This window comes from Streptomyces sp. R-74717 (assembly GCF_047305335.1).
Classification (GTDB): Bacteria; Actinomycetota; Actinomycetes; order Streptomycetales; family Streptomycetaceae; genus Streptomyces; species Streptomyces atratus.
This window is the reverse complement of record NZ_CP102361.1, coordinates 4,965,687-5,022,476: the sequence shown is the minus strand read 5'-3', so window position 1 is coordinate 5,022,476 and position 56,790 is coordinate 4,965,687. Positions and strand designations below refer to the sequence as shown.

51 protein-coding genes, 1 tRNA gene, 2 pseudogenes and 1 riboswitch (2 of these 55 running past the window's edge) are annotated in these 56,790 nt (G+C 68.6%); of the genes and pseudogenes, 24 read left to right on the top strand and 30 right to left on the bottom strand.

Annotation, left to right across the window (positions count from 1 at the left end; all coding sequences use genetic code 11):
- A protein-coding gene (locus tag NRF20_RS22920; RefSeq protein ID WP_398628407.1) for a TetR/AcrR family transcriptional regulator crosses the window boundary here: on the bottom strand, positions 1–222 show its start. The gene continues 378 nt to the left of window position 1, outside the view; the window shows 222 of its 600 coding nt (coding positions 1–222); its start codon is at positions 220–222; its stop codon lies off the left edge, out of view.
- A gap of 122 nt (positions 223–344) precedes the next feature.
- On the opposite strand from NRF20_RS22920, the gene NRF20_RS22915 reads away from it, so the two are divergent.
- The gene (locus tag NRF20_RS22915) at positions 345–929 is read left to right on the top strand and encodes a dihydrofolate reductase family protein (RefSeq protein WP_398628408.1); all 585 of its coding nucleotides are present in this window, start codon (positions 345–347) and stop codon (positions 927–929) included.
- Positions 930–1,016: 87 nt separating this feature from the next.
- Positions 1,017–2,399 (top strand): serine hydrolase domain-containing protein, encoded by a 1,383-nt coding sequence (locus tag NRF20_RS22910; RefSeq protein WP_398628409.1) that lies wholly within the window; start codon positions 1,017–1,019, stop codon positions 2,397–2,399.
- A 35-nt stretch (positions 2,400–2,434) separates the two neighbouring features.
- Here NRF20_RS22910 and NRF20_RS22905 read toward each other — a convergent pair whose 3' ends face one another.
- From NRF20_RS22905 to NRF20_RS22890, 4 genes are all read right to left on the bottom strand, one after another.
- Complete coding sequence (locus NRF20_RS22905; RefSeq protein WP_413754593.1) at positions 2,435–2,743, bottom strand: DNA glycosylase AlkZ-like family protein; 309 nt, start codon at positions 2,741–2,743, stop codon at positions 2,435–2,437.
- Positions 2,682–3,125: a DNA glycosylase AlkZ-like family protein gene (locus NRF20_RS22900; RefSeq protein WP_398628410.1), complete on the bottom strand. Its 444-nt coding sequence runs from the start codon at positions 3,123–3,125 to the stop codon at positions 2,682–2,684. Before NRF20_RS22900 ends, NRF20_RS22905 begins: the two co-directional genes overlap by 62 nt.
- 96 nt (positions 3,126–3,221) lie before the next feature.
- Entirely contained in the window at positions 3,222–3,674 is a 453-nt protein-coding gene (locus NRF20_RS22895) for a GNAT family N-acetyltransferase (RefSeq protein ID WP_398628411.1), read from the bottom strand.
- Between the two features lie 83 nt (positions 3,675–3,757).
- Positions 3,758–4,225, bottom strand: a complete 468-nt coding sequence (locus NRF20_RS22890; protein ID WP_398628412.1) for a MarR family winged helix-turn-helix transcriptional regulator — start codon at positions 4,223–4,225, stop codon at positions 3,758–3,760.
- A 140-nt stretch (positions 4,226–4,365) separates the two neighbouring features.
- On the opposite strand from NRF20_RS22890, the gene NRF20_RS22885 reads away from it, so the two are divergent.
- Positions 4,366–5,580 carry an MFS transporter gene (locus tag NRF20_RS22885; protein WP_398628413.1) on the top strand — a complete coding sequence of 405 codons (1,215 nt, stop codon included), beginning with the start codon at positions 4,366–4,368 and terminating at the stop codon, positions 5,578–5,580.
- A 58-nt stretch (positions 5,581–5,638) separates the two neighbouring features.
- Positions 5,639–6,064, top strand: a complete 426-nt coding sequence (locus NRF20_RS22880; RefSeq protein ID WP_398628414.1) for a heme-binding protein — start codon at positions 5,639–5,641, stop codon at positions 6,062–6,064.
- Between the two features lie 42 nt (positions 6,065–6,106).
- Here NRF20_RS22880 and NRF20_RS22875 read toward each other — a convergent pair whose 3' ends face one another.
- Together NRF20_RS22875 and NRF20_RS22870 are read right to left on the bottom strand one after the other, a co-directional pair.
- Positions 6,107–6,976, bottom strand: a complete 870-nt coding sequence (locus NRF20_RS22875) for a GNAT family N-acetyltransferase (RefSeq protein WP_413753199.1) — start codon at positions 6,974–6,976, stop codon at positions 6,107–6,109.
- Positions 6,977–6,981: 5 nt separating this feature from the next.
- Positions 6,982–7,509 (bottom strand): DUF2269 domain-containing protein, encoded by a 528-nt coding sequence (locus NRF20_RS22870; protein ID WP_398628416.1) that lies wholly within the window; start codon positions 7,507–7,509, stop codon positions 6,982–6,984.
- A 213-nt stretch (positions 7,510–7,722) separates the two neighbouring features.
- Here NRF20_RS22870 and NRF20_RS22865 point away from each other — a divergent pair, with 213 nt between their 5' ends.
- Positions 7,723–9,117, top strand: a complete 1,395-nt coding sequence (locus tag NRF20_RS22865) for a globin domain-containing protein (protein ID WP_413753198.1) — start codon at positions 7,723–7,725, stop codon at positions 9,115–9,117.
- 74 nt (positions 9,118–9,191) lie between these two features.
- Here NRF20_RS22865 and NRF20_RS22860 read toward each other — a convergent pair whose 3' ends face one another.
- The 4 genes from NRF20_RS22860 to NRF20_RS22845 form a co-directional block, all read right to left on the bottom strand.
- Positions 9,192–9,671: an NUDIX domain-containing protein gene (locus NRF20_RS22860; protein WP_266359763.1), complete on the bottom strand. Its 480-nt coding sequence runs from the start codon at positions 9,669–9,671 to the stop codon at positions 9,192–9,194.
- Between the two features lie 63 nt (positions 9,672–9,734).
- Positions 9,735–10,631: a LysR family transcriptional regulator gene (locus NRF20_RS22855; protein ID WP_398628418.1), complete on the bottom strand. Its 897-nt coding sequence runs from the start codon at positions 10,629–10,631 to the stop codon at positions 9,735–9,737.
- A 192-nt stretch (positions 10,632–10,823) separates the two neighbouring features.
- Entirely contained in the window at positions 10,824–11,954 is a 1,131-nt protein-coding gene (locus tag NRF20_RS22850) for a cystathionine gamma-lyase (protein WP_398628419.1), read from the bottom strand.
- A gap of 67 nt (positions 11,955–12,021) precedes the next feature.
- On the bottom strand, positions 12,022–12,399 hold the full coding sequence (locus NRF20_RS22845) for a phage holin family protein (protein ID WP_114245559.1): 378 nt from the start codon (positions 12,397–12,399) through the stop codon (positions 12,022–12,024).
- Positions 12,400–12,467: 68 nt separating this feature from the next.
- Between NRF20_RS22845 and NRF20_RS22840 the strand changes: the two genes are divergently transcribed.
- From NRF20_RS22840 to NRF20_RS22825, 4 genes are all read left to right on the top strand, one after another.
- Positions 12,468–12,785: a cupin domain-containing protein gene (locus tag NRF20_RS22840; protein WP_114245560.1), complete on the top strand. Its 318-nt coding sequence runs from the start codon at positions 12,468–12,470 to the stop codon at positions 12,783–12,785.
- Between the two features lie 156 nt (positions 12,786–12,941).
- The gene (locus NRF20_RS22835) at positions 12,942–13,154 is read left to right on the top strand and encodes a DUF5326 family protein (protein WP_114249160.1); all 213 of its coding nucleotides are present in this window, start codon (positions 12,942–12,944) and stop codon (positions 13,152–13,154) included.
- Positions 13,155–13,397: 243 nt separating this feature from the next.
- A complete protein-coding gene (locus NRF20_RS22830) occupies positions 13,398–14,168 on the top strand; it encodes an IclR family transcriptional regulator (protein WP_398628420.1) in 771 nt (256 codons plus the stop codon).
- A 101-nt stretch (positions 14,169–14,269) separates the two neighbouring features.
- Positions 14,270–14,707 (top strand): SsgA family sporulation/cell division regulator, encoded by a 438-nt coding sequence (locus tag NRF20_RS22825; RefSeq protein ID WP_114245561.1) that lies wholly within the window; start codon positions 14,270–14,272, stop codon positions 14,705–14,707.
- Positions 14,708–14,787: 80 nt separating this feature from the next.
- Here the strand turns inward: NRF20_RS22825 and NRF20_RS22820 are convergent, their stop codons facing one another.
- Positions 14,788–16,098, bottom strand: a complete 1,311-nt coding sequence (locus NRF20_RS22820; protein ID WP_398628421.1) for a YibE/F family protein — start codon at positions 16,096–16,098, stop codon at positions 14,788–14,790.
- Between the two features lie 70 nt (positions 16,099–16,168).
- Positions 16,169–16,302, top strand: a riboswitch (TPP riboswitch).
- Between NRF20_RS22820 and thiC the strand changes: the two genes are divergently transcribed.
- On the top strand, positions 16,295–18,142 hold the full coding sequence (gene thiC / locus NRF20_RS22815) for a phosphomethylpyrimidine synthase ThiC (RefSeq protein ID WP_398628422.1): 1,848 nt from the start codon (positions 16,295–16,297) through the stop codon (positions 18,140–18,142). (Overlaps the previous riboswitch by 8 nt.)
- A 10-nt stretch (positions 18,143–18,152) precedes the next feature.
- On the opposite strand, the gene NRF20_RS22810 is transcribed toward thiC, so the two are convergent.
- On the bottom strand, positions 18,153–19,235 hold the full coding sequence (locus tag NRF20_RS22810) for a hypothetical protein (RefSeq protein WP_398628423.1): 1,083 nt from the start codon (positions 19,233–19,235) through the stop codon (positions 18,153–18,155).
- A 309-nt stretch (positions 19,236–19,544) separates the two neighbouring features.
- Between NRF20_RS22810 and NRF20_RS22805 the strand changes: the two genes are divergently transcribed.
- Positions 19,545–19,673: a hypothetical protein gene (locus NRF20_RS22805; protein WP_398628424.1), complete on the top strand. Its 129-nt coding sequence runs from the start codon at positions 19,545–19,547 to the stop codon at positions 19,671–19,673.
- Between the two features lie 84 nt (positions 19,674–19,757).
- Here the strand turns inward: NRF20_RS22805 and NRF20_RS22800 are convergent, their stop codons facing one another.
- From NRF20_RS22800 to NRF20_RS22790, 3 genes are all read right to left on the bottom strand, one after another.
- Positions 19,758–20,582: a hypothetical protein gene (locus NRF20_RS22800; RefSeq protein WP_413753197.1), complete on the bottom strand. Its 825-nt coding sequence runs from the start codon at positions 20,580–20,582 to the stop codon at positions 19,758–19,760.
- 182 nt (positions 20,583–20,764) lie between these two features.
- Positions 20,765–21,823 carry a metallophosphoesterase gene (locus NRF20_RS22795; protein ID WP_398628426.1) on the bottom strand — a complete coding sequence of 353 codons (1,059 nt, stop codon included), beginning with the start codon at positions 21,821–21,823 and terminating at the stop codon, positions 20,765–20,767.
- A gap of 173 nt (positions 21,824–21,996) precedes the next feature.
- Entirely contained in the window at positions 21,997–23,109 is a 1,113-nt protein-coding gene (locus tag NRF20_RS22790) for a LacI family DNA-binding transcriptional regulator (protein WP_398628427.1), read from the bottom strand.
- A gap of 370 nt (positions 23,110–23,479) precedes the next feature.
- On the opposite strand from NRF20_RS22790, the gene hisC reads away from it, so the two are divergent.
- The 5 genes from hisC (at position 23,480) to NRF20_RS22765 (ending at position 32,759) form a co-directional block, all read left to right on the top strand.
- Entirely contained in the window at positions 23,480–24,559 is a 1,080-nt protein-coding gene (gene hisC / locus NRF20_RS22785) for a histidinol-phosphate transaminase (protein ID WP_398628428.1), read from the top strand.
- 306 nt (positions 24,560–24,865) lie between these two features.
- Positions 24,866–26,377 (top strand): cytochrome ubiquinol oxidase subunit I, encoded by a 1,512-nt coding sequence (locus NRF20_RS22780; RefSeq protein WP_413753196.1) that lies wholly within the window; start codon positions 24,866–24,868, stop codon positions 26,375–26,377.
- Positions 26,378–26,395: 18 nt separating this feature from the next.
- The gene (cydB, locus tag NRF20_RS22775) at positions 26,396–27,397 is read left to right on the top strand and encodes a cytochrome d ubiquinol oxidase subunit II (RefSeq protein WP_266359746.1); all 1,002 of its coding nucleotides are present in this window, start codon (positions 26,396–26,398) and stop codon (positions 27,395–27,397) included.
- Positions 27,398–27,476: 79 nt separating this feature from the next.
- Positions 27,477–30,995 carry a thiol reductant ABC exporter subunit CydD gene (cydD, locus tag NRF20_RS22770; protein WP_413753195.1) on the top strand — a complete coding sequence of 1,173 codons (3,519 nt, stop codon included), beginning with the start codon at positions 27,477–27,479 and terminating at the stop codon, positions 30,993–30,995.
- Positions 30,996–31,052: 57 nt separating this feature from the next.
- On the top strand, positions 31,053–32,759 hold the full coding sequence (locus NRF20_RS22765) for a GAF domain-containing sensor histidine kinase (RefSeq protein ID WP_398628430.1): 1,707 nt from the start codon (positions 31,053–31,055) through the stop codon (positions 32,757–32,759).
- A 54-nt stretch (positions 32,760–32,813) separates the two neighbouring features.
- Here the strand turns inward: NRF20_RS22765 and NRF20_RS22760 are convergent, their stop codons facing one another.
- The 5 genes from NRF20_RS22760 to NRF20_RS22740 form a co-directional block, all read right to left on the bottom strand.
- Positions 32,814–33,680: a Cof-type HAD-IIB family hydrolase gene (locus NRF20_RS22760; RefSeq protein WP_266359740.1), complete on the bottom strand. Its 867-nt coding sequence runs from the start codon at positions 33,678–33,680 to the stop codon at positions 32,814–32,816.
- Positions 33,681–33,865: 185 nt separating this feature from the next.
- Positions 33,866–34,765 carry an LLM class flavin-dependent oxidoreductase gene (locus NRF20_RS22755; protein ID WP_398628432.1) on the bottom strand — a complete coding sequence of 300 codons (900 nt, stop codon included), beginning with the start codon at positions 34,763–34,765 and terminating at the stop codon, positions 33,866–33,868.
- 241 nt (positions 34,766–35,006) lie between these two features.
- Positions 35,007–36,242, bottom strand: coding sequence for an SWIM zinc finger family protein (locus NRF20_RS22750; protein WP_398628433.1), 1,236 nt, complete (start codon positions 36,240–36,242; stop codon positions 35,007–35,009).
- Positions 36,239–39,112 carry a DEAD/DEAH box helicase gene (locus tag NRF20_RS22745; protein WP_413753194.1) on the bottom strand — a complete coding sequence of 958 codons (2,874 nt, stop codon included), beginning with the start codon at positions 39,110–39,112 and terminating at the stop codon, positions 36,239–36,241. Before NRF20_RS22745 ends, NRF20_RS22750 begins: the two co-directional genes overlap by 4 nt.
- Before the next feature lie 94 nt (positions 39,113–39,206).
- Positions 39,207–41,450 carry a plasmid pRiA4b ORF-3 family protein gene (locus NRF20_RS22740; RefSeq protein ID WP_413753193.1) on the bottom strand — a complete coding sequence of 748 codons (2,244 nt, stop codon included), beginning with the start codon at positions 41,448–41,450 and terminating at the stop codon, positions 39,207–39,209.
- 130 nt (positions 41,451–41,580) lie between these two features.
- Between NRF20_RS22740 and NRF20_RS22735 the strand changes: the two genes are divergently transcribed.
- Together NRF20_RS22735 and NRF20_RS22730 are read left to right on the top strand one after the other, a co-directional pair.
- Positions 41,581–41,835 carry a hypothetical protein gene (locus tag NRF20_RS22735; RefSeq protein ID WP_266425616.1) on the top strand — a complete coding sequence of 85 codons (255 nt, stop codon included), beginning with the start codon at positions 41,581–41,583 and terminating at the stop codon, positions 41,833–41,835.
- Positions 41,832–42,231: pseudogene (locus tag NRF20_RS22730) on the top strand (DNA-binding protein). The gene NRF20_RS22735 and the pseudogene NRF20_RS22730 overlap by 4 nt, the downstream one beginning before the upstream one ends.
- Before the next feature lie 54 nt (positions 42,232–42,285).
- Here the strand turns inward: NRF20_RS22730 and NRF20_RS22725 are convergent.
- The 5 genes and pseudogenes from NRF20_RS22725 to NRF20_RS22705 form a co-directional block, all read right to left on the bottom strand.
- Positions 42,286–42,528, bottom strand: a pseudogene (locus NRF20_RS22725) (LLM class flavin-dependent oxidoreductase); the annotation flags it as partial.
- Positions 42,529–42,620: 92 nt separating this feature from the next.
- Complete coding sequence (locus NRF20_RS22720; protein ID WP_398628435.1) at positions 42,621–43,163, bottom strand: RNA 2'-phosphotransferase; 543 nt, start codon at positions 43,161–43,163, stop codon at positions 42,621–42,623.
- 165 nt (positions 43,164–43,328) lie between these two features.
- Positions 43,329–44,279, bottom strand: a complete 951-nt coding sequence (locus NRF20_RS22715; protein WP_398628612.1) for a MerR family transcriptional regulator — start codon at positions 44,277–44,279, stop codon at positions 43,329–43,331.
- Between the two features lie 23 nt (positions 44,280–44,302).
- Positions 44,303–46,075, bottom strand: coding sequence for an SDR family oxidoreductase (locus NRF20_RS22710; protein WP_413753192.1), 1,773 nt, complete (start codon positions 46,073–46,075; stop codon positions 44,303–44,305).
- A complete protein-coding gene (locus NRF20_RS22705; protein ID WP_398628437.1) occupies positions 46,072–46,923 on the bottom strand; it encodes a M24 family metallopeptidase in 852 nt (283 codons plus the stop codon). Before NRF20_RS22705 ends, NRF20_RS22710 begins: the two co-directional genes overlap by 4 nt.
- Before the next feature lie 289 nt (positions 46,924–47,212).
- Between NRF20_RS22705 and NRF20_RS22700 the strand changes: the two genes are divergently transcribed.
- The 6 genes from NRF20_RS22700 to NRF20_RS22675 all read left to right on the top strand — a co-directional run bounded on the left by NRF20_RS22700 (position 47,213) and on the right by NRF20_RS22675 (position 52,172).
- The gene (locus NRF20_RS22700; protein WP_266365421.1) at positions 47,213–48,202 is read left to right on the top strand and encodes an ABC transporter ATP-binding protein; all 990 of its coding nucleotides are present in this window, start codon (positions 47,213–47,215) and stop codon (positions 48,200–48,202) included.
- Positions 48,192–49,100 carry an ABC transporter permease gene (locus NRF20_RS22695; RefSeq protein WP_398628438.1) on the top strand — a complete coding sequence of 303 codons (909 nt, stop codon included), beginning with the start codon at positions 48,192–48,194 and terminating at the stop codon, positions 49,098–49,100. Before NRF20_RS22700 ends, NRF20_RS22695 begins: the two co-directional genes overlap by 11 nt.
- Entirely contained in the window at positions 49,097–50,008 is a 912-nt protein-coding gene (locus tag NRF20_RS22690; RefSeq protein ID WP_398628439.1) for an ABC transporter ATP-binding protein, read from the top strand. The genes NRF20_RS22695 and NRF20_RS22690 overlap by 4 nt, the downstream gene beginning before the upstream one ends.
- A 30-nt stretch (positions 50,009–50,038) precedes the next feature.
- Entirely contained in the window at positions 50,039–50,758 is a 720-nt protein-coding gene (locus tag NRF20_RS22685) for an ABC transporter permease (RefSeq protein WP_398628440.1), read from the top strand.
- Positions 50,759–51,079: 321 nt separating this feature from the next.
- The gene (locus NRF20_RS22680) at positions 51,080–51,775 is read left to right on the top strand and encodes a hypothetical protein (RefSeq protein ID WP_413753191.1); all 696 of its coding nucleotides are present in this window, start codon (positions 51,080–51,082) and stop codon (positions 51,773–51,775) included.
- Positions 51,776–52,084: 309 nt separating this feature from the next.
- Positions 52,085–52,172 (top strand) — tRNA-Ser (locus NRF20_RS22675).
- Between the two features lie 67 nt (positions 52,173–52,239).
- On the opposite strand, the gene NRF20_RS22670 is transcribed toward NRF20_RS22675, so the two are convergent.
- From NRF20_RS22670 to efeB, 4 genes are all read right to left on the bottom strand, one after another.
- Positions 52,240–53,049 carry an HAD family hydrolase gene (locus NRF20_RS22670; RefSeq protein ID WP_398628442.1) on the bottom strand — a complete coding sequence of 270 codons (810 nt, stop codon included), beginning with the start codon at positions 53,047–53,049 and terminating at the stop codon, positions 52,240–52,242.
- Complete coding sequence (serS, locus tag NRF20_RS22665) at positions 53,046–54,323, bottom strand: serine--tRNA ligase (RefSeq protein ID WP_398628443.1); 1,278 nt, start codon at positions 54,321–54,323, stop codon at positions 53,046–53,048. Before serS ends, NRF20_RS22670 begins: the two co-directional genes overlap by 4 nt.
- A 650-nt stretch (positions 54,324–54,973) precedes the next feature.
- Positions 54,974–55,909, bottom strand: a complete 936-nt coding sequence (gene pheA / locus NRF20_RS22660) for a prephenate dehydratase (protein ID WP_398628444.1) — start codon at positions 55,907–55,909, stop codon at positions 54,974–54,976.
- Between the two features lie 27 nt (positions 55,910–55,936).
- A protein-coding gene (gene efeB, locus NRF20_RS22655; protein WP_398628445.1) for an iron uptake transporter deferrochelatase/peroxidase subunit crosses the window boundary here: on the bottom strand, positions 55,937–56,790 show its 3' portion. It continues 460 nt past the right edge of the window; only the last 854 of its 1,314 coding nucleotides appear in the window; its start codon lies off the right edge, out of view — the gene reads right to left on this strand; its stop codon occupies positions 55,937–55,939.

Genomic DNA, 56,790 nt, shown 5'->3' with positions numbered 1-56,790 from the left:
CTCCTCGACCTTGGCCGGGTCCGGTGTCATTCGGACGGTGATACGGGCGGCCGCCTGCATGAACAGGTCGTCACGGTTGGCGAAGTAGTTGGACGACGTGCCCACCGGGACGCCGGCGCGTGCATCGACCGCGCGGAACGTGAGCCCTCGCGCGCCCTCGTCCGCCAGTACTTCGATGGCGGCATCGACGAGCGCTGTTCTGCGCTCGGGGTTCCTGACCATGCGTATGCCTTCCTTGATCTTCTTCGGCTCTTTCGCGGAAAGGGATTGCATAACCACTACACATGAAGCACTCTAGTTGAAGTGGTTGTGGCTCGGATACGCCGCAACGGAACGGGGATCCTGTGCGCAAGCTGACCTACTTCATCGCCTGCTCCATCGACGGTTTCATCGGAGACCCGAGCGGTGACGCGTCGTCCATGCATCAGTTCGTGAACGAGGAGTTCCTTGAGTTCCTGAAAACGCAGTACCCGGAGACGATTTCGACCGAGGGCCGCAAGCTGCTCGGCTTTCACGGCGTCGAGAACCAGCAGTTCGACACCGTGATCCAGGGGCGGGCCAGCTATCAACTGGCGCTGGACGTCAACATCACCAGTCCGTACGCCCAGCTGCGCGAGATCGTCGCTTCGCGGACCCTCAAGGAGTCGCCCGACCCGAATGTCGAGCTCGTCTCCGACGACGTGGTCGCAAGGGTCCGGGAACTCAAGGCGGAGGACAGCGAGCTCGGGATCTGGCTCTGCGGTGGCTCCCAGCTCGCCGGAGAGCTGATCGACGAGATCGACGAGCTGGTGATCAAGACGTATCCGCTGGTCTACGGATCGGGCATGCCGATGTTCGGATCGGATTTCGCGCCCACCGTGTTCGCGCTGGACTCGGTTCGTGTCTTCGACAACGGCGTCCTGGTCAGAGCCTATAGCCGGACATGCTGACCGGCCGCTGCTGGCGATGGCGGGATGCGGTCCAGATGCTGTGAAATGCGCTCGCCACAGCTCGGGTTCGGCGGGTAGTTGTTGAGCATGACCTCCGCATCTGAACAGTTGCTCCCCGGTACGCAGCGCGCTCTGCTGCACCGCATCGCCACCGCACAGTCGGAAGGCCGGGCACCCTCGCTCGTCGCCGCAGTGCAGAGACAGGGACAGATCGTCTGGAGCGGCTCCCGCAGCTGCGTGGACGGCCATGACCCTGACGCAGGCACCCAGTTCAGGATCGGCTCAATCACCAAAACCTTCACGGCAGTGCTGGTCCTGCGGCTGCGCGACGAGGGACTTCTGGATCTGGACGACCCGCTGGAAAAGCATCTGCCCGGCATGGGCGTCGGTGGAGTCACTGTCCACCAACTCCTGGGCCACAGCGCGGGACTGGGAGCCGAGGCGCCCGCACCCTGGTGGGAGAGGACGCCGGGAACGCTGCGGCCCGAACTTGCCGATGTACTGGGTGAGCAGACGCAGTTGCACACTCCGGGCCGCCGGCACCACTACTCGAACCCTGGCTACACACTGCTGGGCGCGCTGGTCGAGAAGGTACGCGGGGCGAGCTGGGCCGAGGTGCTTCGGTGCGAGATCCTGGAACCGCTGGGCATGCACCGCACGAGCCCCCAGCCGCAGACGCCGCACGCAGGCGGCTGGGCCGTGCATCCCTGGGCGGATGTCATGCTGCCCGAGCCGACCGAGGATCTCGGACTGATGGCCCCGGCCGGCCAGCTCTGGTCCACCGCCAGCGACCTTCTCCGCTTCGCGGCCTTTCTCGCAGAGGGGGACGACCGGGTGCTCTGTGCCGCCTCCGTGAAACAGATGCGCGAACCGTCCGCGCCGACCGAGTCCGGTGACTGGGAGTCCCATTACGGCCTGGGTCTCCAGCTCGTACGGAGGGACGGCCGCACGCTCTTCGGGCACACAGGCTCGCTGCCCGGCTTCCTGGCCGCCCTGTGGGTCAGCGTCGAGGACGATGTGGCGGCCGTCGTTCTCACCAACACCACGTCGGGGCTGATGGTCGGCGGTGTTGCCGCCGACCTCGTAAAGATCGTCGCCGAGGCCGAGCCCCGCATTCCGGAGCCCTGGCGCCCGCTGCCCGAGGCGGACGCGGCACTGCTCGCGCTGACCGGTCCCTGGTACTGGGGCACAAACACGAACATCCTGCGACTGACTCCGGACGGTGGGCTGGACCTTCAGCCCCTGCGCGGCAATGGCCGCAGCGCCCGATTCATCGCACAGCCCGACGGCACCTGGGTCGGTCTCAACGGCTATTACGCGGGGGAGACGCTGCGTATCGTCCGGAACGGCGACGGCAGCGTGAACCATCTCGACCTGGGTTCCTTCGTCTTCACACGGGAGCCGTACGACGCCACGGCGGCCGTTCCCGGCGGTGTGGACGAGGGCGGGTGGCGAGGCCTCGGGGGCTGAGCACGTTTCACGTGAAACGGGAGGGGGCGGCCGACTCAGGCCGTCAACTCCCGTTCCAGTGGGGTACGGAAGCGTGGAGTGATCCGTGCTTGGCCCACCCATTGCGACAGCCGGGATGCTTCCGCCTCGACCACGGTGGTGGCATCCCTGCCGATGTCGGACAGCCGCCGCCAGACCGGCTCACCATCGGCTCGCTGTGCCCAGCCGCCCACGATCTCGCCGTTCCGCCACACTGTCGGGCCGATATTGCCGGACCGGTCGAAGAGCGCCTTCCGATGCTCGTCAGGGAGGTGGAATCTGCGATCGGCCCAGCCCATCGCGCTGGGGTCGAGTGCCGGAAGCAGTGCGGCCCAGGGTTCCAGGGCCGGTTCCGGCTCCAGGTCCTCCGGCAGGACAGCGGATGCGGCCTCCGGCTGCCAGGATCCGGATGACACGGGAGGCTACGCCCTGCACTCCCTCGTACTTCTTGCCGGGAAAGACTGTGATCTTGGTACGCAGGTCAGCCACGGCGGCGAAGAGCTCGCCGCCGGTGGCAGGACCGCGGGCCGCCAGGGCGGCAAGGGTCTTCCGTCCGGTGTCGGCGAGCCAGCGCTCGTCCAGTCCATTGCCGTCGTCCGCCAGATGACTGAGGAAGGTGCGGCGTTCCTTGACGGCCACGGCCCGGGCGTTGGACGCGTCGACGTACGGGGCGAGTTCCTGCGATACGACGAAGAGGGTGTTGCGCATGGAGAGTTGCCGGACCAGAGTCGCCGCCCGAGCCTGATCCTGCGCTGTTCGTCACTGATGCGGTGCACGGACAACCCCTCGGACTCCGGACTGCGATCAGAGCGCGAGCTTGAAGCCCACGTGGCTGGCGGTGAAACCCAGCCGCTCGTAGAAACGATGAGCATCGGTCCGGCTTGCATCGGACGTCAACTGGACCAACTGGCATTCCTGGCGCCGGGATTCGTCCACGGCCCATTCGATCAGCTGGGTGCCGAGGCCGCTGCCGCGCTCGTCGGCGTGGATACGGACGCCTTCGATGACCGAGCGGGTCGAGCCGCGCCGGGAGAGTCCAGGGATCACCGTCAGCTGCAGGGTTCCGACGACGCGGCCCTCGCGCACGGCGACGACCACGTGCTGGTTCGGGTCGTCGGCCAGCCGCCGGAATGCGGCGCGGTAAGGGGTGAGGTCGTCCGGCGACTCACGCTGTGCACCCAGCGGATCGTCGGCGAGCATGGCCACGATCGCGGGGATGTCGGCGAGTGCCGCGGGGCGTATTTCCAGATCGCTCATGATCGGCAGAGTACGCAGATCACGTGGACGGCGCGGGGAATCACCCGGCCTGCTCGGGGAACTCTCAGCGGCTGCGCAGCGGCTCACGCGACCTGTGCGGGGGCCTTCAGATCTTCGACCGCCCTGACGAGTGGGGCCAGCTCGGGATTCTTGGCGGCTTCGTCGAGTGCGGCGCGCAGCGCGGTGTCATTGGTCGGCCGGGCTTCGGCGAGCAGGGTGAGGCCGGCCTCGGTGACATCGGTGTAGATGCCGCGGCGATCGGTGTCGCAGAGATACCGGGTCAGCAGTCCGCGGTCCTCGAGGCGTGTGACCAGGCGGGTGGTGGCGCTCTGGCTGAGCACGACGGCGTCCGCGACCTGCTTCATCTGGAGATGGCCGCCGGGGCCGTTGTGCTGCCTGCTCAGGACGTCGAGCAGGGAGTACTCCCGCACGCTGAGACCGTGCCCGGCCTGCAGCGCCCGCTCGATACGGGCCTCGATCTTCCCGTGAAGCAAGGAGAGGGCGCACCAGCCCTGGGAGAGGGCGGTCAGTGCGGGGTCTGTAGCTGTCATGGGTCTCTCCTCCGTCTCGGAGCTGCTTGCGTCCAGGATAGGCGACGTCCGCAATAGCCCGCGTTTGCAATTAGTCGGCGCCTGCAATTATTGTGGACGCTCGTAAGGCGCAGATGCAATCTTCAGGGAAGGTGAAGCCCATGCCGCTCGCGCTCCTCGCCCTCGCCATTGGGGCTTTCGGTATCGGAACCACCGAGTTCGTGATCATGGGGTTGCTCCCCGAGGTTGCTGCGGACTTCCAGGTCTCGATCCCGACCGCAGGATTCCTCGTCACGGGATACGCCCTCGGTGTCGTCCTCGGCGCACCGCTGATGACGGTCCTCGGCACCCTCGTCACCCGTAAACGCATGCTCATGCTGCTGATGGGGCTGTTCGTCGTGGGCAACGTGGTCTCGGCCGTCGCCCCGGTCTTCGGCGTGATGGTCGTCGGCCGCGTGATCGCCTCGCTCGCCCATGGCGCCTTCTTCGGCATCGGATCGGTCGTGGCGGCCGATCTGGTTGCCCCGCAGAAGAAGGCCGGCGCGATCGCCATGATGTTCACGGGCCTCACCGTCGCCAATGTCGTCGGCGTGCCGCTGGGCACCTACATCGGACAGAGCGTCGGCTGGCGGACCACATTCTTCGTCGTCGCCGCGCTCGGTGTCATCGGCCTTCTCGGTGTGGCCAGGCTCGTCCCCGAACAGCCCCGCCCCGAGGGCGTACGGCTCCGTCACGAGCTGGCAGCGTTCCGCAACGTGCAGGTCCTGCTCGCCATGGCGATGACCGTGCTCGGCTTCGGCGGAGTCTTCGCCGCGATCACCTACATCACCCCGATGATGACCGAGATCGCCGGATACTCCGCGTCCTCCGTCACCTGGCTCCTGGTGCTCTTCGGTCTGGGCATGGTGGGCGGCAATCTGCTCGGCGGCAAGTTCGCCGACCGTCATCTGATGCCGATGCTGTACGTCTCGCTCGGTGCCCTCGCCGTGGTTCTGGCCCTGTTCACCCTGACCGCACACAACAAGATCGCAGCGGCCGTCACCATCGTGCTGATCGGGGGCCTGGGCTTCGCCACAGTGCCGCCGCTGCAGAAGCGGGTGCTCGACCAGGCAGCGGGTGCTCCGACCCTCGCCTCCGCCGTCAACATCGGTGCCTTCAACCTCGGCAACGCGCTGTCGGCATGGCTCGGTGGCCTCGTCATCGCAGCCGGCCTCGGCTACACGGCACCCAACTGGGTCGGCGCCGCTCTGGCCGCCTCCGCCCTGGTCCTCGCGGTCGTCTCCAGCGTTCTGGAACGCCGCGGCGCGGTCTCCCCGGGCCGACTCGTCGCCCAGCACAGCCCTGAACCGCTCGCGGCCCCCGCGCCCCAGCGCTGACTCTCCTCACACCACTCCCCTCACACGCAGCACCACATCGCACCAAGGAGACACCCCCATGAGCACCACCACTGTTGCCGTCGCTCCGCTGACCACCCCGGACGCCGAAGCGCTCATCGAAGCGGCCCGCAGCGCCGCGGAAGCCGCCGGTGTCCCCGTTGCCGTCACGATCCTCGACGCGGGCGGCCATCTGCTGGCCTTCCGGCGGGACGACCGGGCCGTCCTCATCGCGGGTGAGACCAGCACCCGCAAGGCATACACGGCCCTTCAGCTCAACGCCCCCACCGCCGACCTTGTCGACGCGGTCCAGCCGGGCGGGCTCTTCCACACCCTGCCGACCGCCCTCGACCGGCCGCTGCTCTTCATCGCCGGTGGTGTCCCGGTCCACCGCGACGGCCGGCTCATCGGCTCCATCGGCGTTGGCGGAGGTGCTCCCGACCAGGACCACGGCTTCGCGACAGCTGCCGTGAAGGCTCTCGCCTGACGCTCGCGCCGCCCACGCTCGGTGAGTCCAAAGCCGCGTGGGTCAGCCCGTCGCTACGGTCAGTGGAGCGTAGCGACGGGTCCAGTCGCCCGGCAGGTCCGAGGTTCCATACGTCATCACCGTGGTTTTGGAGCTTCTCTGCAGACCGCACTCCTTGAACCAGTCGAGCAGCTCCGCATGGCGCGCGTCGATGTCCGCGCGCAACGGTAGATCCGTCGCCTCTGCGAGCGACGTGACGAGTGCCTGAGCGGTTTCGGTGTCGGGCGCGATGAGCGGGCCGACCACATGCGTATGAGCGCTCGGCCAGGTCGCTGCGTAACCGACGAGCTTTCCGTCGTCTTCCGCGACCCGGATGTGGTCGGCATACGCGGGCAGCCGGGCGAGGACATGCGTCCGGTCGGAGCCGAAGACGTCCGTGTCCAGCCGGACCATGGCTTGCAGGTCCTCCGCTGTGGCCGGGCGGACGGTCACAGCGGACGCTCTGTCGCTGGTCGGCCGGAAGAACCCGGTGACCCGCTCGACGCGGCCCACAACCGTGAAGCCGAGCTGTTCGTAGAGCGGTTGTCCCGCGGATGTGGCATACAGGCTGAGGGGGATGCCTGCGGCTTCGTCGATCACATGGCGCATCAGGCGGCGGGCGACTCCCTGCCGCGCATATCGTTCGGCGACGAGCAGCATGCCGATGGCAGCCAGTCGTGGGCCGTAGGAGGTCACCACACAAGCGGCCACCAGGCCTTTGCCCCCGGGATCGTCCATGCCATAGCCGGTTCCTGCGGCGAGGAGCAGACCCCATCTGTGCTCATCGCGTGGCCATCCGCGGTCCTTGCAGAGATCGGCGCAGGCGACCAGGTCACCCAGGGTGAGACGCCGGACAGGCAATTCGACGAGCGAGCGGGGCAGAGGGGTGAGCATGAAGGTCAGGCTGTCCGATGCGTTGATCGCTCGTCCACTCCTTTACCGGCTCCGGCCAGGCGGCGCAGCCGTCGGCCGCGCCGGGTCAATCCCCAGGGCTTCAGCACTGATACCGCGGTGATGAACAGATACGTTGCCGTCGCCACCGACGGAGCGACCACCAGGTCGATATCGACAGCGCCACGCGTCGCCGCCTCGTTGATGCCGGGGCGCAACGAGAAGATCGACAGTGTCGCAGTGATCAGGGTGAGCCAGAACTTCGTCCAGACCCACCGGTGCCTGGCCAGTCCCCAAGGCGTACCGAGAGCCAGGACGAGGCCGCTGAGCAGGGAGAGCAGGGCGACCGGGACGACCAGCCAGTCTCCGAAGATCTTCATGGCGCGGGTGGCGGACTGCGCGGTGGTGGGGTCGCCGGTGAGGAATGCCGTGATTCCGAGCGTCAGCAGTCCGACGGTCAGTCCCAGCCAGCTCACGGATACCGCGACATGCGCGACGAGAAGGCTGCGGCGAGCGGAGCGTTTGAGTGGTTTCACGTGAAACACGGTGCCGGGAATGAGGTAATCGGGCGTCTGACAGCGGGAGTAACCACGCGTACTCGCCTCGGCGTACAGTGCTCACCCTTCTGCGGCCTTGCCGGTGAGGCGAGTTGGTGCGCCCACCTCTGCGGTCTTCTCGGCTGGGTCGGTTGGTGCAAAGTGCCCCGCTGATGCTGATATGAGCGACTGTTGTGGATTCACGGCTCGGTCATGAGGCGAAGGAGCGTAACGGGAAAACCGGTTCGGATACCCGGACTTCCCGCTATTTGTCCGGTCTGCGTTCGTAGCAAGGCATGCTGGGGTGAGGGACACGGGCAGGAGCCCGTCGGCGACTGCAAGCAGGACTCGGCTACGCCCGCAGACAAGGGCCGCGGGCCGTGTGCGGGTGAGCAAGGCGACCAGAAGACGTTCGAGGCGAGGCACAGTATGGATGCTCCGGCCACCGGGTGGACCGAAGACGGAACGGACAGGTCTCCCGACGCGACCCTGATCCACCGCACCCTGACCGAGATCTCGCCCGTCGCGGATCAGGCAACCTCGTACTTCTACGCCCTGCTCTTCATTCGGCACCCCGATCTGCGCGCCCTTTTTCCGGTCGCGATGGATGTCCAGCGCGACCGTCTTCTTCGCGCGATCCTCACCGCGGCGGACCGGCTGGACGACCCCGATGCGCTGGCCGAGTATCTCGGCGAACTGGGCCGGGGGCACCGCAAGTACGGCACACTGCCTGCGCACTATCCCGCTGTGGGTGAGGCGCTCCTTGGCGCGCTGAGCCGCTACGCGACCACCACTTGGGACGCGGAGACCGAGGCGGCGTGGGTCCGTGCCTACACCGCGATATCGCAGATCATGATCGATGCGGCCGCCGAGGATGAGCAGCGGGCTCCCGCCCGGTGGCACGCCGAGGTTGTCTCCCACGACCTCAGAACCCGCGATATAGCGATCCTCACGGTCCGTCCCGACCAGGCCTACCCCTTCCTCGCAGGCCAGTACGCGGCGATGGAGACCCCGTGGTGGCCCCGGAACTGGCGCCACTATTCCTTCGCCTCGGCGCCCCGCCCGGACGGTCTGCTCACCTTCCACATCAAGGCGGTACCGGCCGGCTGGGTCTCCAACGCCCTGGTGCACCGGGCCCGGCCCGGCGACATCCTGCGCCTCGGCCCGCCCAAGGGCTCGATGACGGTCGACCACTCCACCCACACCGGTCTGCTCTGCCTGGGTGGCGGCACGGGGATCGGGCCCATCAAGGCGCTCGTCGAGGACGTTGCGGAGCATGGCGACCGGCGTCCCGTGGAGGTCTTCTACGGGGCACGCAGCGGTCACGACCTGTACGACATCGACACGATGATGCGGCTCCAGAAGACCTATCCCTGGCTCGAGGTGCGGCCGGTGGTCTCCACCGGCCCGGGAACGGAGGGCGGTCTGAAGGGGCTGTTGCCCGAGGCCGTGCGCCAGTGCGGCCCGTGGCACGAGTACGACGCCTATCTCTCGGGCCCGCCCGGCATGATCCGCAGCAGCGTGGATGTGCTCAGGGGCATCGGCATGCCGGCCGAGCGCATCCGGCACGACTGCGTCGAGGAACTGGCGACCGCCGGCCCCGACTGAACCCGGGAGCGGCAGCCGTCAGCGCTGTCCCAGGAAGAGGTGGCTGTCAGCCCCGATCCGGAAGCGGCGGCCGGTCAGCCCAGGTCGGGCGCGTGCATCGCCCGTACGCCCTCGATATTGCCGTCCAGGTAGTGCCGCAGCGACAGCGGTACGAGATGAACGGCAGCGATCCCCATCCGGCTGAACGGCACCCGTACGACGTCGTACTCCCCGCAAGGATCCTCGATCTCGGGGCCGTGGCGCCGGGACAGGTCCATCGACTCCAGCCGGCAGACGAAGAAGTGCTGCACTTTGACGCCCTTCACTCCGCCGCCCTCGATGTGCTCCACGGTGTCGACGAAACAGGGAACCACATCGGTGATCTTGGCGCCGAGCTCCTCGTCCACCTCACGGTGCAGGGCGTCGACGACGGTTGCGTCCTCGGGTTCGACCCCGCCACCCGGCGTGAGCCAGTACGGATCCACCCCGGGCTTGGTGCGCTTGATGAGGATGAGGTCGTTGCCGTCGAGCAGGATGGCGCGTGCGGTGCGCTTGACCACAGGACGTTCGGTCATGGCAAGAGAGTGGCCCACGGAACCGGTTCTGAAACACCTGACCCGCGCCGGACCGTCCTGCGCTCACCAGCCGGCGGCAGCGCGCAGCAGCCACTCGTGCGCCCGCGCGATGTGCGGCAGCGCGGCCGTACCGGTCCGCACGGCCACGAAATACGTGCGCAGCGGAGGCACGGGAGGGTCGAGGAGCGCCACCACCTCGCCCCGTTCCAGCGCCCCCTCGCACAGATAGCGCGGCAGCACGGCGAGTCCGGCGCCCGCTGCCGTGCACTCCAGGACCGCCCGGAGATCCGGCGCGATGACGGCTCCCGTAGCGGCGGGCCGGCTGTCGAAGACGGCGGCCCAGTAGCGGGAGACGAGCGGCAGGCTCTCGTGCACCTCCACGACTGGCAACTGGTCCAGCACCGCAGGCCCCTTGTGCCGCAAGGTTCCGGGCCCCAGGCGCCCGGCCCAGCGCGGCGCGGCGATCAGCACATGTTCTTCGTCGCAGAGCGGAGTCGCGGTGAGTAGCCCACCGCGCGGACGGGCCGTCGTAATGGCCAGATCATGATGTCCGGCGGCCAGTCCCTCCAGCGTCTCCTCGGCGCTGGTGAAGAACGAACTGCGCAGAGCCAGGCCCTGGGCGATGAGAGGGGTGAGCGCCGGCAGGGCACGCATCGAGGTGAACTCGGGTGGCCCGGCCAGATGCAGTGTCCGTACGCCCGACTCCTCATCGAGCTCGGTCTCGGCGATCTCGATCAGCGCGTCCAGATGGGGCGCCGCCCGGTGCGCGAGTTCGTCGCCGATGGTCGTCGGGGTCACGCCGCGGGCCCTGCGCAGGAAGAGCGGGCGGCCCAGCTGCCGCTCCAGGGTGCGGATCTGCGAGGTGACCGCGGGCTGAGAGAGGCCGAGCAGGGCAGCAGCCCTGGTGAAGGAACCGGACCGGTGCACCGTGACGAATGTGCGCAACAGGGCCAGGTCCATGTCCTGCCCCTCCCACCCTCGCGCCGCTTCGGACCCGTACAACTATAAATATGTCGATAGGTCGCTGTCGCTACCGTGATTGGACACTGACGGAGAGTCAATTAGCCTTGTTCAAGCGGTTCTTCATGTGTGGAACCGGGGCGGCCCGAGCCACGAGGGGGGAGGCTCGGACCGTCCGTACCACCGGTTGCATCAACTCTTGCCCAGCGCCGCGTCCAGTGCCCGTTCCACGTCGGCCACCAGGTCGTCCGGGCTCTCGGCGCCGACCGAGAATCGGATGAAACCGTCCGGCACGGCGTCACCACCCCAGCGTGCCCGCCGCTCGGCGGTGGAGCGCACGCCGCCGAAACTCGTCGCGTCGTCGACCAGCCGCAGCTCGGTCAGGAAGCGCTCGGCCTGCTCGCGGTCGGGCAGTACGAACGACACCACGGAGCCGAAGCGCCTCATCTGACGCGCGGCGTTCGGATACGAAGGATCGGTAGGCAGGCCGGGGTACCGCAGCCCGGTCACCTCCTGACGCTTGCCCAGTGCCTCGGCCAGCGTCAGGGCGGTGGCGCACTGCCGATCGATCCGCAGCTCCAGCGTGGCCAGCGAACGGTGCGCGAGCCAGGCCTCCATCGGTCCCGGAATCGCGCCGACGACCTTGCGCCAGCGCCGTACACCCGCTGCCAGCTCGGAATCGCGGCAGGTCACATGGCCGAGCAGGATGTCGCCGTGCCCGGTCATGCCCTTGGTGTCACTGGCCACAGAGAAGTCGGCCCCCAGTTCCAGCGGGCGCTGGCCGAGCGGTGTGGCGAGGGTGTTGTCGACAGCCACCAGCGTGCCGGCCGCGTGTGCGGCCTCGACGAGCCGGCGTACGTCGCAGACATCGAGCCCAGGATTGGACGGGGTCTCGATCCACAGCAGCTTGGCGCCTTGGAGGACCGCCAGCTGGGCATCGCCGCCGGTCGGCGCGGTCCGGACCTCGACGCCGTACGCCTCCAGTTGTTCACGCACCAGCGGCAGCGCCTGATATCCGTCATCCGGCAGCACGACCACATCGCCGGTACGCGCCTGGGACAGCAGTACGGCCGAGACCGCCGCCATCCCGGAGGCGAAGACCGTGGTCTCGACCGGCTCTCCCGGCGCCTCCAGCTCGCCGATGGCGCGTTCCAGATGCGTCCAGGTCGGATTGGTGTCCCGGCCGTAGGTGTACGGACCGGTCGGTTCACCGGAGAGATGGAAGTGCGCGGCGAAGACCGGTCCGGGCAGGGTGGGCTCGAACTGCTCCGGTTCGGGCAGCCCGGCCCGTACCGCCCGGGTTCCGTCACCCATGGTGCTCATACCGCTTCCTCACTTATCCCCCCGGTGTGACACCGGTCCGACCTGCACTGTTTCAGTAGATGTCGGGTCAGTCCTCGTCGGGCAGGACTACGTTCAGCGCCCACGACACGATCGAGATGATCAGACCGCCGAGCACGGCGGTCCAGAAGCCGTCGACATGGAAGCTCAGGTTGAACTGACCGGCCAGCCAGGAGGTCAGCATCAGCATGAGCGCGTTGACGACCAAGGTGATAAGCCCCAGCGTGAGGATGAAGAGCGGCAGCGTGAGCAGCTTCACGATCGGCTTGACCACAAAGTTCACCAGGCCGAAGAGCAGGGCGACCACGATCAGCGTGAGCGCCTTGCGCCCGGTGCTGCCGCCGTTCAGCGTGATGTCCTGGAGCAGCCAGATGGCCACGGCCAGCGCACCTGCGTTGGCGATCGTCTTGACTACGAAATTCTTCATGTGTCTGATCGTGGCAGACATGATCGGTGGCGGACACCGGCAGGACAGAGGCAAGGGGCGGACGGGCCATGAAGGCATTCAGACTGGACGAACTGGAAGCGGAACGGGCTGCCAACGATGGTGCGTATCTGCAGTTCGTGAAGGAACGGAACATGTCCGTCGGCTTGTACGCACTGGATGCCGGCGAACTCGACCCGCAGCAGCCGCACAAGGAGGACGAGGTCTACTTCATCGTCAGCGGCCGCGCCTCGATCACAGTCGGCATGGAAACGACGCAGGTGGGCAGAGGGAGCGTGGTGTACGTACCTGCCGGTGTTGCCCACAAGTTCCACCACATCACCGAGGACCTGCGGGTCATGGTGGTTTTCTCCCCGCCGGAGAGCTGAGCCACTCCTGAGGAGCACCGGGCTCCGGTCTCAGGGATCCCTAAGGGGTCGATCAGGGGACTTCAAGGGCTGTGGAACCCCCGCCGGCCCCCTTTGCGCCTCTAGCATCGAGGTATCGAAACAGGAACTCACGGAGGCGAGGCAAGGACAATGGCCGTGCGGGAGATATTCGCGGGGATGCCCTGGTGGGTGAAGTGGATCGCGGTGCCGGTCATCGCGATCGTCGTGTTCGGCGGTCTGATCGCCAGCGTGGTCGGGTTCGTGATCGGTCTGCTCTTCAAGGTTCTGGTCTTCGTGATCCTGGTCGGCGGACTCGTCTTCGTCGTACGCAAGTTCATGTCGTCCTCTTCCTCGCGCGGCGACTGGTAGGACGGTCGGAAGCCGACCGGGGGATTAGCCCAGCTGAGCTAAGTGCAAGACGAAACGACGCCCTTTGCGTATGTGGCCGATATGGTGACAGTCCGCTGCCACCACCTGGGAATTTACTGTCCGTTACCACCCTGACCAGTGGTTTGTACGGCGTTCGGCCTCCGGACCCCAGTCATGCGGCGGCCTGTGGGGGCGGCCCCCACAGGTGGGCTGACCGCCCGTCACCATGCCTGGGGGTGACCGTTGACCACGGCATCGAGCACTGCTGTCCCGACGTTGATCGGTTCGGTCCAGCGAGCGCTGAGGCTGCTGGAAGCTGTGGGCGCCCATCGAGACGGGGCGCCCGCGAAACAGTTGGCCAGGGAAGCGGGCCTTCCCCTCCCCACCGCCTACCATCTGCTGCGCACCCTGACCCATGAGGGCTATCTGCGCCGGGAGAACGGCGTGTTCCTCTTCGGGACCGCCGCTGAGCGCCTGGTCGACGAGGGTTCGCTACAGAATCGTCGCAGCAGAATGACCGAGTCGCTGAGCCGCTGGTGCGACATCATCGGCGTACCGGTGTACTGCGCCGTCTACCGCGAGGGTGAGATCGAACTCATCGCGGTCGCCGACAACCCCGCCACACCCGCGGTGGACGAGTGGGCATCCTTCCGGGAGACCGGGCACGCTCATGCGATCGGTCAGTGTCTGCTGAGCCAGCTCGACGAGAAGGCCCGCGAGGACCATCTGGACCGGCACCCTGTGCGGCCGCTGACCCGCTACTCGGTGAGGGACCGCTCGGCGTTTCTTGAACGATTGCGGTCGTTGGAACGAATGGAACCTGTCATCGAACGACAGGAGTATGCCTTGGGGACTGTCTGCGCAGCCATCCCGATCACGGCCGGATTCACTGCCGCCGCGATGGCGATTTCAGTGCCCCTGGAGCAGGAAGATCGGTTGCTCCCCGCAGTCGAACAACTACGTGGCGAAGTGGCCAGTCTCTTGCGCTCGTTCGTGTTCTCTATCAGTATCTGAAAAATCACTCCTTGTGATCTGCTATCGCGTGCACCACGATGGCGTCAATAGGGCCATGGGGGATCATTCCTGGCCAGATTCATCTACTGCGGGGTTGGACGATGCGCGAGTCGGTTCAAGCTGAGGTCATGATGAGCTTCCTCGTCTCCGAGGAACTCTCTTTCCGGATCCCGGTGGAGCTCCGGTACGAAGTGTGCGATCCGTATGCGATCCGGATGACCTTCCATCTGCCCGGCGACGCCCCCGTCACCTGGGCATTCGGCCGTGAGCTGCTGCTCGACGGCCTCAACAGCCCCAGTGGCGACGGTGATGTGCATATCGGGCCCACGGAGCCCGAGGGGCTGTCCGATGTACATATCCGACTTCAGGTGGGTGCGGATCGCGCCCTCTTCAGGGCCGGTACGGCACCACTTGTGGCCTTCCTCGACCGGACGGACAAACTCGTGCCGCTCGGGCAGGAGTGCACGCTGGGTGACTTCGAGGGCAACCTGGAAGAGGCCCTGGGCCGGATCCTCGCCGAGGAACAGAACGCCGGCTGAGGAGGACGGCGCCGTCGGCCGGCCCGTCGGTCGAACGCAACACCTGCCGAATGGGTGAATCGCTCTCCGTAAGGAGGCGTTCAAGGCTTCGTCCTACGACGACGGCCCTTCCCGGTCCGTACGGGTGCCGAAGCTCCGGCTTCCGCGCCGACCCCTGTGCGGTCCGCGGAGACGACCAGCGCCGCGAGCACCGTCGTCACCGGCACTGAGGCGACCAGTCCGATCGAACCGACCAGCGTTCGTACGATCTCCTCCGCCACCAACTCGCTGTTGGTCACCGTCCCCACGCTGCTCTGGGCGATCGAGAACAGCAGCAGCAGCGGCAGTGCGGCGCCCGCGTAGGCGAGCACCAGCGTATTGACGACCGAGGCGATGTGATCGCGCCCGATCCTGATCCCCGCACGGTAGAGCCCCCGAGCACCCATCGTCGGGTTCGCCTGGTGCAGCTCCCAGACTGCCGATGTCTGGGTGACCGTCACATCGTCGAGCACCCCGAGCGAGCCGATGATGACACCGGCCAGCAGCAGACCGCTCATGTCGATGTGCGGGTACAGGCCGTGGATGAGGCCGGTGCTGTCGTCGGTGTTGCCGGTCAGGCTCGCCCAGCCGATGAAGAGCGATCCGAGCAGCCCGATCAGCAGCAATGAGATGAGTGTGCCGATCACCGCGACCGACGTGCGGGCGGTCAGGCCGTGGCACATGTAGAGCGCGATCAGCATGATCGCACTGGCCCCGACCACCGCGACGAGCAGTGGATTCGAGCCTTGGAGGATGGCCGGGAGGATGAACAGGGTCAGCACGGCGAACGACACGGCGAGCGCGACCAGTGCCATCACCCCACGCATCCTGCCCACCGCGATCACGACCAGGGCGAAGATCCCGGCCAGCAGCGTCATCGGGAACTTCCGGTTCACATCCGTCACCGAGTACTGCAGATCATGGGGCGCGTCGGGGGCGTACGCCACGACCACGCCCTGCCCTTCGTGCAACTGACGGGGTGCGTCCGGCTGGACGATCTCGACGAAGGTCCGGCCCTTGTCGTGACCGGTCGTCACCTCTACGGTGGCCTTCTCGCACAGCCCGGGCCCGTTCCCCGACGGTGGGGTGGTCGCGCCGCTGATGGGTGTCTGGGCGGCGTTCACGTCCTTGCAGTCCACCTTGTCGATATTCACCACCTTTCCCTGCTGGGTCTGCCGGTCGAAGCCGACACCGGTCCGCTCGTGCGGGGGCGCGCCGCCCGGCCAGAGCACCACCAGGCCGACTACGACCGCGGTGGCGAACGGGATCAGCACGGCCGCGATGACCTTGCGCAGATGTTTGGAGACGGGCGCGGCAGGGCCATGGCTGTGCGAGTGGCCGTGCGGTTCGGGGTCGGTATGGGGGGACGTCACCGGCCGATCATCGCAAGGAGAGAAGGGCCCTCTGTTCATTACGCCGGACAGGGCGCTAGCGTGGAGGAACCTTTGCACACGCGGGAGCTCGGAGCACCGGGCTGAGAGGGCGCTGATATCCGTACATCCGTACGGGAGAGGCTGCGCCGACCGCCGAACCTGTTACCGGGTAATGCCGGCGTAGGGAGTAGGTCTCATGACCACATCGGACGCACGCACGCCTGCCTCGAACCAGAGCGACGAGGCCGGGAAGTCCATCGGTTGGCACAAGGGGTATGTCCAGGGCTCACGCCCGGACCTCCGGGTGCCGGTCCGTCAGGTGCACCTCACCAACGGCAAGGACGTGACGCTGTACGACACGTCGGGCCCCTACACCGATCCCACCACCGATACCGATGTCCGTCGCGGACTCGCACCGCTGCGGGAGAACTGGATCATCGCGCGCGGCGACACCGAGGAGTACCCGGGCCGCCCCGCCCGCCCCGAGGACGACGGGCTCAAGCACACCTCGCCGCGAATGGGGTCTCCCCTGATCGAGCGAAGTCGAGAGCTTGGGGAAGGGCTGCGCAACCTCGACGCGGTCTTCCCCGGCCGCCCGCGCCTGCCCCGCCGCAGCCGGGACGGGCAGCCGGTGACCCAGCTCGCGTACGCCCGCCGGGGCGAGATCACCCCGGAGATGGAGTACGTGGCGATCCGGGAGAACGTCGAACCCGAGGTGGTGCGCGAGGAGATCGCCGCGGGCCGGGCCGTGCTGCCGGCCAACGTCAACCACCCCGAGATCGAGCCGATGATCATCGGTAAGCGGTTCCTGGTGAAGGTCAATGCCAACATCGGCAACTCCGCGGTGACGTCCTCCATCGAGGAGGAGGTGGAGAAGATGACATGGGCGACGCGCTGGGGCGCCGACACGGTCATGGACCTTTCCACCGGCCGCAACATTCACACCACCCGTGAGTGGGTTCTGCGCAACTCCCCCGTGCCGATCGGCACCGTTCCCCTCTACCAGGCCCTCGAAAAGGTCGACGGCCGGGCCGAGGAGCTGACCTGGGAGATCTACAAGGACACCGTCATCGAGCAGGCCGAGCAAGGCGTCGACTACATGACGGTCCACGCCGGCGTGCGCCTGCCCTACGTACCGCTGACCGCCCGCCGCAAGACGGGCATCGTCTCCCGCGGCGGCTCGATCATGGCGGCGTGGTGCCTCGCGCACCACAAGGAGTCGTTCCTGTACGAGCACTTCGAGGAGCTCTGCGAGATCCTCGCCGCGTACGACGTGACGTACTCGCTGGGCGACGGGCTGCGCCCAGGCTCGATCGCCGACGCCAACGACGAGGCCCAGTTCGCCGAACTGCGCACGCTCGGTGAGCTGAACACGATCGCCAAGCGATTCGGCGTCCAGACCATGATCGAGGGCCCGGGCCATGTCCCGATGCACAAGATCAAGGAGAACATCGACCTCCAGCAGGAGATCTGCGAGGAGGCGCCGTTCTACACGCTCGGCCCGCTGACCACCGATGTCGCCCCGGCGTACGACCACATCACCTCGGGCATCGGTGCGGCGATGATCGCATGGTGGGGCACGGCGATGCTCTGCTATGTCACGCCCAAGGAGCACCTCGGCTTGCCCAACCGGGACGATGTGAAGACCGGCGTCATCACGTACAAGATCGCGGCCCATGCGGCGGACCTCGCCAAGGGGCACCCGGGGGCTCAGGACTGGGACGACGCGCTCTCCGATGCCCGTTTCGAATTCCGCTGGGAGGACCAGTTCAATCTGGCTCTCGACCCGGTCACGGCCCGGGAGTTCCACGACGAGACGCTGCCGGCCGAGCCGGCGAAGACGGCGCACTTCTGCTCGATGTGCGGCCCGAAGTTCTGCTCGATGAAGATCAGCAGAAGCATCACAGAGCAGTTCGGAGGTGACGCCAGCTCGACGCCTGAAGAGATCGAGGCCGGGATGCTGGAGAAGTCGAAGGAGTTCGCGGCGGCAGGCAACCGTGTGTACCTGCCGCTCGCGGAGACGGGCGGCAGGTCGGCCGGCTGACCCGGCCGCCTCAGCGGAGGGGGGCCCGCCAGGCCACCAGTCCCGGCTGGCCCGCCTCCGCGAAACCCACCGCGAACGGCTTGTCGCCGTCGTCCGTCACCAGGTGGATGCTGCACTCCGTCACGCTGTCGCCCGGCGGGATCGTCCGGGCGACCCAGTCGGACGGACAGCCGGGGATCTTCGTGTCGAGGACGAAGGGGGTCTTCCCCCATATCTGCCGACCGCCCTCGGTGAGCAGGCGGACGTGGTCGGCCTGGTCGGCGTAGAGGTCTTTCGGGCCGGTGTTGGTGTAGGTGACCGACACGTAGTACGGGACGCCGCGCCGCTCCTTCTCGTTGAGGTTGAGGTCCAGACCCGCGAGGTCGGCCGCGCTGCCCCGGCGTACGGACACCAGCGTGGCGGGCAGTTCGAGGACGCCGTCCTCGTGGGCGTCCCACCGGACGCGGACGAGGTCGCCTGGCTCCGCCAGCCCGGCGGACGCCGCATCGAGGCCGCCCTCGACGGGCCAGGTGGCGACCGCGCCGCCCTCGTCGAGGTAGCCGTCGGCGTTGTGCGTCAGCGACAGCACGCCGACGCCCTCGGGCAGCGCGTAGGTCACGCAAGTGTTGTACGAGTCGCCGGGCGCCAGCGTCTTCGGCGCGGTGTCCGCGCAGGGCAGGTCGACCCCGCCTGCCCTGCCGCCGCTGATGTAGACCTCCTCCCCGCGCGCCCAGTCGGTGCCGTTCAGGGCGAAGTTGCTGTCCACCATGTAGGCAGCGGGGATCCTCTTCCGACCGGTGTTGGTGACCTCGAAGCTGAGGTAGTGGGGGACCATGCCCTTCAGCTCTTCGTCCGCGCGCGCCCCCCGCATGTCCTCCTCCGAGCCCCGGACCAGGCTCTTGACCGTGATCCTGACGGCGTACGACCGGTGGTCGGTGTCCGTGTGGACGACGTCCCGTGCGCCCGTCCGCACCGGCAGGTCCGTCCAGGAGGCAGGCCTCTCCGCAGCTCGCTCCACGGCCCCACCCGCACCCTGTTCCCCAGTGCACCCGGCGAAGAGGGGTATCGCCGCCGCGCTCATGGCGGCCTTCTTGACGTAGCTGGACAGGCGCATGGACTTCCCTTGCCGCACGATGATCCGGATCCGCCGGAGGACTGACGCATCGTAGGACGTCACACCGGAGGCGGAGGCAGAGGCGGAGGCGGCGGGTGGAGGGCCCGGTGCGGTTGCTGTCGCTTCTGGCCCTCAGCGGGAGTCTGGCCGAGCCGCAGGACCGAGAGGCTGGTCACGTTGCGCGCTCAACGCCGCCACGCTCGTACGGCTCCTCCACCGGAGGAGGCGCCCGAGACCGGAGAGGCCCCCGGGTGCTGAGCTGCGACCTCGCGCGCAGTTCGGGGCCAGTGCTGTCCGCCCTTCTGTTCGATGCAGATCTCCCAGGACATCCGTCGGGAACACGGCGGTTCCCAGGCGGAGATCGACGCGGGCATGGCCGAGAAGTCCAAGGAGTTCGCGGCGGCCGGCAACCGGGTCTATCTGCCGATCGCGGACTGACGCGGGACGCGCGCAACGGGACGCCGGCCCGAGAGGCCAGGACTTCTCGGGCCGGCGTCCCGTCGGCCCGGTGCCCGGACCCGGTCAGTCCAGTTCGTGCTCGGGGCCGCCGAAGTCGGGGCTGGTGAAGTCCGGGCTGGTGAATGTCGGGCGGGGGCCCGCCGCCGGACCGTCGTCCGGGCTGGTGAAGTCCGGCCGGCTGTAGCCGATCTTCGGGATGCGGTTCGCCGAACGAAGCGGTGTGCGCGACGCGGGGCCGGCGTCGGGGTCGGCTAGCGCGTCCCGCAGGAACGGCAGTATGCCGCGCTCCAGCAGTGCGTGGCGCCATGCCTCTCTGGCGCGCGCCACATCCTCCGGCAACTCGTTCTCGGCATCCTCGGCGGGCTGCGACGCCGACCCGTTGCGCAGCGCGGTGATGAGCAGTCCGACGGCGGCGGCCAGGATGGCGGCGGCCATGACCGCCGCGAAGAACCAGCCTGCGGCGACCATGGTGGAGGCGAAGGACGGCGGCGGATTGAGCAGCCTCAGCAGATAGCCGGACAGCAGGAATATGAACGCGGCAGTGCCGGCCAGCACGGGCGCCAGGACCGTGACGACGGCTCCTATGCCGGCGCCCGACTGGTTCCGGCCGTCAGTGCCGGACCCGTGGCCCGGATCCTGGCCCGCTCCTTCGGCCGGTCCGCGCAGCTCTTCGCGGGCCTTCACATAGTGCTCGTACTCGGTGGCGGCCGTCGCGGTGATCAGCGCCGTGGCGTCCAGCGCCATGGTGCGCAGCTGCACGGCGTTGAGCCGCTCGCCGACCGCGGCCAGATCCGGTCGTTCATGGGCGTGACGCAGTGCGTCGTCGAGGATCCGCTCATACTCGGGGCGGTCCTCGGCCAGCAGGTGCGGAGCGCTGTTCATGTGCATCCCCCGATGCTCCGTAGGGCCTGAGTACCCGCTCGGACCGGGCAGTTGGGCGGAAACGGAGGAGAGCCTGCTACTGATACGCCGATGGTAGAGCGCCCACGGCACGAGGTGACAGGGGGTTTCCGGAAATCGGCCCAGCGGTCTGCGTGGTCAGGTCGTGGATGCGTCTTCCCAGAAGAACGTCAGTCATGCAGGGGCAGTTGGACGACCAGTAGCTTTCCGGCCATGGTCACTCCACCGTCCATGGCGATGGCGAGCCCGTCCGCGTACACGTGCGGGCCTTCGACCACGGGGCCGGAGCCGTCCTCGCCGTCCTCCGAGCCGACCTCGCCAAGTAGGTACGGAATGGGGCTGTGACCATGGACGATGCGCTGACCGCCGTAGGCCGACATCAGCTCCCGGACAGCCTGCGGCCCCGCCTCGTCGCGGAAGGCGAACCGCTTCGTGAGCTTCCGGAAGAGGTCCCAGCACTCATCGGCGTCGTTACGCGTGAGAATGGCGTGCACGGTGTCGTTGACGTCCTCGATGGTGGCGCCGTAGTCGAGGTACGCCGTCGTGTCGGAGTGCATCAGCAGATGCCCGTCCTCCTCGACGATCGCGTCGAGCCGCGACATCCACTGGAGGTGGACGTCCTGAAGACGCTCCATGTCGTTCTTCTGGCCGCCGTTGAGCAGCCAGGCGGCCTGGAAGGTGGCTGTACCCGCGCCGGAGTTCACCGGGGTGTCGCCGAACCGCTTGGCGCCGATGAGCAGCAGTTCGTGATTGCCCATCAGCGCCTTGCAGTAGCCGCCCGCGGCCGCGGCCTCGGCGGAGAGGCGCATCACGAGGTCGATGACGCCGATGCCGTCGGGGCCCCGGTCGGTGAAGTCACCGAGGAACCAGAGCCGGGCATTGCCCGCGGACCAGTTGCCCTCGGCGTCGATGAGGCCTTGTTCGGCGAGGGCGGCGTGGAGCTCGTCCAGATAGCCGTGGACATCGCCGACGACGTACAGCGGCCCGAGTCCCGGCTCCGGCACGGGCCGCGGGTCGGGGACGGCCCGCACCTGGACCGTGTCACCACGGTTGATCACGGGAAGGTCGCGCGCGGTGGGTGTGTACCCCTCCGGCAGCTCGTCTCCCGGAACGGCATTGCCCGGGTGCGGCGGTGCAGGCGGCACCGGAGTCTGCGCATAGGGCGGTACGCGGAAGTCACGCAACGTCGCAGTCCGCACCACGGGTTCCTGACCGGCCCCCTGTGTCATCGACCCCTCCACCACCGTCGCGCCGCCGTACACCTGACGGGCCCTGCTGGTCGGGGCGGTCCGCGGTGTCGTGCGCCCATCATAGGAATGCGGATCGTGCTGTGTGACGCACCAGGGGTGGTGAATCCGGGCGCACATCAGGTTCACCGGCCGTTTGGTCCGAAATCGCCTGATCAATCCCCGGCGGGAGAGCGCGGTGGGCTGACCGTGGTGCGGGGCGGACGGCGTTGCGAGGACGTCCGGACGATGAGCTCTGTCGGTATGACCTGCTCCACCGGTCCGTCGTGTTTCACACCTTCGATGGCATCGATCAGGAGCTGGACGACCGCCGTGCCGATTCTGCGCGGCTTGAGCGAGAGCGTGGTGATGGGGGGCTCGGTCGTCGCGTACACGGTGGACTCGCTGCAGCAGACCAGCAGAAGGTCCTCGGGGACGCGCAGACCGTAGCGGCGGGCGGCTGCCAGCAGGTCGGTGCCATTGGGGTCGAAGAGCCCGTAGACGGCGTCGGGCCGGTCCGGGCGGGCGAGTAGCCGGTCGGCGGCGACCGCACCCGCGCACGGGTCGTGGGCGGGGTAGGACTCGTACACCGGGGCCTGTCCCACGCGCTCGCACCAATGGAGGTACGCGGTGGTGGAGAGACGGGTGTACGTGTCGGTGGTGGTGCCGGTGAGCAGGCCGATGCGGCGGGCCCCGGCGGCGGCGAGATGGTCGAGGAGGTCGAGCACGGCGGCCCGGTGGTCGTTGTCGACCCAGGCGGTGACCGGGAGGGTTCCGGCCGGCCGTCCGTCCGAGACGACGGGCAGCCCCTGGCGTACGAGCTCCGTGACGACCGGGTCCTGGTCGGATGGGTCGATCACGACGGTGCCGTCGAGAGCGACGTTCGACCAGACGTCATGGCGTGAGGTGGCGGGCAGGATGACGAGGGCGTAGCCGCGGGCGAGCGCGGCGGAGGTGGCCGCTCTGGCCATCTCGGCGAAGTAGGCGAATTCGGTGAAGGTGAAAGGTTCGTCCCCGTAGGTCGTCACGGTCAGGCCGATGAGGCCGGACTTGCCGGTACGGAGGGTTCGGGCCGCGGCGGAAGGGCGGTAGCCCAGGCGCTCTGCGACCTCGCGGACATGGCGGCGGGTGGCGTCCGGGAGCCTGCCCTTGCCGTTGAGCGCGTCGGAGACGGTCGTGATGGAGACTCCGGCGGCGGCGGCCACATCCCGGATTCCCGCTCGTCCTTGCCGGCTGCCGCGCCGGGGTGTCTCCGCCCGGCTCACCTGGTGCTTCCCTGCTGCTGTCATGGCGAGCCGATAGTAGGGCGCGGACGGGAGGTTGGCCCGGTCGCACACTCACTTGTTGACAGGCACGTTTCTGCATGATCAATAAGTATCAAATGCCTTGCAAATCAAGGGCGTTGGCTGGATCGATCGCAATGTGTCATGTATCGAACCCGATGGGCCTACTAAATGGCCGATGTCTCGAAGAGGTCTCATCTCACCTCTTCGAGGGACGCGCGCCACGGAGTGAGCCACCGGCGCACGTCGGGGAGGGAAACGCTCCCCCCATTCCCGGTCGCACCGGACGATTGGACGTTCCGGCCATTCGCAGCAGCGCCCAATCCTCATAAGGTGAGCAGTATTGATGTGTACAGACGGTCGAGGAGGACCTGCGGTGAGCGAGACGAGCCCCAAGCTGCGCGCCGAGCTGGACGGCGTTCCCGCCTATGTACCGGGCAAGCCGGCTGCCGCCGGCGGACCGGTTGCGTTCAAGCTGTCCTCCAACGAGAACCCGTATCCCCCGCTGTCCGGGGTGATGGAGTCCGCCCTGGCCGCGGCTGCGAACTTCAACCGCTATCCGGACATGGCCTGCACCGGTCTGATGAATGAGCTGGCCGACCGTTTCGGTGTGCCCGTCTCTCACCTCGCCACCGGAACCGGCTCGGTCGGTGTGGCGCAGCAGCTGCTCCAGGCCACCTCGGGCCCGGGTGACGAGGTCATCTACGCCTGGCGCTCCTTCGAGGCGTACCCGATCATCACGCAGGTCAGCGGTGCGACCTCGGTGAAGGTTCCGCTGACCGACGGTGAGGTGCACGACCTCGACGCGATGGCGGACGCGATCACGGACCGCACCCGGATGATCTTCGTCTGCAACCCGAACAACCCGACCGGCACCGTTGTGCGCCGGGCTGAGCTGGAGCGGTTCCTGGACCGGGTGCCGGGCGATGTCCTGGTGGTGCTCGACGAGGCGTACAGGGAGTTCATCCGCGACGTCGAGGTGCCGGACGGCATCGAGATCTACCGGGACCGGCCCAATGTGGCGGTGCTGCGGACGTTCTCCAAGGCGTACGGCCTGGCCGGTCTGCGGGTCGGTTTCGCTGTGGCTCACGAGCCGGTGGCGGCCGCACTGCGCAAGACGGCGGTGCCCTTCGGGGTCAGTCAGCTCGCACAGGACGCGGCGGTGGCCTCGCTGCGCGCCGAGGACGAACTCCTGGGGAGGGTCGGCTCCTTGGTGTGCGAGCGCGAGCGGGTGCAGCGGACGCTGGCGGACCAGGGGTGGACCGTGCCGGAGTCCCAGGCGAACTTCGTCTGGCTGCGGCTCGGGGACCGTACTGCAGACTTCGCCGCGGTGTGTGAGCGGGCCGGTGTGGTGGTCAGGCCGTTCGCCGGCGAGGGTGTGCGGGTCTCGATCGGGGAGGACGAGGCGAACGATCTGTTCCTGAAGGTGACGGAGTCGTACCGCAAGGAGCTGTAGATCGGCGCAGGCCGCCTGCGCACACCGGAAGGCCCAGGGCCCCGTACCTCGATCGCCGAGGTGCGGGGCCGTTGCGTTCGAGGCCTGAGGGGTGCCCGGAACGCGGCGCTTCCGTGTGTCTGCTTCGGGGGGATTGGTCGGAACATCCCAAGAGGGGTACCCCGCCCGAACGTCCCGAAAGTCTGTGCGTCATAATTGCTTGTGAATGTGAACGCGTTCACAAGCGTGTCCTGTTTCCTCCCGTCATTAGTCGGATTAAAAGGGCAAACTGCCGGTGTCACTACGGCGAATTAAGGAGAAGACGACGTGGAGCTAGCTCTGGCGCCGGAAACCCTGGCGCGATGGCAGTTCGGTATCACCACCGTCTACCACTTCCTGTTCGTCCCACTCACGATCTCTCTCGCTGCGCTCACCGCCGGCCTGCAGACCGCCTGGGTGCGGACGAACAACGAGAAGTACCTCAGAGCGACGAAATTCTGGGGCAAGCTCTTCCTGATCAACATCGCCATGGGTGTCGTCACCGGCATCGTCCAGGAGTTCCAGTTCGGTATGAACTGGTCCGACTACTCGCGGTTCGTCGGCGACATCTTCGGTGCCCCGCTCGCGTTCGAGGCACTGATCGCCTTCTTCTTCGAGTCCACGTTCATCGGGCTGTGGATCTTCGGCTGGGACAAGCTGCCGAAGAAGATCCATCTCGCCTGCATCTGGATGGTCTCCATCGGGACCATCCTGTCCGCCTACTTCATCCTGGCGGCCAACTCCTGGATGCAGCACCCGGTCGGCTACCGGATCAACAAGGAGCGCGGCCGGGCCGAACTCACCGACTTCTGGCATGTGCTCACCCAGAACACCGCGCTCGCCCAGTTCTTCCACACCATCACCGCCGCCTTCCTGGTCGGAGGCGCGTTCATGGTCGGCATCGCCGCCTTCCATCTGGCGCGCAAGAAGCACATCCCGGTGATGCGGACCTCGCTGCGGCTCGGACTGGTCACCGTGGTGATCGCCGGACTTCTCACCGCCATCAGCGGTGACCAGCTCGGAAAGGTCATGTTCAAGCAGCAGCCCATGAAGATGGCAGCCGCCGAGGCGCTCTGGGAGGGGCAGAACTCGGCACCCTTCTCGATCTTCGCGGTCGGCGATGTGGCCAAGGGCCACAACACCGTGGAGATCTCCATCCCGGGGATACTGTCCTTCCTCGCCGACGACAGCTTCACTTCGTACGTCCCCGGCATCAATGACATCAACAAGGCCGAGCAGGAGAAGTTCGGTCCCGGTGACTACCGGCCCAACATCCCGGTCGCGTTCTGGAGCTTCCGCTGGATGATCGGTTTCGGAATGGCGTCCTTCGCCCTCGGCATCCTCGGACTGTGGCTGACGCGAAGGAAGTTCATGCTGCCGCCGGGGATGAGGACCGGTGAGGACGAAGTGCCCCATCTGGTCCTCTTCAAGAACAAGGCCCTCAGCCCGAAGCTCGCCAAGTGCTACTGGATCGTCGCGCTCTGGACGCTGCTCTTCCCGCTGATCGCCAACTCCTGGGGCTGGATCTTCACCGAGATGGGTCGCCAGCCCTGGGTCGTCTACGGCGTGCTCCAGACCCGCGACGCGGTCTCCCCCGGCACCTCACAGGGCGAGGTACTCACTTCGATGATCGGCTTCACCCTGCTCTACGCCGCGCTCGCGGTGATCGAGGTCAAGCTGCTCGTGAAGTACATCAAGGCCGGACCGCCGGAGCTCACGGAGGCCGACCTCAACCCGCCCACCAAGATCGGCGGCGACGACCATGACGACGCCGACCAGCCGATGGCCTTCTCCTACTGAGAGCAGAGGAGCTGAGAGATGGAACTCCACGACGTCTGGTTCGTGCTCATCGCCGTCCTCTGGACCGGCTACTTCTTCCTGGAGGGATTCGACTTCGGGATCGGTGTCCTCACCAAGCTGCTGGCCCGCGACCGCAAGGAGCGGCGAGTTCTGATCAATACGATCGGGCCCGTCTGGGACGGAAACGAAGTGTGGCTGCTCACCGCGGGCGGTGCGACCTTCGCCGCCTTCCCCGAGTGGTACGCCACCCTGTTCTCCGGCTTCTACCTGCCGCTGCTGATCATCCTGGTCTGCCTGATCGTGCGAGGTGTCGCCTTCGAGTACCGGTCGAAGCGTCCCGAGGAGAAGTGGCAGACCAACTGGGAACACGCGATCTTCTGGACCTCACTGATCCCGGCCCTGCTCTGGGGCGTGGCCTTCGGGAACATCGTGCGCGGCGTGAAGATCGACGCCGACATGGAGTATGCGGGCACCTTCTGGGACCTGCTCAACCCGTACGCCATCCTCGGCGGACTGGTCACGCTCACTCTCTTCACCTTCCACGGTGCCGTGTTCGCGGGGCTCAAGACCGTCGGGGACATCCGGGAGCGGGCGCGCAAGCTGGCGCTTAAGCTCGGGCCGGTCACCGCGGTGCTCGCACTCGGCTTCCTGATCTGGACCCAGATCGACAGCGGCGACGGCTGGAGCCTGCTGGCGATGATCATCACCGTGGTGGCACTGGTCGGTGCGATCGGTGCGATCGCGGCGGGACGTGAAGGCTGGTCGTTCGCGCTCTCCGGCGTGACCATCGTGGCCGCGGTCGCGATGCTCTTCCTGACGCTCTTCCCGAACGTCATGCCGTCCTCGCTGAACGACGCCTGGAGCCTCACGGTCACCAACGCCTCGTCCACCCCGTACACGCTGAAGATCATGACCTGGTGCGCGGGGATCGCCACCCCGGTCGTCCTGCTCTACCAGGGCTGGACGTACTGGGTGTTCCGTAAGCGCATCGGTACGCAGCACATCGCCGAAGCGCACTGAACGCACCCGGGGCCTGCCCGACCCTGATTTGCCGGACAGGCCCTGGTCCGCCGACCGAGCTCACTGGGGGCTGTTTCACGTGAAACCGATCGACCCGCGCCTGATCCGCTACGCCCGCGCCACCCGCCTCTTCCTGGCAGCCGTGGTGGCACTCGGAGTTGTCGGGGCGGCGCTGGTCATCGCCCAGGCCATGCTCATCGCCGAAGTGGTGGTGGGCGGGTTGGAGGACGGACTGACCGTCTCCGGGCTGCGGACTCCGCTGATCATGCTCGCGGCCGTCGCGCTCGGCCGGGGGCTGGTCTCGTGGCTGACGGAACTGGCCGCGTACCGGGCCAGCGCGGCGGTCAAGTCCGAACTCCGCGGCCGGCTGCTGGAGCGGGCCGCGGCGCTCGGGCCCGGCTGGCTGAGCGGGCAGCGCACCGGCTCCCTGGTGGCGCTTGCCACCCGTGGGGTCGACGCCCTCGACGACTACTTCGCGCGATATCTGCCGCAGCTCGGACTCGCGGTGGTCGTCCCGGTGGCGGTCCTTGCCAGGATCGTCACCGAGGACTGGGTCTCGGCAGCGATCATCGTGGTCACGCTGCCGCTGATCCCGCTCTTCATGATCCTGATCGGCTGGGCCACCCAGTCGCGGATGGACCGCCAGTGGCGGCTGTTGTCCCGGCTCTCCGGGCACTTCCTCGACGTGGTCGCCGGACTTCCGACGCTGAAGGTCTTCGGCCGGGCCAAGGCCCAGGCCGAATCCATCCGCACCATCACCTCGCAGTACCGGCGGGCCACGCTGCGGACGCTGCGGATCGCGTTCCTGTCGTCCTTCGCCCTGGAGCTGTTGGCGACCCTGTCGGTGGCCCTCGTCGCCGTCACCATCGGCATGAGGCTCGTGCACGGCGAACTCGACCTCTACACCGGCCTGGTGGTGCTGATCCTGGCGCCCGAGGCTTATCTGCCGATCCGCCAGGTCGGCGCGCAGTACCACGCGGCCGCCGAGGGGCTCTCGGCCGCGGAGGAGATCTTCTCGGTCCTGGAGACCGAGCCCCGGCCGGGCGGTACGGAGAACACTCCGGAGTCGCTGCGGCTGGAGCTGGAGGGAGTGACCGTACGGCACGAAGGCCGTACCGAAGCTTCGCTGGACGGGGCCTCGTTGGTGGTGGACGAGGGGGAGACCGTTGCCCTGGTCGGCCCGAGCGGTGTCGGGAAGTCCACCTTGCTCGATGTGGTGCTGGGATTCACGGCACCCGACGAGGGACGGGTGCGGATCGGCGGCGTCGATCTGGCGACGCTGGCCCCCGAGCGCTGGCGGGAACGGATTGCCTGGGTGCCGCAGCGCCCGTATCTCTTTGCAGGCACGATCGCGGAGAACGTACGACTGGCCCGGCCGGACGCGGACGACGACGCCGTGACGGCAGCGCTGCGGGACGCGGGGGCGTACGACTTCGTGGCGGAACTGCCGGACGGCGCGCAGACGCTCCTCGGCGAGGACGGCGCAGGCCTCTCCGCCGGCCAGCGCCAGCGCCTCGCGCTCGCGCGGGCCTTCCTCGCCGATCGGCCGCTGCTGCTGCTCGACGAACCGACCGCGAGCCTGGACGGCGAGACGGAAGCGGGCATCGTCGAGGCGGTACGGAGGCTGGCGGCGGGGCGGACCGTGCTGCTGGTCGTGCACCGCCCGGCGCTGCTCTCGGTGGCCGACCGGGTGGTGACACTGGAACCGGGCCTGACACTTCGGCCGGAGAAGCCCGAGGTGTTCGCCGCGGTGCCACGGCCGACGAACGCACCCGTCGGCGAGAGTGACACTGTGCCGGAGCCAGGGGTGCTGCGGGACACCGCGGCACGCTCGGGCCAGGTCCTGGCCCGGGTCAGGGAGGCCGCAGGGGCACAGCGCGGACAGTTGGCGCTCGCGCTGCTGCTGGGAAGCCTCGCCCTGGCCTCGGCCGTCGGGCTCATGGCCGTCTCCGGCTGGCTGATCTCCCGCGCCTCCGAGCAGCCCCCGGTGCTCTATCTGATGGTCGCCGTGACCGCTACCCGCGCCTTCGGCCTCGGACGGGCCGTCTTCCGCTACGCCGAGCGCCTGGTGTCGCACGACGCTGTGCTCAAGATGCTTGCCGAGCTGCGCGTTGCGGTCTACCGGGGGCTGGAGCGCATCGCGCCGGCCGGTCTGCGCCGCACCCGGCGCGGGGACCTGCTCTCCCGGCTCGTCGCCGACGTCGACGCCTTGCAGGACTACTGGCTGCGTTGGCTGCTGCCCGTCGGGACCGCCGTCGTCGTGGGGGCGGCGACCGCCGGATTCATCGGCTGGCTACTGCCTGCGGCAGGCGTCGTGCTGGCCGCCGGACTGCTGCTGGCCGGAGCGGGAGTACCGCTGGTCAGCGGCGCCTGCTCCCGCCACGCGGAACGCCAACTGGCCCCCGCACGTGCCGATCTGGCCACCCGGATCACGGACCTGCTCGGCGGGACCGCCGAACTGACCGTTGCGGGCGCCCTGCCCGCCCGCTCGGAGCGGACCCGGGAGGCCGACGGCGTCCTGACCCGCATCGCCGCCCGCGCGGCCACCGCCACCGCGCTCGGCGGCGGCCTCATCGCTCTGATCGGCGGCCTCACCGTCGTCGCCACCGCACTCGTCGCACTCCCCGCCGTGTACGACGGCCGGCTCGCGGGCGTGGAGCTCGCGGTGGTGGTACTCACGCCGCTGGCCGCCTTCGAGGCCGTGACCGGTCTGCCGCTCGCCGTGCAGTACCGGCAGCGGGTCAAGCGGAGTGCGGAGCGGGTGCACGAGGTGCTGGACGCCCCACTGCCCGTGCACGAACCCGGCAGCCCGGCCGAGACACCCGGATCGCCCTTCCCGCTGGAGGTACGGGGGCTGTCGGCCCGCTACGCGCAAGCGGAGCGGGACGCCCTGGACTCCGTCGACCTGAGGCTGACGGCCGGCCGACGCATCGCCGTCGTCGGTCCCTCTGGCTCCGGGAAGACGACTCTCGCGCAGGTCCTGCTCCGTTTCCTGGACGCACGGGCGGGGACGTACCGGATCGGTGGTGTCGATGCCTCCGCACTGGAGGGGGACACGGTCCGGCAGTTCGTCGGGCTGTGCGCCCAGGACGCCCATATCTTCGACAGTTCCATCCGGGAGAACCTGCGGCTGGCCCGTACCGGTGCGACGGACGAGGAACTGCGGGCCGCTCTCGACCGGGCACGACTGCTCGACTGGGCCGAGGCGCTGCCCGACGGGCTCGACACTCTTGTCGGCGAACACGGCGCACGCCTCTCCGGCGGCCAGCGCCAGCGCCTCGCCCTGGCCCGGGCGATCCTCGCCGACTTTCCCGTACTCGTTCTGGACGAGCCCGCGGAACATCTCGACCTGGCGACCGCGGACGCCCTGACCGCGGACCTGCTGGCCGCCACCCGGGGGCGTACGACGGTACTGATCACCCACCGCCTCCAAGGGCTCGAAGCCGTCGACGAGGTGGTGGTGCTGGATGCCGGACGGGTCGTGCAGCGGGGACCGTACGCCGGTCTCGCCGCTGAGGAGGGGCCGCTGCGCCGGATGTTGGAGCGCGAGCGGGAGACCGTACGGGTGCCCGGGAAAGCCGTGGGCGCACGGGCATGAGCCGGGCGGCACGATAGCCGACTTTCCTCCCGAATGAGGACTAACTAGTCTCGGGGTATGCCAGAGCAGGACCCGAAGGACTCACTCGAAGCCGCGACACAGGCGACACGCAGCCTGCAGGGCCTGTCCACCGAACTCACCGCCCGCGTACCGCAGCTGCTGGAAGCCATGCGTTCCGTCGGCACGGGCCTCGAACTGCACTCCACCCTCGACCGGATCTGTGAGACGGCGGCGGAACTCGCCCACTCCCGCTACGCCGCCATCGGCGTCGTCGACGAGGAGGGTGCGGGGCTCTCCGATTTCGTCACGTACGGAGTTTCGGACGAGGTGGCGCACGAGATCGGCCGCCGCCCCGACGGGCACCGGGGGCTGCTCGGTGCACTGATCCACGACCCGGTACCGGTGAGGCTCGCCGATCTGACGGCCGATCCGAGGTTCGCCGGATTCCCGCCCGGCCATCCCCCGATGCGGACCTTCCTCGGCGTTCCGATCCGGGTACAGGGAGAGATCTTCGGAAATCTCTATCTGGCCGAGAAGGACGACGGGGGCGAGTTCAACGACTACGACCTGCACATGGTGCGGGTGCTCGCCACGGAGGCCGGGATCGCCATCGGCAACGCCCGGCTGTACGAGGCGGCACGCCAGCGCGAGCGGTGGATCGACGGCTCGGTGGCCGTGACCACCGCCCTGCTGTCCGGCGGTGACGCCGATGACGCGCTCTCCGTCGTCGCCGAACAGGCCCGCCATCTTGCCGCGTCCGCCGCCGGGATCGTGCTGCTGCCGGCCGAGGAGGGCGGTCTGGAGATCGTTGCCGTCTCCGCGGACAACCCCTCTGCCCAGCTGGGGGTGATCATCGGGCCGGAGAGCCCGGTGGTTACGAAGCTGCTGGACGGTGAGGCGGTCTTCGTGGACGACTCGGCCACCGATCCCCGCATGGTCACCACGCTGGCCCACCAGTTCGGCCCCAGCATGCTGCTGCCCCTGCACAGCGGTGGACGGGTGCTGGGTGCGCTCGCCACCCCTCGTGCCCGCGGTGAGAGGCCGTTTACGGAGACGGAACGGACCCTCGCCACCCAGTTCGCCTCGCAGGCCGCACTCGCGCTGATGATGGCCGAGGCACAGCGGGACCGGGAGCGGCTCGCGGTGTACGAGGACCGCGACCGGATCGCCCGCGATCTGCACGACCTGGTCATCCAGCGGCTGTTCGCCACCGGGATGATGCTGGAGAGCGCCCAGCGCCGGTCGGTCGTGCCCGAGGTGCAGACGGGTGTCGGCCGGGCGGTCGATGAACTGGACGTGACCATCCAGGAGATCCGTACCGCGATCTTCGCACTGCAGCAGGAGCCGGCCGAGGCGCCGTCCGGGCTGCGCACCCGCGTCCTGCGCGAGATCAACATGGCGGCGGTCCCGCTGGGCTTCAAGCCCTCGCACCGCTTCCTCGGCCCGGTCGATTCGCTGGTCGGCGAGCTGACCGGCAAGAACCTGATCGCTGCGCTGCGGGAGGCGCTGTCCAATGCCTTCCGGCATGCCGAGGCGTCGTTGATCGAAGTGGTCGTCGATGCAACCGCCACGTTGCCCGACGGGAGGGACGCGGTGCGGCTGTCGGTCGCCGACGACGGGGTGGGCATCCAGGAGGGCGGTCGGCGCAGCGGGCTGCGGAATCTGGCGCGCCGGGCGGAATCCCTCGGCGGTGCGAGCTGGTTCGGGCCCGGTATCGGGGAGGACGGGGGCGGCACGACGGTGGTGTGGGAGGCGCCGATCTGAGGGCGGTCGGGCGCTCAGGGGCCCGGCCGGCGGGGACGCTGCCGGGCGCGGGCCTCAGCGTGCCGCGTCGGGCGACCGGCGCTCGGCGAGGATCCGCTCGATGACTACCGCGACGCCGTCGTCGCCGTTGGTGGCGGTCCGGCCGGAGGCGGCGGCGATTGCGGCCGGGTGGGCGTTGCCCATCGCGTACGACGTGCCCGCCCAGCGCAGCATCTCCACGTCGTTGGGCATGTCGCCGAAGGCGACGACCTCGGCGGGCGAGATGCCGCGCTCGGCGCAGCAGAGCGCCAGGGTGCTGGCTTTGGAGACTCCGGGGCCGCTGATTTCCAGCAGGGCCGTGGGGCTGGACCGGGTGAAGGAGGCCTGGTGGCCGGCTGCCGTACGGGCCAGGGCGAGGAAGTCGTCCGGGGCCAGTTCGGCATGGTGGGCGAGGAGCTTCAGCACGGGGGCGCCGGTACCCGGCGTCTCCTCGTGGAGCAGCTTCTCGGCGACGGCGACGGTGGCACCCGGGTCCAGGTGGAAGGGCGGGTAGGCCGGTTCGTAGTGGATGCCGGTGGTCAGTTCGACGGCGAAGGAGACGCCGGGGTCGGCGGCGCGCAGTGTGTGTACGACGTCGAGGGCGATGTCGCGCCCCAGCGGGCGGACCTTTACCAGCTTGCCGTCCGCATGCAGATCCGCGACCGCGGCGCCGTTCGCGCAGATCGCCAGGCCGTGTCCGTGGACGTGATCGCTGACGACATCCATCCAGCGGGCCGGGCGTCCGGTGACGAAGAACACCTCGATACCGGCCTCCTCGGCGGCGGCGAGCGCGGCGACCGTACGGTCCGAGACCGTCTTGTCGTCGCGCAGCAGGGTGCCGTCCAGGTCGGTGGCGATCAGCCGGGGAGCGGCAGGAGAAGGCGAGTCGGTAGCTGAGGTCACGCGCCCATTCTCGCGTACGAAGGCGCACGGGCGTGCAGAGGGGCGCACATATGAGGATGCGCGCCCCTGACCAGCGGAACATGCCTGGTGCCAGAGGTCTCCGAGTGGTAGAGCCGGGCCGATCGGCGCTCGTGGCCGCCCGGCCGGCGGCCGAGCCGGGTCTGTCAGTGGCCGAGCAGGGTCCGTCAGCGGCCGAGCTGGGCCAGGCCCTCGGTGGCGATGCGCTCGAAGACCTTCTCGTCCGCCGCGAAGTCGGAGTCCGGGATCGGCGAGTGAATGACGATCTCCGTGAAGCCCAGTGCGAAGTGGGTGCCCGCGAAATCCACGAAGGCGTCGAAGGACTGCAGCGGGCGGTCCGGCGTGAAACCGGTGAGAAGGATCTTGTCCAGCTCGCCGACATCCCGGCCGATGGACTCGCAGGCCGTGCCCAGCTTGGTGAGCTGCCCGCGGATGGCCTCAACGGACTGCTCCGGGGTCCCCGCTTCGTACAGCTTCGGGTCGCCCGTGGTGACCCAGGCCTGGCCGTACCGCGCGGCGAGCTTCATCCCGCGCGGCCCGGTGGCGGCCACTGCGAACGGCAGCCGGGGCCGCTGTACACAGCCGGGGATGTTCCGGGCCTCGTTTGCCGCGTAGAACCGGCCTTCGTACGTCACCGAGGGCTCACGCAGCAACTGGTCGAGCAGCGGTACGAACTCATCGAAGTGGTCGGCTCGTTCGCGCGGCGTCCACGGCTCCTCGTCGCTCCGGCGCAGCGTCGTGGCATCGAAGCCGTTGCCGCCCGCGCCGATGCCGAGAGTGACGCGTCCGTCGGAGACGTCGTCCAGCGTGATGAGGTCCTTGGCGAGCGTGACGGGGTGCCGGAAGTTGGGGGACGTCACGAGCGTTCCCAAACGGATACGCGCGGTTGATGCGGCGGCAGCGGTAAGGGTGGGTACGGCACCGAACCAGGGCTGGTCGCGGAAGCTCCGCCACGACAGGTGGTCATAGGTGTAGGCGGCGTGGAAGTCGAGTTCCTCGGCTCGCTGCCACACTTTCTTCCCCTTGGTCCAGGGGTGGATCGGAAGGATCACGGTGCTCAGACGCATGGGCAGAGCCTACGCGGCGGCCGAAGGCCGCCATCCTCACGTCCGACGTCGACGACTTGTCCCGGTTGTGCGGCAGCAAGGTCCGGCTCGTCGGCCTCTGACCGCAGCACTGTCCCGAAGTCGGTCACCGGAGTCCGCAAGAGCAGGGTGCCGGTCGGTTTCGCAGGTCAGCGCATGATGCATGAACGAGGCGCGAGTGACGTGGACTTGTGCCCCACCGCCCACGGGCCTGTCGTTCGTGTCACGCCCCGGTCTGCTGCCAGACCGCGGTGAGCGCTGTGATCGGGTCGGTATCGGCCGGTGCCGCGGGCCACCATTCGCCGTCGTCATCCTGGAGGTAGGGGTACCAGCAGGTGTCGGGGCCCAGGCGCAGCTGGATGCCGTGGTCGGTGAGGGTGAGGCGGTTGCGCCAGGTCCGGAGAGGGCCGGGTGTGGTGGTCATCTCGGTGAGGGCTGTGGTCAGAGTGGCGCGGGCGGCCGACATCGTCGCCGGGGCTGGGGTGTGGGGTTGTTCGGCGACGGTGAGGCCCGTCGTGCCGCCGTGGCGCCAGGCGCGGGTGAGGCGGGCGAACTCGGTCGGTCTGGTGCCGGTGTTCACGATCAGGTGGTGGAACCACTCGGGGCCGGGGCTGCACGCGGCGATCCGTACCGTGTCCTGGTGCTGGGTCAGGTGCAGGTCGGCGGTGTCACCCGCGAGGAGCCGTACGGCGCGTGAGGCGGTGTCGGCTACGAGGTGCTCCAGGTCCGTGGAGGTTAGGCCGCTGCCGGGTGGTGGGGCTACGGGCAGGGTCGTGGTGTGGGCGGCCGGTGCGGGGAGTTCTGGCAGCCCGGGGGCGTGTTCGGCCCAGTCGGTGTACGCGGCGGAGGCCGGGACGCCGGTCGGGGCCGGCGGGCTCGCTGCCTGCCGGGGCACCGTACGGCGTGTGCGCAGCTGGGCGAGGACCTCCTCGCGGCCTCGGCCGCGCAGCGCGAAGAGCACGAACGGGTCGGCGTCGATGGCGGCGGCGATGGCGTAGCAGAGCGCGGCGGCGTGTTTGCAGGGGTATCCCCAGTCGGGGCAGGAGCAGTCCGGGTCGAGTTCGGTGGGCTGAGGGAGAAGGGGGACGCCCGCCTGGCGGGCGTCGTCGACGAGTTCGGCGGGCATCTCGCCGTCGAGGAGCGCCGCCAGATGCCCGGCACGGGCCGCGACGGTGTCGAGCAGGGTGTCCCACTGGGCGTCGGTGAGGACGGGCAGACGGACCGAGGAGCGGTACGGGCTCGGCCGGCTGCCCTGGACGGCGGCCTTGACCCGGCCCGGGGCGACATCGGCTGGGCCGACCTTGCCCTGACGGGCGTAGGTACGTCCGCGGGACAGGCGTCCGGCGTCCAGGGTGGAGTCCTCCAGGGCCGTCACCCACGCCTGGCCCCACCAGGTCGTGGCGAAGGCGCGCTTGCCGCGGGCGGGTGCGCGGCGCTGGCCGGGGAGTGCGCGGGTCATGACTGCCTTCCCAGGGCGACGAGTTCGGCGAGTTCGGCGTCGGACAGCTCGGTCAGGGCGGCCTCGCCGGAGCCGACGACGGCGTCGGCGAGCGTGCGCTTGGACTCCAGCAGCTGCGCCACCTTGTCCTCTACGGTGCCCTCCGCGATGAGCTTGTGCACCTGGACGGGCCTGTCCTGGCCGATGCGGTAGGCGCGGTCGGTGGCCTGGTCCTCGACCGCAGGGTTCCACCAGCGGTCGTAGTGCACGACGTGGGTGGCGCGGGTGAGGTTGAGTCCCGTGCCCGCCGCCTTCAGCGACAGCAGGAACACCGGTACCTCACCGCGCTGGAAGCGCTCCACCATCTCCTCGCGCCGCGCGACGGGGGTGCCGCCGTGCAGGAAGAGGGTGGGGGTGCCGCGTTCGGCGAGATGTTTCTCCAGGAGGGTCGCCATCTGCTTGTACTGGGTGAAGACCAGCACCGACTCGCCCTCGGCGGTGATGGTGCCGAGCAGCTCGTCGAGCAGGTCGAGCTTGCCGGAGCGGCCGCCGAGCGGCGTGGACTGGCGCAGGTACTGGGCGGGGTGGTTGCAGATCTGTTTCAGCCCAGTCAGTAGTTTGAGCACCAGACCGCGGCGGGCGATGCCCTCGGATTCCTCGATCTTCGCCATGGTCTCGCGGACCACTGCCTCGTAGAGGCCCGCCTGTTCGGCCGTCAGCGCCACGACCCGCTCGGTCTCGGTCTTGGCCGGCAGCTCGGGCGCGATTCCCGGGTCGGACTTCCTTCGGCGCAGCAGGAAAGGGCGCACGAGACGGGACAGGCGTTCGGCGGCCTCGGGGGCCTCGCCCGACTCGATGGCGCGGGCGTGCCGGTCACGGAAGGCCGCGAGGGGGCCGAGGAGCCCCGGAGTGGTCCAGTCGAGGAGCGCCCACAGCTCGGAGAGGTTGTTCTCCACGGGCGTGCCGGTGAGGGCGACGCGGGCGCGGGCGGGCAGGGCGCGCAGCTCGCGGGCGGTGACGGCGTAGGGGTTCTTGACGTGCTGCGCCTCGTCCGCGGCGATCAGCGACCAGTCGGTCCCGGCGAGGGCTTCGCGGTCGCGGCGCAGCACCCCGTAGGTGACCAGGACGATCTCGTCGCCGGCCAGGTCGTCGAGGTGGCGCTCGCCGCCGTGGTAGCGGCGCACGGGAGTGGACGGCGCGAACCGGGCCGCCTCGCGCTCCCAGTTGCCGAGCAGGGAGGCTGGGCAGACGACGAGGGTGGGGCCGGCGGTCGCGGGGTCGGTCTGGCGGTGCAGATGCAGGGCGAGAAGGGTGATGGTCTTGCCCAGGCCCATGTCGTCGGCGAGGCAGCCGCCGAGGCCGAGCTCGCACATCTCGGCCAGCCAGGCGAGGCCCCGCCTCTGGTAGTCGCGCAACATGGCTTTGAGCGCGGCGGGCTGCGGGGCAGGAGTACGTGACTCGGGATCGCGGATACGGGCGACGAGGTCGCCGAGCGCGCCGACCGCCTCACAGGGGATCTGCTCGCCGTCCCTTTCCACCTCGCCGGTCAGCGTGGCGCTCAGCGCCTCCATGGGCGTGAGCGGTTCCATCCGGCGGCGCCTGACGCGGGCCACCAGCTTCGGGTCGGCGACCACCCACTGGTCACGCAGCCGGACCAGAGGGCGGCGCGTCTCGGCGAGGGCGTCCATCTCGGCCTCGGTGAGCGGCTCGCCGCCGAGCGAGATCTGCCAGCGGAAGTCGAGGATTGCGTCGGCGCCGAGGAGTCCGCCCGCACTGGAGCCGGGGGCGGTGCGCTGCCCGATCTCCGCGGTCGCGGTGAGTGCCTTGACCAGCTCACGCGGCCAGTGCACGTCGATGCCGGCCGAACGCAGTGTGTCGGTGGCGTCGCCCAGCAGGTCGAGGGCCTCGTCGTCGGACAGGCGGAGTTCGTCGGGAGCGGCGTCCCTCAGCAGCCGCTGAAGCGGAGGCCAGGCGCGGGCTCCGCGGCGCAGCGCCAGCAGCGTCTCGGTCTCGGCGCGCGGGCCGAGCAGCCGTTCCACCTCGTCCGGCTCGCTCCACAGCCGGGCGGCCTCGACGACGAGCCCCGGATCCGCCGCGGTGTGCAGCTGCGGCACGGCCCGGAACACTCGGCGCCGTCCCTCCGGGGGGTCGACGCGCAAGGAGACGCCGACATCGGCGGTGAACGCGGCGGCGGTCTCCTCGGCCCACTCGCGCAGGGCGGGTACGGCACGCGTCTCGCGCCAGGCGTACGGCAGCGCCCCCATGGCGAGCGGCGCGGCCGGGGTGCGGACCAGGTCGTCGGCGACCGCGTCGCAGAACTGGCGTACCAGCGCGGCGGGTTCGGCGATCCGCACCGGAGGGGGGCCGGGCTCGGGCAGACAGTGGGCGTGGGGCGGGAACGCGGCGGCGAGGGCGTCCAGGGTCTGACGCTGGGCGGCGGTGTAAGGCCCCGCCTGCCAGGTGTCGTAGCCGGCGGGGGTGAGGGCGGGGTGGAGGCGGCCGTCGGCGAGCAGCCGGAGCGCGAGGCGGGCGGCGGCCTGCCAGGCGGCGGCGGACGGATTCGGTGGCTGCGCCCCGGTCAGGGCGGCGACGGCGAGGGCGGCGGGCAGCGCGTGGCCCGTCACCTTGCGCCGCCTGACCGAACGGCCGTGCGGCAGCACCAGTTCCGCCGTGTCGGTCTCGACGCCGGTGGGTGCCGTGTCCTCGGCGGCGGCCGCCCCGGCGGGCTGCCACAGCAGCAGTCGGCCGAGGCGGGCGGGCTCCCCGGGCAGGAACACCGCCGCCCAGCCGTTGTCGAGCAGGCCCCGCGCCCAGGAGGCCGACTCAGGTGCCGCCAGCGGCAGCACACTCCTGCGGCCCGTGCCCGGCTCCCGTGCGACGACTCGTGCCACCTTCCTCAACTCCATCCTTCTGTGAGCGAGCCGCACCGTGCCTCACTCATCACCACGTACCGGTCGTTCTCCGGTGAGTTCCGCCGCCCCGCCGTCACCGGCGGGAGCGCGCCTTGTTCGCCGCGGTGCGGATGCGTTTGGCCAGCCGCTTGTCGACGTCGCGCAGGCTCTCGCCCAGCTCGGCAAGCACCTGGGCGGTGGCCGGGTGCTCCACTCGCCAAAGGTCGTCCACCCGCTGTTCGAGCACCTCTGGTGCCACGTTCGGGTTCTCCTGGAAGCCCAGGAGCAGCTCCTCGTCCTCCTGGGCACCGACGAAGAGCGAGAGACCGTCGATGAACAGCCACAACCGGGCCTGCTCCGCGCGCGCCGCATCCGCGTACGCGTCCGCCTCAGGGCGTGCGCCCAGGGCCGCGGCGGCCACCTGGCGGCATCCCTCGACGTCGGAGTCCGCCGCCTTGCGCAGCACGCGCAGTGCTCGCGAGTCGTCGAGTACGGCCAGCACCGGCTGGACCACGGCGCGTCTGGCCGCGATGTCGGGGCCGTCGCCCGCACAGGCGTCGAGCAGTCCCACCGCGGCGTCGGCCCCGGAACGGTGCTTCAGCCACCCTTCGACCTCTTGGCGCGTCTCCTCGGGGGAGTAGCCCAGAAGGCCCTGGAGGAGGGTGTCTGCGTCGGATTCGGCGTACTCGCCGAGCAGCGGTGCGAGCGCACCGCATTCCATCAGGTAGGCGCGCAGCCCGTGGCGGCCGAGCGGGGTGAGCCGCATGCGGTCCCCGTTCTCGTGGTCCCACGGCCGGCCCGACGCGTCCGACCAGGCATCCGAACCGGCGAGCCCGCGCCCGCTGACGGCGTTCAGGGGCGTGGCCAGGAGATCCTCGGCCGCGACGACATCATGGTCACCGGGCACGAACTCCACCGCGCCCAGGTGGGCGAGCTCTTCCGCCAGGCCCCGGAAGGCCGTCGCGAACAAGGCCAGGAGGAAATCGAGCTCGGGCCCTTCAGCACCCGCCTCTCGGGCTTTCGCCCGCAGGTCGTCGATCTCCACCCAGGCGCCGTCCAGGGCGTCGTACAGCTGCCCGATCAGCGCGTCGGCGATCTCGGCCGACAGCTCGCCCAGCTCGCCGGGTTCGTCCAGTACCCCCGTCTCGTCGATCTCCTCCAGCAGGTCGCCCAGGGTGACGGACCAGAGCTCCAGAAGATTCTCGTCGGCGAAGTCGGCCGTCTCGCCGCCCCAGGCGCGGCCCCCGCTGATCGTGATCAGCCCGCGGTTCACGGCGAAACTCCACGGCTCGTCGAGAACGTCCACGTCCTTGGCGCTGCGCAGCGCCTTCAACGCACGGGCCCGGGCGGCGGCCTCGGCGTACGGCGAGGCCTCGTCGGCGAACTCCCATAGCCGGAGATCCTCGACGGCCTCACGGGCGAGCGCGGGCCGCAGCACCCGGCTCGCGGTGACCTGCCGTCCCTCGCGACACCAGGTGGTGAGCCGCAGCGCCGAATCGAAGAGCGGGACATCCCGCACAGCCGCCGCGAGGTCCTCCCGCGGAGCCAGGGTGACCGGGCGCAGCACGGGCATACTCGCGACCGGTCCGTCGACTCCGAGGTCGACCGGGCCGCCCGACCCTCGGCAGCGCCCGCAGGCGCACGATGCCGTGTCCTCGGCAGCCGGCTGTCCCCCACCGCCGCGCCCGGCCCGGGTACCGGCCGACGGCTTCGCCGTACCGGGCACCGTGTCCGGCGTCAAACGGGCCAGCCGCTCAGCGATCCCGTCCCGGGGGAAGGCTGCCGGGTCGTAGCCGGCCGACCGCAGCTCGGCGACCAGCTCGTCGTACGGGCCGTCTCCCGCCCTGTCGGGTACTTCGAGGCGTGCCAGTACCTCGCCCAGGCCCCACACCCCGCCGATGTCCTCAGCCGGTACGTCGGCACGACGGCCGCCGACGCAGCGCACCGCTCGCTCCGCGCCGACCGGTCGCGGCATTGTCTTCTCCAGCGTGATCCGGTGCTCCCAGTCATCGCCGAAGTCGTAGACATAGCGCAGCCGCGCCCCGTCCTCGGGCAGAACATCACCGAGCGCGGTGGCGTGCTGGTCGCTGCTGCCGGGGCCGAAGCCGAGATCGATGTCGGTGAGCCGGGCCGCGTCGCCGTACACCCGGCCGGACTCGTCGGTGAAGAGGTGCAGATGGCCACCCTGCCAGCCGAAGGCGGCCTGGACGGCGTCGTGCAGGGTGCGAAGAGAGGTGTCGGACGGCAGTACGAGGCGCCGCCACAGAGGCGGCTGGGTGCCGTGCAGCGCGATCTTCAGCTGGAGATCGGACGGTGCCGCCCCCGTGTCTCGTCGCATCCTTTGTCTCCCACCCGTCCGAGGCCGCTCGAATGGCCCCAGCATGACGGTCGCGTGTGACCCAGCCCAAACCGGATCACTTCGGCGGAGGCCACTTCGGTCGTGGGGGCCCCGGTATCGCTCGCAGCGGATACCCTGCGTCCGCGCACCGACCTCGCGGCCCCGCCATTCGCGGACGCAGGTCGCCGAACTGAGGAAGCTCACGGACAACGATTCCGGTTATGTCGCCGAGGCGGTGGCGCGGCAGTTGCGGCACCAGCTTCTGGGGGCGGACCTGCTGCGCCACCAGGAGGAACACGGGGCCTTCACCGAGGAGGAGCTGGCGGAGGCCCGTTCCAGGATCTCCGGGACGGCGAGCGCCGACGGGTCGGCGAGCGCGGCGTGAACGATCATGCCGAGACCGTGGTCCCGGAATCCCAAGGACTCTCCGCCTGGATCGCGCAGGACCGCAAGATCCTTGCCGTGTTCCAGGTGCTCCACGCCATGGTGCCGATTTCGTCATCGACGCCAACACCATTGTGGAAGTCAGCCGTGCACGCGTGAACATGCCTCGGCTGCGGTGGGCGCTGCCCCGGGTCAAAGTAGAGCCGGTGACCGAGGGCGCGGCGAAAGCGTCCGCGGAACTGCTCAAGGCCGCGGGCCTGCACGGCCACAAATACGCGATCGACGGACAGTCGCCGAGGTGGCACTGCGCCAGCCGGGGGCCGGTGGTCGTATTGACGTCCGACATCGACGACATGACGCGGCTGTGTGGGGCCGTGTCCGGCTCATCGGCATCTGAGCGGACGGGCGCAGGTGCCCGTGCGCCGGCCCCGGAGGGAATCCGTCCTGGTCACACCGTGATGGGTGAAAAAGGCTTGACTGAGGTGACGAGGGTGCCCAGGCGCAGCCGCTGGGTGGCGGCGGCCGCGGCGGTGAGGGTCGGTACCGCGCCGAACCACGGGCCGTCGCGGAAGGTCCGCCAGGCCAGATGGTCGTAGGTGTAGGCAGCGTGGAACCCCAGCTCCTCGGCGTGCTGCCAGACTTTTTGGCCCTCGCTCCAGCGGTGGATGGGCAGAATCACAGTGCTCAGACGCATGACTACGACCTTACGGGTCCGATAACCGGTGGGCGTCTTCGTGGAAGCACACCGGCCCTCGGCGGGACCGGTCGTGGGATCAGCCGCCGGGATCAGTCGCGGAAACGCAGAAATGCGGGCGGTACGGCAGAGGTGAGCCAGACGCCATTGGCGCTGACATAGAAGGTGTGGCCCGCGCGGTGCATCGCGGACGCGTCCACCGACAGGACGACGGGGCGGCCGCGCCGGGCGCCGACCCTGGTCGCCGTCTCGCGGTCGGGTGAGAGATGGACGTGTGTGCGGGCCATGGGACGCAGGCCCTCGCTGCGGATCGCGTCCAGCACGCGGCCCACCGTGCCGTGGTAGAGGTACGCGGGCGGCTCGGCCGGCGGGAGAGCGAGATCGACCGGGACAGTGTGGCCCTGGCTCGCACGAATGCGGCCGTCCTCGACGGCGAAGCGCTGCTTGTCGTTGACGGCGACGACATGGTCGAGTTCGGCCGGGGTGATGGGGAAGTTGTTGCGGGCCGTGGCGCGCAGCAGTTCGTCGATCGTCACCCAGCCGTTGGCATCGAGCGTGATTCCGATCCGCTCCGGCTGGTGCCGCAGGTGTTTCGAGAGGTACTTGGACACCTTGATAGTGCGTCTGTCGTCCATCCCGTCAGAGTGCCCGCGGTGGTCGCTCACTCGCATCCGGATTTCACCCCGATTCACTACAGCAATTTTATTCGCTGTAGTGAATTTCGTCCACAGGTTTGATCCACAGCCAACTTGAGTTATCCACAGGATAATTGGCGATTCTGTGGACAAGGGCCTGAAGAATCAACCGCTTTGGGGAGTATGCTTTACTTCATTGGCAGATGAGGTAAGTGCATCCAATGTCCTTGACTGTACCTCGCGTTCTGCCGCTGCCGCGACGAAGGCGGACACGTTCTCCGGACCAACCAGTCGTTCTACGGAGCGAATCGTCTCCGGTGGCAGATCCACTTGGCGCGTCATGGGGATCGAGGCATCCGGGGTGAGCGGGGTGTCGGAGCCGAGATGGTGCCGCAGATGCCTGGTGGCGAACGTCCGCATCGCACGCGCCAGTTCGGCGTCCACCGTCTGCTGAGCGAGCGGACGCAGCCTGCGCACCATGGCCGCCGCTTCTGCCGCGTCCGACTCCGTCGGCGGACGATGACCGAGATAGCGCGCGAAGACGTGCTCCGTGGTGAACTCCAGGAAGCGCGAAGCGATCTGCTCGACCTGGCCGCGAAGTTCCCTGAGATGGCCCGAGATTGCACTGAGCGGTACACCGGCTGCATACAACTCAACTGCCACTGCGAGCTCTTGAGGACTCGGAACCAGGAACTCGTCGTCCCGTCCCGGGATGCGTTCGAGTACGCCGAGCGCCACCGCCTCGGCGATGGCCTCGTCGTCCGGGCTGCCACCGAACCTGGTGTTCAGCTCGGCCCGGGTGATCCGGTCGGCCTGCTCGTCCGTCCAGGGGCCGTGCACCTCGGCGACGAGCCCGAGCACCCCGCCCAGACCGCGGCCCGTGTTCCACGCCTCCAGGAGTTCCTTGATACTGGCCAGGGTGTACCCGCGATCCAGCAGATCGGCGATCTGCCGGAGCCGGGCGAGGTGGGTGTCCCGGTACACATTGGCCCGGCCGCGCCGTTCCGGCGTCGGCAGCAGGCCGCGGTCCTGGTAGGCGCGGATCGTACGGACCGTGGCGCCGCTCGCATGCGCCAGGTCCTCGATCCGGTACTCGGCGGCGGACCGGCCGGCCATCGCCGACGACTGCCCGGTGCCACTCACAGCGGCGGCTTCAGCCGGGCGATCCCGCGCAGCGCACCGGGACTGAACCGGGACAGGAACCGGGCGCCGCGGGCCTCCGGTGTCACCGGCACGACGGCCCGGTTGCGCACCACTGCCTTGAGGATCGCGTCGGCGACCTTCTCCGGCGGATAGTTGCGCAGCCCGTACAGCCGGCTGGTCCGCTTCTGCAGACGCTTCTCCTCCGCGGCGTCGGCACCCGCAAAGTGCGTCGTAGCGGTGATGTTCGTGTTGACGATGCCGGGGCAGATCGCGCTGACCCCGATCGACCGGTCGGCGAGCTCGGCCCGCAGGCACTCGCTGAGCATCAGTACGGCCGCCTTGGAAGTGCTGTATGCGGGCAGCGCCCGGGAAGGCTGATAGGCGGCGGCGGAAGCCGTGTTGACGATATGGCCGCCCTGGCCACGTTCAACCATCTGCTTGCCGAAGATCCGGCAGCCATGGATGACACCCCACAGATTGACGTCGAGGACATTCTTCCAGTCCTCGCTCGTGGTCTCCAGGAAGGAGCCGGACAGGCCGATGCCTGCGTTGTTGACCAGGACGTCGACGATGCCGTACTCGGTGGCGACCTTCTCGGCGAGCTTCTCCATCGCCTGTTCGTCACTGACGTCGACCGCTTCGCCCCAGGCTGCCGGGGAGCCGATCAGCCGGGCCATCTCCGCCGTTCTGGCCGCTCCCTCCGCGTCCCGGTCCACGGCCACCACCCGTGCGCCCGCCTCGGCGAAGGCGAAAGCGGTGGCCCGCCCGATGCCGCCTGCCGCGCCCGTGACAAGGACCAGCTGTCCGCCGAACCGGTCCCCGTACGCCCCGGTCGGCGCGGTGTCCTGCACCGGTCGGCCATCCTCCCGCGCCGCCTCGTTGGCTGCCACGAACTCACTGATCCAGGAGGCGAGCCGGTCCGGCCTGGTGCGCGGCACCCAGTGCTTGCCCGGCAAGGAGCGGCGTACCAACTGGGGCGCCCACAGCTCCAGTTGGTCGTACAGCTTCTCCGACAGGAAGATGTCTCCGGTAGGCGTGATCAGCTGGACCGGTACATGCGCATAGGCGTCGGTACGGGGTCTGCGCAGCCGGGCCCGGACGTTGTCGCGGTAGAGCCAGGCGCCGTGCGCCGCATCGTTGGGCAGGGAGGGCGTCGGATAGTCACCCGCGGGAACCTTCTCCAGTCGCTGGAGAATCCGCGGCCACTGCTTTCCGAGCGGGCCGCGCCAGGCGAGCTCGGGCAGGACCGGCGTATGCAGCATGTAGACGTACCAGGACTTGGCGCCCTGGCCGAGCAACTGGCCGACCCGGCGCGGGGTGGGCCGGGTCATCCGCTGCTTGATCCAGTGCCCGAAATGGTCCAGGGAAGGACCGGACATCGAGGTGAACGAGGCGATCCGGCCCTCGGTCCGCTTGACCGTGACGAACTCCCAGGACTGGACAGACCCCCAGTCGTGCCCGACCAGATGCACCGGCCGGTCCGGGCTCACAGCGTCGGCGACGGCCAGGAAGTCATCGGTGAGCTTCTCCAGGGTGAAGCCGCCGCGCAAGGGTGCCGGCGCTGTGGAACGGCCGTGCCCGCGCACGTCGTACAGCACGACGTGCCACTGGTGGGCCAGTTGCCTGGCGACATCCGTCCAGACTTCCTTGCTGTCCGGGTAGCCGTGCACGAGGACGATCGTCGGCCGTCCCTCGTCGCCCAACTCGGCGACACACAGTTCGATTCCGCCCGTACGCACCCGGCGCTCGCGCGCTCCCGGCAGGCTCATGCCGCCGCCCTTTCCTCGGCCCAGCGCCGCACATGCGGCAGATCGTCGTCCAGCCAGAAGGCGCTCTGTTCGGGGTCCTTGGAGTCGGTGACCACCAGGATCTCCTCGAACTTGGCGCCCGTACCCCGGAATCCGAGGTGGGGTTCGACCGCCCACAGCCCGGGCTGCGGCGGATGGTCGGAGAAGCGGTACGGACTCCACAGCGGCGACCAGCCGTCCCGGTGTCCGTGCAGTGCGTCGCTCATCAGGCCCTTGAGCGACTGGGTGCCGAAGCCGAACACATGGGGGGACCAGCGGTGCTCGGCGACGCGGTCGATCTTGTGGGCGATGACACCGAAGGGGTAGGCGCGATGCCTGTTGACGTACCCCTGCTTGATCATCAGGCGTTCGACGCCCTCGTAGATCTCGCGCAGCGAACGCCGCTCCCGCACCTTGCGCAGAATCAGCTCACGGTGCACTTCCAGATCGGCCAGGAGCTTGTCGTGCAGGGGACTGAGCCCGAGACAGCCGGAGTAGCCGATGTCCGCTGTGAAGCCCTTGTACACCGGGGCCATGTCGAGGATGAACGGCATCCCCGGCTCCAGCTTCCGGTTGGTCGGGAAGAACTGCAGGGGCACCTTGAAGCCGACGAACGCCGTGCGGTCCCCGAACCAGGCGAAGGGGAGGTGGAACCAGTCCCGAACCCCGCGCTCGCGCAGCCAGTCGCGCTGCATGCGGGCGGCCTCGCGCTCGGTCACCCCCGGCGTGAGCCGGCCGGCGACCGCCTCGGCGCAGTCGTACGCGAGACGTTGGACTTCTCTGAACCCCCGTAGCTCCGGGGCCTGTTCGTCCTTCACTGCCGAGGTCATGCCACCGTCCGTCCCTGCCGTGTGCGGTACGTGCCCGTAACGTGACACTGATGAATGTGACAATGTCCGGCGACTACGTCAAGAGGTGTGCGGAGACCTGTGGACAACCCGGGTAGGCCCTTCCCCCGACCTCCGGACTCCTCCCCCGTGCTGGCCCCCTACGGGTCCGTACGCCTGGAGTCTGATGCGGATCCAGCCGCCAGGGCTGACGACCGGTGTGGTCCGCGCCACTATCTTCGAAGGCGTGACTGTGATCGCGACCGAAAGCCTGAGCAAGCGGTTCCCCCGGGTGACCGCGCTTGACCGGCTCTCCCTGGACATCGGACCCGGTGTGACCGGCCTGGTGGGTTCCAATGGAGCCGGCAAGTCCACATTGATCAAGATCCTGCTGGGTCTGTCCCCTGCCACCGAAGGCCGGGCCGCGGTGCTCGGACTCGACGTCGCCACCAGTGGCGCCGCCATCCGGGAACGGGTCGGCTACATGCCCGAGCACGACTGTCTGCCGCCGGACGTCTCGGCCACCGAGTTCGTCGTCCACATGGCGCGGATGTCCGGACTGCCGCCGACGGCAGCGCGCGAGCGCACCGCCGACACACTGCGCCACGTCGGTCTGTACGAGGAGCGCTACCGCCCCATCGGCGGCTACTCGACCGGCATGAAGCAGCGCGTGAAACTGGCCCAGGCGCTGGTCCACGACCCGCAGCTGGTCCTGCTCGACGAGCCGACGAACGGCCTCGACCCGGTCGGCCGCGATGAGATGCTCGGGCTGATCCGCCGCGTACACACGGACTTCGGTATCTCGGTCCTGGTCACCTCGCATCTCCTGGGCGAGCTGGAACGCACCTGCGACCATGTCGTCGTCATCGATGGCGGCACACTTCTGCGCTCCAGCTCCACCAGCGACTTCACGAAGACCACCACGACCCTCGCGGTCGAGGTCACCGACAGCGATACCCACCCGGACGGCACCGACGCGCTGCGTCAGGTCCTCACCCGGGCCGGCGTCAACCTCGTGGGCCACGACGGTCTCGACGGGCAGGGGCTGCCCGGTGCGGGTCACATCCTGCTGGTCGAGGCGACCGGCGAGGAGACGTACGACATCCTGCGCGACAGCGTCGCCGGGCTCGGGCTCGGTCTCGTGCGGATGGAGCAGCGGCGCCATCACATCGCCGAGGTCTTCCGTACCGAAGAGGCACCGCGCGCCGCAGCCGCCACGCAGACCGTGTCCGCGGTTGTCGGGGCCGTACAGCAGAAGGGGAGCGGTCGTGATGAGCACTGAGACCGGAGCCGTGAGCGGGAGCGAGTCCTCCCGGATCCACAACATCGGGTACCGCTCCTACGACGGCACGCGGCTGGGACGCGGCTATGCGCGGCGCTCGCTCTACTCGCAGTCCCTGCGGGGTTCCTTCGGACTGGGGCGTTCCGCGAAGTCCAAGGTGCTGCCGATGCTGCTGTTCGGTGTGATGTGCATGGTCGCGGCGATCATTGTCGCGGTCGCCATCGCCGCCCCGGGGGCCACGGCTCTGCCGATCAAGTACACGGCGTTCGCGATCTATCTGCAGGCCGTCATCGGACTCTTCGTCGCCGCGCAGGCACCGCAGTCGGTCTCCCGTGACCTGCGTTTCAAGAGCGTGCCGCTGTACTTCTCGCGGCCGATCGAGCGGGTCGACTATGTCGTCGCGAAGCTGGCGGCCATGGCGTCCGCGCTCTTCATCCTCACCGGGGCGCCGCTCGTCATCCTCTATGTGGGCGCACTGCTGGGGAAGTTCGACTTCGCCGAGCAGACCAAGGGGTTCGGACAGGGGCTGGTTTCGGTGGCGCTGCTGTCCGTGCTCTTCGCCGGACTGGGCCTGGTGATGGCCGCGCTGACACCGCGCCGCGGTTTCGGTGTCGCCGCGGTGATCGCCGTACTGACCATCTCCTACGGCGCGGTCTCCACGGTCCAGGCCATTGCCTGGCAGACGGGTTCGACGGGGGCCATCGAGTGGCTGGGGCTCTTCTCCCCCATCACGCTGATCGGTGGTGTACAGACCGCGTTCCTCGGGGCCAGTTCGGCCTTCCCCGGAGGGGAAGGCCCGGGGGCTGGGGCCGGTGTGGTCTATCTGATCGTTGTTCTCGCGCTCGTCGCCGGCTCGTACGCCGTACTGATGCGCCGCTACCGGAGGGTCGGGCTGTGACCACCATCGAGATCGACCACACCTCGCGCTGGTTCGGCAATGTGGTCGCCGTCAACGACGTGAGCATGACGGTCGGCCCGGGCGTCACCGGGCTGCTCGGCCCCAACGGCGCGGGAAAGTCCACGCTGATCAACATGATGGCCGGTTTCCTCGCCCCGTCTACCGGCACGGTCACGCTCGACGGCCGGCCGATCTGGCGCAATGAAGCGGTGTACAAGGAGATCGGGATCGTGCCGGAACGGGAAGGGATGTACGACTTCCTGACCGGCCGCGAATTTGTCGTCGCCAATGCGGAACTGCAGGGACTCGGCGATGTGGCGGCGCAGAAGGCGCTGGCCACGGTCGAGATGGAGTACGCGCAGGACCGCAAGATCTCGACTTACAGCAAGGGCATGCGCCAGCGCGTGAAGATGGCGTCCGCACTGGTCCACGAACCGTCGGTGCTGCTGCTCGACGAGCCGTTCAACGGGATGGACCCGCGCCAGCGGATGCAGCTGATGGCGCTGCTGCGGCGGATGGGGGAGGAGGGCCGTAGCGTGCTCTTTTCCTCCCACATCCTCGAAGAGGTCGAACAACTCGCCTCGCACATCGAGGTGATCGTGGCGGGACGGCACGCGGCATCCGGTGACTTCCGGAAGATCCGACGGCTGATGACGGACCGCCCGCACCGCTATCTCGTACGTTCCAGCGACGACCGCGCCCTCGCTGCCGCGCTCATCGCCGACCCGTCGACGGCTGGTATCGAGGTGGACCTGGGCGAACAGGCCCTGCTTATCCAGGCGGTCGACTTCGGACGCTTCACCGAGTTGCTGCCGAAGGTCGCACGTGACCACGGAATTCGCCTTCTGACCGTTTCGCCGTCCGATGAGTCTCTCGAATCGGTCTTTTCCTATCTCGTAGCGGCCTGAGTAGCGGCCTGAAAGGAGCTGTGAAGCGTCATGTACGACCCCACAGTCGCCCGGCTCACCTACCGGGCCCTGCTCGGCCGGCGCCGGGCCGCCATCCTCTTCGTCCTGCCGGCGCTGCTGGTGATCATCGCCGTGGCGGTACGGGCGTTCGCCGGAGCCGATGACCAGGTCGCCTCGGACGTGCTGGGCGGCTTCGCCATCGCCACGATGGTGCCGCTGATCGGCGTGATCGCCGGAACCGGAGCCATCGGTCCCGAGATCGACGACGGATCGATCGTCTATCTGCTGGCCAAGCCGGTGAAACGGCCGACGATCATCTTCACCAAACTGATCGTGGCCATCGCCGTCACGATGGTCTTCTCCGCACTGCCCACGCTGGTCGCGGGGCTGATTCTCAACGGAAACGGCCAGCAGATCGCGGTGGCTTACACCATCGCGGCGCTGGTCGCCTCGATCGCGTACAGCTCGCTGTTCCTGCTGCTGGGCACCGTCAGCCGGCACGCGGTCGTCTTCGGCCTCGTCTACGCGCTGGTGTGGGAGGCCCTGTTCGGCACTCTGGTGCCGGGGGCACGCACGCTCAGCGTTCAGCAGTGGTCCCTCGCAGTTGCCGAGAAGGTCGGCGGGGCCGGCGCGATCACCTCCGATGTCGGACTGCCGGTCGCGACGATCCTGCTGGTGGCGGTCACGGTGGTGGCGACCTGGTACGCAGGTCAGAAGCTGCGCACACTGAAGCTGGCCGGCGAGGAGTGATCGGGGGTTCCCCCGGATGCCTCTGCCGTGCTCCGTTTCTGATCACTTCGATCGTCGTCAACCCTCGTCTCCTGGGCGGGGGTTGACGCATTTCGGACAGTAGTACGCGTAACTGTACGGTTATCGGTTCGTTGCGCAGGGTGCGTGGAGGCAACTGGAATCTGTGGCGTCGTAGCTTTCGTGAAATCAGGGATTGCCGATGCCGGTGAGGGAGTACCCGCCGGGTCGGTCACTGAGTGAGTGGCAACCGTGAGCGTCCTCCGCCCCTCAAGCCCGGGACAGGGCTGCCCATCGTCGGTTTCACGATCGGAAGGCATGTCCATGCCCACGGAAGTTGCCCTGCTCGAATCGCGTGCGCTGCGCGTCGAGCAGATGGGGCGCGTCGACGTCCTCGGCAAGGTCAAGAGCCTTGTCATGCTCCCTGACGGAATTCACCTTCGCACAGAGGACGTGGCTCGTTACTTCGAAGTATCCACAGAGGTCATCAAGAAGGTCACGCAGCGGCATCGAGCCGAGGTTTCGGAGAACGGACTCAGGCTGCTTCGTGGCTCTGAGCTGCGGGAATTCCATAGGGACATGTTGTCCCTATGGAGTGGCGAGGAGGTGGAAAGTTATCCACAGGCCGTCACTCAGCTCACCCTCTACACCCGCAGGACCGTGCTCAACGTTGCGATGCTTCTTCGCGACAGCGACATCGCCCGATGCGTCCGTACGTATCTGCTCGACGCCGAGCAGGACCTGCGTGCGGGCTATGCCTCGCTCGAACACCGCGTCACCCGGGTCGAGAACTGCCTCGCAGGAGTGGGCAGCGCGCTTCAGGAGCTCGGGCCCGTTCTCAACCGGATGTCGCACCGGCTCGACAGCCTCGACCGGAGGGTGGACATCACACATCAGGTCGTCGGCGCCATGAGCGTGCGGCTGGGCCACCTGTCCGAGGACATCGTCCGTATCGACGGAAGGATGGACGATCTCGCCCGCTACCTGAAGGATCTGAGCCGCCGCGACAAGCAGCGCTGATCCGAAGGCCGTTCACGGCCTTTCGGTATTGCCCGGAAAATGGGTGGCACCGAAAGGCCGTCCCGGTCACAGTAGTTGGTGCAGCACACGCCGAAACCGGCGCAGCACGCCCCGACATCAACAGCCGCACGCCGACATGCACGCCACAGGCCGGGAGAGGAGCGCGACGATGACCGAGAGTCCGAGTCCGTCGAGTTCCCAACAGGGCGGGCCCGAGCCGGCACCGGAGTAGTCACCGACGACTCCGCCGTGCCGATCGGAGCAGAGGACGCCCGGGGCGGTTTCTGCGCATCGTGCGGCCGCCCTTCCGGAGGATTGGCCGAGTGGTAAGGCAGCGGCTTGCTAAGCCGTCGTCGGGGCCGTGAACCCCGCGCGCGTTCGATCCGCGCATCCTCCGCAGGAGCAGTGTCGGGTACCAGTACGAGTGGGGCAGCCGATCCAGCCGCCCGCCCCTACCTCTGCCTTTACCCGTACGACTGGAGCAGCCGCTCCAGCACCACAGCGATGCCGTCATCTTCGTTGGACGCGGTGATCTCCTGTGCCACGGCCTTCAGATCCTCATGTGCATTGGCCATTGCCACACCCTGCTGTGCCCAGGCGAACATCGGGATGTCGTTCGGCATGTCACCGAAGGCCAGAGTGTCAGCGGCCTTCAGGCCCAGCCGGCGCGCGGCCAGCGAGAGTCCGGTCGCCTTGGTCAGCCCCAGCGGCAGGATCTCCACGACACCAGGACCGGCCATGACCACGTCGACCAGGTTGCCGACGGCCGATCGCGCGGCCTTCGCCAGTGCGTCGTCGTCGAGATCGGGATGCTGGATGTAGACCTTGTTCAGAGGGGCCGACCACAACTCGGCCGGATCCTCCGCGAAGACAGCCGGAAGCGGCCCTTCCTGTACGCGGTAGCCGGGGCCGACCAGTACTTCGCCGTCGAGCCCGTCGCGGCTCGCCGCCAGCGCCAGCGGGCCGACCTCGGCCTCGACCTTGGACAGCGCGAGGCCGGCGAGCTGCCGGTCCAGCGTCAGCGAGGTCAGCAGCTTGCGCTCACCCGCGTGGTAGACCTGCGCGCCCTGGCCGCAGACCGCGAGCCCCTCGTAACCCAGGTCGTCCAGGATGTGCCGGGTCCACGGGACAGCGCGACCGGTGACGATGATGTGCGCGGCACCGGCCGCGGTGACCGCGGCCAGTGCCTCACGGGTGCGCTCGGAGACCGTGTCGTCGTCACGCAGCAGAGTGCCGTCGAGATCGGTCGCGACGAGCTTGTACGGAAAGGTCACTTGGCGACCGGCTCCAGAACCTCGCGCCCGCCCAGGTACGGCCGGAGCACCTCGGGCACCCGTACGGAGCCGTCGGCCAGCTGGTGGTTCTCCAGGATCGCCACGATCGTGCGCGGTACGGCGCACAGCGTGCCGTTCAGCGTCGCCAGCGGCTGGACCTTCTTACCGTCGCGCATCCGGACGGAAAGACGGCGCGCCTGGAAACCGTCGCAGTTCGAAGCGGACGTCAGCTCGCGGTACTTGCCCTGCGTCGGGATCCACGCCTCGCAGTCGAACTTGCGGGAGGCCGAGGCCCCCAGATCGCCGGTGGCGACATCGATCACCTGGAACGGCAGCTCAAGAGCGGTGAGCCACTGCTTCTCCCAGTCCAGGAGCCTGCGGTGCTCGGCCTCGGCGTCCTCCGGGTCGACGTACGAGAACATCTCGACCTTGTCGAACTGGTGGACACGGAAGATGCCCCGGGTGTCCTTGCCGTACGTACCGGCCTCGCGGCGGAAGCACGGTGAGAAGCCCGCGTACCGCAGCGGCAGCTTGTCGGCCTCGATGATCTCGTCCATGTGGTAAGCGGCGAGCGGTACCTCGGAGGTGCCGACCAGGTAGAAGTCGTCCTTCTCCAGGTGGTACACGTTCTCCGCGGCCTGGCCGAGGAAGCCGGTGCCCTCCATGGCGCGCGGGCGGACCAGCGCAGGCGTCAGCATCGGGACGAAGCCGGCCTCGGTGGCCTGCGCGATCGCCGCGTTGACGAGGGCGAGTTCCAGCAGCGCGCCGACACCCGTCAGGTAGTAGAAGCGCGAACCGGAGACCTTGGCGCCACGCTCCATGTCGATGGCGCCGAGCTTCTCGCCGAGTTCCAGGTGGTCCTTGGGCTTGAAGCCCTCGGCCCCGAAGTCACGGATCGTGCCGTGTGTCTCCAGGACGACGAAGTCCTCCTCGCCACCGACCGGCACGTCCTCGTGGACGATGTTGCCGAGCTGGAGCATCAGGCTCTTGGCCTCGGCGTCGGCCTTGTCCTGTGCCGCGTCGGCCGCCTTGACGTCGGCCTTCAACTGCTCGGCCTGCTTGAGGAGCTCGGCACGCTCCTCGGGCGAAGCCTTGGGGATGAGTTTGCCGAGCGATTTCTGCTCGGAGCGGAGTTCGTCGAAGCGGACGCCGGACGACCTGCGCCGCTCGTCGGCGGAGAGAAGGGCGTCGACGAGCGCGACGTCCTCTCCACGGGCGCGCTGGGAGGCGCGAACACGGTCGGGGTCCTCACGGAGCAGGCGAAGGTCAATCACCCCTCCAGGCTACCGGTGTGCGCTTCTCCAGCTCGAACCGATATTGCCAAGCGTGTCACTTTGCCCGAATTGCCTGAATTGGTAATGCTGGAGGGTATTGCGCGGCTGGAGTTGATCTCGATCGTCAATAAAAAGAGTTTATTCCCCTAAATGGGGCAGAAGGTATCGACCGTCTTGACGCATCCGCCTTGCCTGGCAGGGGAGTTGGGTGTCGCTTGTCCACAGGTGTTGGCGCCCCTAAAGGTTATCCACAGGCTGTGGGGAAGATCTGTGGACACCGGAAGGGATCATTCCGAAAGTCGTGTAGGGGCTCATGGATTCCCCGTTGAAACCCACTTCAGGCGCTCGTTCGGGTGGGAATTCGCCGCCCAAAAGAGTTGATCAATGGAATTCGGGCGACACGGGGCAACCCGAGTGGCCTGTCAGTCTGTGGACGCATCTGAGTCGACTGGAGCGATATGTCGACCATGTCGCATTGGAGTGTCGACTTGTCCCCAGGTCGAGAACCACCCCTGTGGATAACTCTGTGGATGATGAAAGGCGGTAGATAGCACGGGTGCTTCAGGCGCACAGACACTCGGGCGCACTGGTGCCCGGCCGCACCGGTCCCCGGGATCGTCGGCCCCGGGACCGACAGTCCCGGACCGCCGTCAGCCCCGCCCGTCCAGATTGCGGGCCAGCCAGTCGGAGGCCTCCATGAACTCCGCGTCCGACGTCCCCGCCCGCAGTGGCCGTACATCCTGCAACGCCACCCCGGCCCGCGGGTACGAGCCGAGGAACCGTACCTTCGGGCAGATCCGCTTCAGCCCCATCAACGCCTCGCCGACCCGGCGGTCCGCGATGTGCCCCTCGGCGTCCACCGCGAAGCAGTAGTTCCCGATGCCGGCCCCGGTCGGCCGCGACTGGATCAGCATCAGGTTCACCCCGCGCACCGCGAACTCCTGGAGCAGTTCGAGCAGCGCACCGGGGTGGTCCTCGCCCAGCCAGATGACCACCGACGTCTTGTCCGCACCCGTCGGCGCCGCCGGCCGGGCCGGGCGGCCCACCAGGACGAAGCGGGTCTGCGCGTTCACCGCGTCATGGATATCGGTCACCAGCGGTTCGAGACCGTAGGTCGCCGCCGCGAACTCACCGGCGAAGGCGGCGTCGTACCGTCCCTCCTGCACCAGCCGGGCACCGTCGGCGTTGGAGGCCGCCGACTCCCATACGGCGTCCGGGAGATGGGCGGCCATCCAGTTGCGCACCTGCGGCTGCGCGGCCGGGTGCGCGGTGACCGATTTGATGTCGGACAGCTTGGTGCCCGGCCGCACCAGCAGCGCGAAGGTGATGGAGAGCAGCACCTCGCGGTAGATCATCAGCGGTTCGCCGGTGGTCAGCTCGTCGAGCGTCGCGGTGATGCCGCCCTCGACGGAGTTCTCGATCGGTACGAGCGCTGCCGCGGCGGCCCCACTGCGTACCGCGTCCAGAGCCACCGGTACGGAGACCATCGGGACGAGTTCGCGGGTGGCGGCTTCCGGGAGCGTACGGAGGGCGACCTCGGTGAAGGTGCCTTCAGGGCCGAGATATGCGTAGCGCGTGGCGGACATACCGTCACCCTAATGCGCCCCGGTCTCTCAGGACTCCAGTAGCCGCTGACCCACGTATTCGCCGTCCGCCGCACCGCCCGGCACCGCGAACAGGCCGCTGGCCTCGTGCCGGATGAACGGCGACAGGGCATCGCCGCGGTCCAGCTTGCGCTGCACGGGAACGAACCCCCGCTGTGGATCCGCCTGCCAGCAGATGAACAGCAGCCCGGCGTCCGGAGTGCCGTCCGCAGAGATGCCGTCGTGGTACGAGAAGGGGCGGCGCAGCATGGCCGCACCGCTGTTCTTCTCGGGGGAGGAGATCCGGGCGTGGGCGTTGTCCGGGATCAGGAGCTTGCCGTCGGGGCCCGCCTTGTCGAGGTCCATCGCGGTGGTCTCGGCACCACCGCTCAGCGGAGCGCCATCCTCCTTGCGGCGCCCTATGACCTGCTCCTGCCGTTCCACCGGGAGTTTCTCCCAGTCGTCGAGCAGCATCCTGATCCGCCGGACGACCGCATACGAGCCGCCTGTCAGCCAGTCGTATTTCGTATCGGTCCCGGCCGGTACGAAGATGCGCCGGTCGAAGTCGCTCTCGGCGGGCTTCGGGTTACCGGTGCCGTCTATCTGGCCCATCAGATTGCGGGCGGTCATCGGCTGCGCGGTGGCGCCGGGGGATCGGTTGAAGCCGTTCATCTGCCAGCGGACCCTGGCGGCCGGGGCGGCCTCCTTCTGCACGGCACGCAGCGCGTGGAAGGCGACGAGCGCGTCGTCGGCGCCGATCTGTACCCAGAGGTCACCGTTGGAGCGCTTGGCGTCGATGTGGTCGGAGGAGAACGGCGGCAGCGGGTCGAGTCCCGGTGGCCGGTTGCCGACCAGGCCGGTGCGCTCGAAGAAGGTGCGGCCGA

Bases quoted from the DNA above. Each gene is read 5' to 3' on its own strand.
- NRF20_RS22910 (WP_398628409.1), top strand. From the start codon at position 1,017: ATGACCTCCGCATCTGAACAGTTGCTCCCCGGTACGCAGCGCGCTCTG.
- NRF20_RS22900 (WP_398628410.1), bottom strand. From the start codon at position 3,125: ATGCGCAACACCCTCTTCGTCGTATCGCAGGAACTCGCCCCGTACGTC.
- NRF20_RS22895 (WP_398628411.1), bottom strand. From the start codon at position 3,674: ATGAGCGATCTGGAAATACGCCCCGCGGCACTCGCCGACATCCCCGCG.
- NRF20_RS22890 (WP_398628412.1), bottom strand. From the start codon at position 4,225: ATGACAGCTACAGACCCCGCACTGACCGCCCTCTCCCAGGGCTGGTGC.
- NRF20_RS22885 (WP_398628413.1), top strand. From the start codon at position 4,366: ATGCCGCTCGCGCTCCTCGCCCTCGCCATTGGGGCTTTCGGTATCGGA.
- NRF20_RS22880 (WP_398628414.1), top strand. From the start codon at position 5,639: ATGAGCACCACCACTGTTGCCGTCGCTCCGCTGACCACCCCGGACGCC.
- NRF20_RS22875 (WP_413753199.1), bottom strand. From the start codon at position 6,976: ATGCTCACCCCTCTGCCCCGCTCGCTCGTCGAATTGCCTGTCCGGCGT.
- NRF20_RS22865 (WP_413753198.1), top strand. From the start codon at position 7,723: ATGAGGCGAAGGAGCGTAACGGGAAAACCGGTTCGGATACCCGGACTT.
- NRF20_RS22860 (WP_266359763.1), bottom strand. From the start codon at position 9,671: ATGACCGAACGTCCTGTGGTCAAGCGCACCGCACGCGCCATCCTGCTC.
- NRF20_RS22855 (WP_398628418.1), bottom strand. From the start codon at position 10,631: ATGGACCTGGCCCTGTTGCGCACATTCGTCACGGTGCACCGGTCCGGT.
- NRF20_RS22850 (WP_398628419.1), bottom strand. From the start codon at position 11,954: ATGAGCACCATGGGTGACGGAACCCGGGCGGTACGGGCCGGGCTGCCC.
- NRF20_RS22845 (WP_114245559.1), bottom strand. From the start codon at position 12,399: ATGAAGAATTTCGTAGTCAAGACGATCGCCAACGCAGGTGCGCTGGCC.
- NRF20_RS22840 (WP_114245560.1), top strand. From the start codon at position 12,468: ATGAAGGCATTCAGACTGGACGAACTGGAAGCGGAACGGGCTGCCAAC.
- NRF20_RS22825 (WP_114245561.1), top strand. From the start codon at position 14,270: ATGCGCGAGTCGGTTCAAGCTGAGGTCATGATGAGCTTCCTCGTCTCC.
- thiC (WP_398628422.1), top strand. From the start codon at position 16,295: ATGACCACATCGGACGCACGCACGCCTGCCTCGAACCAGAGCGACGAG.
- NRF20_RS22810 (WP_398628423.1), bottom strand. From the start codon at position 19,235: ATGCGCCTGTCCAGCTACGTCAAGAAGGCCGCCATGAGCGCGGCGGCG.
- NRF20_RS22805 (WP_398628424.1), top strand. From the start codon at position 19,545: ATGCAGATCTCCCAGGACATCCGTCGGGAACACGGCGGTTCCCAGGCG.
- NRF20_RS22800 (WP_413753197.1), bottom strand. From the start codon at position 20,582: ATGCACATGAACAGCGCTCCGCACCTGCTGGCCGAGGACCGCCCCGAG.
- NRF20_RS22795 (WP_398628426.1), bottom strand. From the start codon at position 21,823: ATGACACAGGGGGCCGGTCAGGAACCCGTGGTGCGGACTGCGACGTTG.
- NRF20_RS22790 (WP_398628427.1), bottom strand. From the start codon at position 23,109: ATGACAGCAGCAGGGAAGCACCAGGTGAGCCGGGCGGAGACACCCCGG.
- cydB (WP_266359746.1), top strand. From the start codon at position 26,396: ATGGAACTCCACGACGTCTGGTTCGTGCTCATCGCCGTCCTCTGGACC.
- NRF20_RS22765 (WP_398628430.1), top strand. From the start codon at position 31,053: ATGCCAGAGCAGGACCCGAAGGACTCACTCGAAGCCGCGACACAGGCG.
- NRF20_RS22755 (WP_398628432.1), bottom strand. From the start codon at position 34,765: ATGCGTCTGAGCACCGTGATCCTTCCGATCCACCCCTGGACCAAGGGG.
- NRF20_RS22750 (WP_398628433.1), bottom strand. From the start codon at position 36,242: ATGACCCGCGCACTCCCCGGCCAGCGCCGCGCACCCGCCCGCGGCAAG.
- NRF20_RS22740 (WP_413753193.1), bottom strand. From the start codon at position 41,450: ATGCGACGAGACACGGGGGCGGCACCGTCCGATCTCCAGCTGAAGATC.
- NRF20_RS22720 (WP_398628435.1), bottom strand. From the start codon at position 43,163: ATGGACGACAGACGCACTATCAAGGTGTCCAAGTACCTCTCGAAACAC.
- NRF20_RS22715 (WP_398628612.1), bottom strand. From the start codon at position 44,279: ATGGCCGGCCGGTCCGCCGCCGAGTACCGGATCGAGGACCTGGCGCAT.
- NRF20_RS22710 (WP_413753192.1), bottom strand. From the start codon at position 46,075: ATGAGCCTGCCGGGAGCGCGCGAGCGCCGGGTGCGTACGGGCGGAATC.
- NRF20_RS22705 (WP_398628437.1), bottom strand. From the start codon at position 46,923: ATGACCTCGGCAGTGAAGGACGAACAGGCCCCGGAGCTACGGGGGTTC.
- NRF20_RS22695 (WP_398628438.1), top strand. From the start codon at position 48,192: ATGAGCACTGAGACCGGAGCCGTGAGCGGGAGCGAGTCCTCCCGGATC.
- NRF20_RS22685 (WP_398628440.1), top strand. From the start codon at position 50,039: ATGTACGACCCCACAGTCGCCCGGCTCACCTACCGGGCCCTGCTCGGC.
- NRF20_RS22680 (WP_413753191.1), top strand. From the start codon at position 51,080: ATGCCCACGGAAGTTGCCCTGCTCGAATCGCGTGCGCTGCGCGTCGAG.
- pheA (WP_398628444.1), bottom strand. From the start codon at position 55,909: ATGTCCGCCACGCGCTACGCATATCTCGGCCCTGAAGGCACCTTCACC.